Origin of the sequence: Streptomyces sp. NPDC050509, assembly GCF_044457965.1 — a bacterium.
Taxonomy (GTDB): domain Bacteria; phylum Actinomycetota; class Actinomycetes; order Streptomycetales; family Streptomycetaceae; genus Streptomyces.
In genome coordinates this window covers 625,064-682,173 of the sequence record NZ_JBITHL010000003.1, presented here as the reverse complement: position 1 = coordinate 682,173, position 57,110 = coordinate 625,064, and the positions used below count along the sequence as shown (strand labels likewise).

At 71.2% G+C, this 57,110-nt stretch carries 48 protein-coding genes and 2 pseudogenes; 25 read left to right on the top strand and 25 right to left on the bottom strand.

Annotated features, from left to right (window positions below; all coding sequences use genetic code 11):
* Positions 1 to 19: 19 nt before the first annotated feature.
* The 7 genes from ACIBJC_RS12280 to ACIBJC_RS12250 all read right to left on the bottom strand — a co-directional run bounded on the left by ACIBJC_RS12280 (position 20) and on the right by ACIBJC_RS12250 (position 8,726).
* Positions 20 to 1,318, bottom strand: a complete 1,299-nt coding sequence (locus tag ACIBJC_RS12280; protein WP_399291018.1) for a CpaE family protein — start codon at positions 1,316 to 1,318, stop codon at positions 20 to 22.
* 7 nt (positions 1,319 to 1,325) lie between these two features.
* Entirely contained in the window at positions 1,326 to 2,030 is a 705-nt protein-coding gene (gene cpaB / locus ACIBJC_RS12275) for a Flp pilus assembly protein CpaB (protein ID WP_329829004.1), read from the bottom strand.
* 244 nt (positions 2,031 to 2,274) lie between these two features.
* Positions 2,275 to 3,174 (bottom strand): hypothetical protein, encoded by a 900-nt coding sequence (locus ACIBJC_RS12270; protein ID WP_399291015.1) that lies wholly within the window; start codon positions 3,172 to 3,174, stop codon positions 2,275 to 2,277.
* 500 nt (positions 3,175 to 3,674) lie between these two features.
* Entirely contained in the window at positions 3,675 to 4,991 is a 1,317-nt protein-coding gene (locus tag ACIBJC_RS12265; RefSeq protein WP_399291240.1) for an Nramp family divalent metal transporter, read from the bottom strand.
* Between the two features lie 536 nt (positions 4,992 to 5,527).
* Positions 5,528 to 7,072, bottom strand: a complete 1,545-nt coding sequence (locus ACIBJC_RS12260; protein ID WP_399291011.1) for an aldehyde dehydrogenase (NADP(+)) — start codon at positions 7,070 to 7,072, stop codon at positions 5,528 to 5,530.
* Positions 7,030 to 7,728, bottom strand: a complete 699-nt coding sequence (locus ACIBJC_RS12255; RefSeq protein WP_399291008.1) for a GntR family transcriptional regulator — start codon at positions 7,726 to 7,728, stop codon at positions 7,030 to 7,032. Before ACIBJC_RS12255 ends, ACIBJC_RS12260 begins: the two co-directional genes overlap by 43 nt.
* A 110-nt stretch (positions 7,729 to 7,838) precedes the next feature.
* Positions 7,839 to 8,726: a dihydrodipicolinate synthase family protein gene (locus ACIBJC_RS12250; protein WP_399291005.1), complete on the bottom strand. Its 888-nt coding sequence runs from the start codon at positions 8,724 to 8,726 to the stop codon at positions 7,839 to 7,841.
* Between the two features lie 177 nt (positions 8,727 to 8,903).
* Here ACIBJC_RS12250 and ACIBJC_RS12245 point away from each other — a divergent pair, with 177 nt between their 5' ends.
* The 3 genes from ACIBJC_RS12245 to ACIBJC_RS12235 are packed head-to-tail and all read left to right on the top strand — an operon-like array spanning position 8,904 to position 11,892.
* On the top strand, positions 8,904 to 10,259 hold the full coding sequence (locus ACIBJC_RS12245; protein ID WP_399291002.1) for an MFS transporter: 1,356 nt from the start codon (positions 8,904 to 8,906) through the stop codon (positions 10,257 to 10,259).
* A complete protein-coding gene (locus ACIBJC_RS12240) occupies positions 10,256 to 11,263 on the top strand; it encodes a dihydroxyacetone kinase subunit DhaK (RefSeq protein ID WP_399290999.1) in 1,008 nt (335 codons plus the stop codon). The genes ACIBJC_RS12245 and ACIBJC_RS12240 overlap by 4 nt, the downstream gene beginning before the upstream one ends.
* The gene (locus tag ACIBJC_RS12235) at positions 11,260 to 11,892 is read left to right on the top strand and encodes a DAK2 domain-containing protein (protein ID WP_399290996.1); all 633 of its coding nucleotides are present in this window, start codon (positions 11,260 to 11,262) and stop codon (positions 11,890 to 11,892) included. The genes ACIBJC_RS12240 and ACIBJC_RS12235 overlap by 4 nt, the downstream gene beginning before the upstream one ends.
* Positions 11,893 to 12,177: 285 nt before the next feature.
* Here ACIBJC_RS12235 and ACIBJC_RS12230 read toward each other — a convergent pair whose 3' ends face one another.
* From ACIBJC_RS12230 to ACIBJC_RS12210, 5 genes are all read right to left on the bottom strand, one after another.
* Positions 12,178 to 12,363: a hypothetical protein gene (locus tag ACIBJC_RS12230; RefSeq protein ID WP_399290994.1), complete on the bottom strand. Its 186-nt coding sequence runs from the start codon at positions 12,361 to 12,363 to the stop codon at positions 12,178 to 12,180.
* A 64-nt stretch (positions 12,364 to 12,427) separates the two neighbouring features.
* Entirely contained in the window at positions 12,428 to 13,903 is a 1,476-nt protein-coding gene (locus tag ACIBJC_RS12225; protein ID WP_399290991.1) for a GntP family permease, read from the bottom strand.
* A gap of 145 nt (positions 13,904 to 14,048) precedes the next feature.
* On the bottom strand, positions 14,049 to 14,504 hold the full coding sequence (locus ACIBJC_RS12220) for a RidA family protein (RefSeq protein ID WP_399290988.1): 456 nt from the start codon (positions 14,502 to 14,504) through the stop codon (positions 14,049 to 14,051).
* Positions 14,501 to 15,268 carry an IclR family transcriptional regulator gene (locus ACIBJC_RS12215; RefSeq protein ID WP_399290985.1) on the bottom strand — a complete coding sequence of 256 codons (768 nt, stop codon included), beginning with the start codon at positions 15,266 to 15,268 and terminating at the stop codon, positions 14,501 to 14,503. The genes ACIBJC_RS12220 and ACIBJC_RS12215 overlap by 4 nt, the downstream gene beginning before the upstream one ends.
* Positions 15,265 to 16,413, bottom strand: coding sequence for a sugar kinase (locus ACIBJC_RS12210; RefSeq protein WP_399290982.1), 1,149 nt, complete (start codon positions 16,411 to 16,413; stop codon positions 15,265 to 15,267). The genes ACIBJC_RS12215 and ACIBJC_RS12210 overlap by 4 nt, the downstream gene beginning before the upstream one ends.
* A gap of 235 nt (positions 16,414 to 16,648) precedes the next feature.
* On the opposite strand from ACIBJC_RS12210, the gene ACIBJC_RS12205 reads away from it, so the two are divergent.
* From ACIBJC_RS12205 to ACIBJC_RS12185, 5 genes are all read left to right on the top strand, one after another.
* Positions 16,649 to 17,914 (top strand): alanine racemase, encoded by a 1,266-nt coding sequence (locus ACIBJC_RS12205; RefSeq protein WP_399291237.1) that lies wholly within the window; start codon positions 16,649 to 16,651, stop codon positions 17,912 to 17,914.
* Between the two features lie 78 nt (positions 17,915 to 17,992).
* The gene (locus tag ACIBJC_RS12200) at positions 17,993 to 19,621 is read left to right on the top strand and encodes an amidohydrolase family protein (RefSeq protein WP_399290979.1); all 1,629 of its coding nucleotides are present in this window, start codon (positions 17,993 to 17,995) and stop codon (positions 19,619 to 19,621) included.
* 466 nt (positions 19,622 to 20,087) lie between these two features.
* Entirely contained in the window at positions 20,088 to 20,738 is a 651-nt protein-coding gene (locus tag ACIBJC_RS12195; RefSeq protein WP_399291234.1) for a polysaccharide deacetylase family protein, read from the top strand.
* 88 nt (positions 20,739 to 20,826) lie between these two features.
* Positions 20,827 to 22,038 (top strand): pyridoxal phosphate-dependent aminotransferase, encoded by a 1,212-nt coding sequence (locus ACIBJC_RS12190; RefSeq protein WP_399290976.1) that lies wholly within the window; start codon positions 20,827 to 20,829, stop codon positions 22,036 to 22,038.
* A 123-nt stretch (positions 22,039 to 22,161) separates the two neighbouring features.
* Positions 22,162 to 22,590, top strand: coding sequence for a hypothetical protein (locus ACIBJC_RS12185; protein ID WP_399290974.1), 429 nt, complete (start codon positions 22,162 to 22,164; stop codon positions 22,588 to 22,590).
* A gap of 94 nt (positions 22,591 to 22,684) precedes the next feature.
* On the opposite strand, the gene ACIBJC_RS12180 is transcribed toward ACIBJC_RS12185, so the two are convergent.
* Entirely contained in the window at positions 22,685 to 24,562 is a 1,878-nt protein-coding gene (locus ACIBJC_RS12180; RefSeq protein ID WP_399290972.1) for a phosphoenolpyruvate carboxykinase (GTP), read from the bottom strand.
* 356 nt (positions 24,563 to 24,918) lie between these two features.
* Here ACIBJC_RS12180 and ACIBJC_RS12175 point away from each other — a divergent pair, with 356 nt between their 5' ends.
* Both ACIBJC_RS12175 and ACIBJC_RS12170 read left to right on the top strand, forming a co-directional pair.
* On the top strand, positions 24,919 to 25,635 hold the full coding sequence (locus ACIBJC_RS12175) for a hemolysin III family protein (protein ID WP_329828993.1): 717 nt from the start codon (positions 24,919 to 24,921) through the stop codon (positions 25,633 to 25,635).
* A gap of 482 nt (positions 25,636 to 26,117) precedes the next feature.
* On the top strand, positions 26,118 to 26,741 hold the full coding sequence (locus tag ACIBJC_RS12170) for a TetR/AcrR family transcriptional regulator (RefSeq protein ID WP_399291232.1): 624 nt from the start codon (positions 26,118 to 26,120) through the stop codon (positions 26,739 to 26,741).
* 26 nt (positions 26,742 to 26,767) lie between these two features.
* Here ACIBJC_RS12170 and ACIBJC_RS12165 read toward each other — a convergent pair whose 3' ends face one another.
* Positions 26,768 to 27,565, bottom strand: coding sequence for a hypothetical protein (locus ACIBJC_RS12165; RefSeq protein ID WP_399290968.1), 798 nt, complete (start codon positions 27,563 to 27,565; stop codon positions 26,768 to 26,770).
* 293 nt (positions 27,566 to 27,858) lie between these two features.
* On the opposite strand from ACIBJC_RS12165, the gene ACIBJC_RS12160 reads away from it, so the two are divergent.
* Genes ACIBJC_RS12160 through ACIBJC_RS12145 form a run of 4 tightly spaced genes read left to right on the top strand, consistent with a single transcriptional unit; the run spans position 27,859 to position 33,447 of the window.
* Positions 27,859 to 29,310, top strand: coding sequence for a hypothetical protein (locus ACIBJC_RS12160; RefSeq protein WP_399290966.1), 1,452 nt, complete (start codon positions 27,859 to 27,861; stop codon positions 29,308 to 29,310).
* On the top strand, positions 29,310 to 30,422 hold the full coding sequence (locus ACIBJC_RS12155; protein WP_399290963.1) for a hypothetical protein: 1,113 nt from the start codon (positions 29,310 to 29,312) through the stop codon (positions 30,420 to 30,422). Before ACIBJC_RS12160 ends, ACIBJC_RS12155 begins: the two co-directional genes overlap by 1 nt.
* Positions 30,422 to 32,164: a hypothetical protein gene (locus ACIBJC_RS12150; RefSeq protein WP_399290960.1), complete on the top strand. Its 1,743-nt coding sequence runs from the start codon at positions 30,422 to 30,424 to the stop codon at positions 32,162 to 32,164. The genes ACIBJC_RS12155 and ACIBJC_RS12150 overlap by 1 nt, the downstream gene beginning before the upstream one ends.
* Positions 32,158 to 33,447 (top strand): CHAT domain-containing protein, encoded by a 1,290-nt coding sequence (locus ACIBJC_RS12145; RefSeq protein ID WP_399290957.1) that lies wholly within the window; start codon positions 32,158 to 32,160, stop codon positions 33,445 to 33,447. The genes ACIBJC_RS12150 and ACIBJC_RS12145 overlap by 7 nt, the downstream gene beginning before the upstream one ends.
* A gap of 61 nt (positions 33,448 to 33,508) precedes the next feature.
* On the opposite strand, the gene ACIBJC_RS12140 is transcribed toward ACIBJC_RS12145, so the two are convergent.
* The 9 genes from ACIBJC_RS12140 to ACIBJC_RS12100 all read right to left on the bottom strand — a co-directional run bounded on the left by ACIBJC_RS12140 (position 33,509) and on the right by ACIBJC_RS12100 (position 47,177).
* A complete protein-coding gene (locus tag ACIBJC_RS12140) occupies positions 33,509 to 35,323 on the bottom strand; it encodes an asparagine synthetase B family protein (RefSeq protein ID WP_399290954.1) in 1,815 nt (604 codons plus the stop codon).
* 42 nt (positions 35,324 to 35,365) lie between these two features.
* Complete coding sequence (locus ACIBJC_RS12135; protein WP_399290951.1) at positions 35,366 to 35,926, bottom strand: hypothetical protein; 561 nt, start codon at positions 35,924 to 35,926, stop codon at positions 35,366 to 35,368.
* A complete protein-coding gene (locus tag ACIBJC_RS12130) occupies positions 35,923 to 36,903 on the bottom strand; it encodes a hypothetical protein (RefSeq protein ID WP_399290948.1) in 981 nt (326 codons plus the stop codon). The genes ACIBJC_RS12135 and ACIBJC_RS12130 overlap by 4 nt, the downstream gene beginning before the upstream one ends.
* Positions 36,900 to 37,925, bottom strand: a complete 1,026-nt coding sequence (locus tag ACIBJC_RS12125) for a hypothetical protein (RefSeq protein WP_399290945.1) — start codon at positions 37,923 to 37,925, stop codon at positions 36,900 to 36,902. The genes ACIBJC_RS12130 and ACIBJC_RS12125 overlap by 4 nt, the downstream gene beginning before the upstream one ends.
* A gap of 188 nt (positions 37,926 to 38,113) precedes the next feature.
* A complete protein-coding gene (locus tag ACIBJC_RS12120; protein ID WP_399290942.1) occupies positions 38,114 to 40,570 on the bottom strand; it encodes a galactose oxidase-like domain-containing protein in 2,457 nt (818 codons plus the stop codon).
* On the bottom strand, positions 40,567 to 41,958 hold the full coding sequence (locus tag ACIBJC_RS12115) for a glycosyltransferase (protein WP_399290939.1): 1,392 nt from the start codon (positions 41,956 to 41,958) through the stop codon (positions 40,567 to 40,569). The genes ACIBJC_RS12120 and ACIBJC_RS12115 overlap by 4 nt, the downstream gene beginning before the upstream one ends.
* Complete coding sequence (locus tag ACIBJC_RS12110) at positions 41,955 to 43,673, bottom strand: ArnT family glycosyltransferase (RefSeq protein ID WP_399290936.1); 1,719 nt, start codon at positions 43,671 to 43,673, stop codon at positions 41,955 to 41,957. Before ACIBJC_RS12110 ends, ACIBJC_RS12115 begins: the two co-directional genes overlap by 4 nt.
* On the bottom strand, positions 43,670 to 44,878 hold the full coding sequence (locus ACIBJC_RS12105; RefSeq protein ID WP_399291229.1) for a glycosyltransferase: 1,209 nt from the start codon (positions 44,876 to 44,878) through the stop codon (positions 43,670 to 43,672). The genes ACIBJC_RS12110 and ACIBJC_RS12105 overlap by 4 nt, the downstream gene beginning before the upstream one ends.
* 262 nt (positions 44,879 to 45,140) lie before the next feature.
* Positions 45,141 to 47,177 (bottom strand): thioredoxin domain-containing protein, encoded by a 2,037-nt coding sequence (locus ACIBJC_RS12100; RefSeq protein ID WP_399290933.1) that lies wholly within the window; start codon positions 47,175 to 47,177, stop codon positions 45,141 to 45,143.
* Between the two features lie 384 nt (positions 47,178 to 47,561).
* Between ACIBJC_RS12100 and ACIBJC_RS12095 the strand changes: the two are divergent.
* Both ACIBJC_RS12095 and ACIBJC_RS12090 read left to right on the top strand, forming a co-directional pair.
* Positions 47,562 to 47,871, top strand: a pseudogene (locus ACIBJC_RS12095) (GNAT family N-acetyltransferase).
* A 31-nt stretch (positions 47,872 to 47,902) separates the two neighbouring features.
* Positions 47,903 to 48,853, top strand: a complete 951-nt coding sequence (locus ACIBJC_RS12090; protein ID WP_399290931.1) for an EamA family transporter — start codon at positions 47,903 to 47,905, stop codon at positions 48,851 to 48,853.
* Here the strand turns inward: ACIBJC_RS12090 and ACIBJC_RS12085 are convergent.
* Positions 48,842 to 49,207 carry an alcohol dehydrogenase catalytic domain-containing protein gene (locus ACIBJC_RS12085; protein WP_399290928.1) on the bottom strand — a complete coding sequence of 122 codons (366 nt, stop codon included), beginning with the start codon at positions 49,205 to 49,207 and terminating at the stop codon, positions 48,842 to 48,844. The two genes, ACIBJC_RS12090 and ACIBJC_RS12085, sit on opposite strands and share 12 nt — an antisense overlap.
* 280 nt (positions 49,208 to 49,487) lie before the next feature.
* Between ACIBJC_RS12085 and ACIBJC_RS12080 the strand changes: the two genes are divergently transcribed.
* The gene (locus tag ACIBJC_RS12080; protein WP_399290925.1) at positions 49,488 to 49,955 is read left to right on the top strand and encodes a MarR family winged helix-turn-helix transcriptional regulator; all 468 of its coding nucleotides are present in this window, start codon (positions 49,488 to 49,490) and stop codon (positions 49,953 to 49,955) included.
* A gap of 498 nt (positions 49,956 to 50,453) precedes the next feature.
* Here the strand turns inward: ACIBJC_RS12080 and ACIBJC_RS12075 are convergent, their stop codons facing one another.
* A complete protein-coding gene (locus ACIBJC_RS12075; protein ID WP_399290922.1) occupies positions 50,454 to 50,942 on the bottom strand; it encodes a carboxymuconolactone decarboxylase family protein in 489 nt (162 codons plus the stop codon).
* A 121-nt stretch (positions 50,943 to 51,063) separates the two neighbouring features.
* Here ACIBJC_RS12075 and ACIBJC_RS12070 point away from each other — a divergent pair, with 121 nt between their 5' ends.
* From ACIBJC_RS12070 to ACIBJC_RS12035, 8 genes and pseudogenes are all read left to right on the top strand, one after another.
* A complete protein-coding gene (locus ACIBJC_RS12070) occupies positions 51,064 to 52,053 on the top strand; it encodes a pirin family protein (RefSeq protein ID WP_399290919.1) in 990 nt (329 codons plus the stop codon).
* Between the two features lie 22 nt (positions 52,054 to 52,075).
* Positions 52,076 to 52,414, top strand: coding sequence for a GNAT family N-acetyltransferase (locus ACIBJC_RS12065; RefSeq protein ID WP_399290916.1), 339 nt, complete (start codon positions 52,076 to 52,078; stop codon positions 52,412 to 52,414).
* A gap of 1,201 nt (positions 52,415 to 53,615) precedes the next feature.
* Positions 53,616 to 53,735 (top strand): annotated as a pseudogene (locus tag ACIBJC_RS12060) (hydrolase); the annotation flags it as partial.
* Positions 53,736 to 53,737: 2 nt separating this feature from the next.
* Positions 53,738 to 53,941, top strand: a complete 204-nt coding sequence (locus tag ACIBJC_RS12055) for a hypothetical protein (RefSeq protein WP_399290913.1) — start codon at positions 53,738 to 53,740, stop codon at positions 53,939 to 53,941.
* Positions 53,938 to 54,093: a hypothetical protein gene (locus ACIBJC_RS12050; protein ID WP_399290910.1), complete on the top strand. Its 156-nt coding sequence runs from the start codon at positions 53,938 to 53,940 to the stop codon at positions 54,091 to 54,093. The genes ACIBJC_RS12055 and ACIBJC_RS12050 overlap by 4 nt, the downstream gene beginning before the upstream one ends.
* Positions 54,094 to 54,348: 255 nt before the next feature.
* Positions 54,349 to 55,656 carry a PLP-dependent aminotransferase family protein gene (locus tag ACIBJC_RS12045; RefSeq protein ID WP_399290907.1) on the top strand — a complete coding sequence of 436 codons (1,308 nt, stop codon included), beginning with the start codon at positions 54,349 to 54,351 and terminating at the stop codon, positions 55,654 to 55,656.
* A 235-nt stretch (positions 55,657 to 55,891) separates the two neighbouring features.
* A complete protein-coding gene (locus tag ACIBJC_RS12040) occupies positions 55,892 to 56,185 on the top strand; it encodes a Dabb family protein (RefSeq protein ID WP_399290904.1) in 294 nt (97 codons plus the stop codon).
* A 3-nt stretch (positions 56,186 to 56,188) separates the two neighbouring features.
* On the top strand, positions 56,189 to 56,764 hold the full coding sequence (locus ACIBJC_RS12035; protein ID WP_399290901.1) for a hypothetical protein: 576 nt from the start codon (positions 56,189 to 56,191) through the stop codon (positions 56,762 to 56,764).
* Positions 56,765 to 57,110: the final 346 nt, after the last annotated feature.

Genomic DNA, 57,110 nt, shown 5'->3' with positions numbered 1-57,110 from the left:
TCCCCCGAAGCGCACATGGTCAGCCATTCCCCTCTTTGGATCCGGAGCCGGAGCCGGAGCCCGATCCGCCTCCGCCGCCTCTGCGGCGGCGGGTGCCGATCGCTCCTCGGTCGTTGCGGAACTTGGAGTTCTTTTCGGCGGTTTCGGGGATCTTCACCAGGCCCAGTTCTCCGGCCAGCCCCCACAGTGCCTGCTTGACGACACTCTTGCTCTCCAGTTCGTGCAGCCGGCCCGCGTCCACCACGCTCTGGAGTTCCTTGAAGTTGGCGGGGACCGAGGAGGTCGCCAGCCGGGTGCCGGTGATCTTCTGGATCAGGGGCGGCTGGATCTCCGTGGCGCGGCTGTAGCGGTTGACGACCGTCGTGGTCTCCTCCGCCTTACGGATCTGGAGCCGGTCCCACAGCCGTACGATGCGCTTCGCGCCCCGTACCGCGATCACGTCCGGTGTGGTGATCAGGAGTGCGGTGTCGGCCATTTCCACGGCGGCGGCGTTGGCGCCCGTCATCTGCGTACCGCAGTCGACGACGACCACCTCGTACCGGGAGCGGAGCGCGCTGATGATCTGGCGGACCGCGCGGTCGGTGACCTCTTCGCCGCGTTCGCCCTCGCCGGGGGCGAGGAGCAGGGCCAGGCCGCTGCCGTGGCTGAAGACCGCGTCGGACAGGACGCGGGGCGAGATGTCCGTGATGGCGGCCAGGTCGACTATCGACCGGCGGAACTGGACGTCGAGGTACGAGGCCACGTCGCCGGCCTGGAGGTCCATGTCGACCAGGGCCACCGTTCTGCCGGATGCCTGGGCGGCCAGGGCGAGCTGGATCGAGACGAGGGTCGCGCCCACCCCGCCCTTGGCTCCGGTGACCGTGACGACGGTGCCGCCAGGGCCCGTGAAGACATCGCCGCCGTGGCCGAGGTGGCGGCGGACGCCGACCGACCACTGGGCGGCGGCCTGGAGCCGGTTGGCCAGTTCCTCGTAGCTGAGGGGCATCGCGACCAGGCCGCGGGCGCCCGAGTCCATGGCTGCCGCGAACAGGCCCGGGCTGGCGTCGGCCGTGACGAGGACGACCCCGACCGCGGGGAAGCGGAGCGCCACCTCGCGGATCAGCTCCAGCGCCGGGACCGGGCCGATCCGCTCGTGCACCAGCACCACTTCGGGCAGTTCGTCGAGCGATTCGCCGGCGAGCCGGGCGAGCAGGTCGATGAGTTGCGTCGAGTCCGACACCGGCGGCGCCGGCTCCACGTCGGGGAGCTGGCTGAGCAGGGTGGTGATGGATCTGGCCGCGTCGGCGTCCCCGACGGCCGGGATGATCCTCGTGGACATCAGTACCTCACTTGTCCTTGCCGAGCTCGTACGTGCGTTCGCCGGGACGGAGCGTGGTGTCGCTGCCCGGAGCGACGAGCGCGAGGCGGACGTGCTGCGCGAAGGACTCCGCGTACGCGATGCGCTGGGCGTCGAGGGTCTTGAGGGCGAAGGTGATCGGGACCGCTTCGGTGGTCTGGTTCTTGGATTCCCTGCTGGGCTCCAGCGCCGTCAGCTTGCCGACGTCCAGAACCTTCGCGTTGGAGACGATGATTTTCGACTGGGCCGCCGCGCCCTGGCTCTCGGCCGCGAACGTGGCGAAGACATTGACCGAGGCACCCGGGGTGATCTTGCCCGCCACACCCGTGGCGGCATCGATCATGATGGCGATCTCCTGCTCTCCGGGCTGGAGGGCGGGACGCTTGACAATCATGTCGTTCTGGAGAAGCGAGCCCTTGCGCAGTTGGGTGATGGCCACCTTGCCGCCGACCTCGGAGAGGTTGGTGACCGCATTGTCGGAGAGCCAGCGCTTCGGCATGGTGATCTTCTCGAACTGGTCATTCCGCAGGACCTCGTAGGGGGCCACGTCCGACTTCAGCCGGTAGGCGACCACTTCGGGGCCGACCTTCGAATTCACGTCGCTGATCACGGAAAGGACGCCTACGAACGCGGCGAAGGCACAAAGGACGGAAAGGAGCAGAAGTATGACGCCACGGCGCTGGCGGGAGTTCATGAACCGTACAACCTCGATCGGGGACGTCGGTGGGGAACGGACAGGAGCGGGTGGGCGGTTGTGAGAGCGGGTGGGGGGCTGTGGTGCGCGGGTGGGCGAGTGTGAGCGGGTGGGCGAGGCGGGCGCTGCGGTGGGAAGGGACTGCCGCCCACTGCCCAGCAGTGTCCGCCTGTTGTGTGACACATGTCTGCAGGGGCTCTGTACCGGTTCCGTTGCGGCTCCGTGGCGGTCCACGGCTCCACGACTACGGCTCCTGACGTACGGGAGCCCCATCATTCAGGACACCGGTTGGCTGAGATTGGTTCTCGGGAGTGTGCAACGGCGAGGAACAGAAACCACACCGGTCCCCTATCAGCTCCATTCCGCACCAATGACACCGCTCACGCCGGACGGATGCCACCAACTGGTACATCACGGAGATGTCCGGAAGGTGTGCGGCGAATTCCACCAGTTTGCCGGTTCCCCACCAGCGCGCCGAATCCGCGGGCAGTTCGGCCTCGGACACCCCTGCGACCTGCCAGGCCGGGGCGAGCGTCTCGGCGACCCAGTCGGACTGCGACTGCCCGCGGGCGACCAGGAGTTGGGTGGCGAAGTCGGGGCCGGTCAGTTCGCCGGATCCGATCTTGATGAGCTGCGGCTGCGGGGTGGCGACCACACCGAACTGCGACCCCGGCACCCAGGACCTGGCGTGCGCCTTGAGGCTGACGGGGACGCGGTCGAGTTTGGCCACGGAGCCGAGCAGCGCGCCCGCGTGGATGTAGTGGGACAGCAGCCGGGCGGCCGAGGCGACCACACCGGGGCTGAAGTCGCATATGGACAACTGGCGCAACTGGCGTACGAGCACGGCCAGCCCGAGCGGCGGGAGATCCGATCTGAGCAGCGCGACGCGGTCCGTCTCCAGGACGGACCGCACGGCGTGCAGCCGGCGTTCGTACGCGGCCGGGATCGAGGACGGGTAGACGGCGACGACGTAGCCGTTCTGCTCGACCAGCATCTGCATATCGGTGAGGGCGTCCTCGAACGGCTGCGCCTCGGGAGGCTTGAACGCCGCGGCGGTGGGCGTCTGCTGGTCCTGTGCCGGCAGCACCAGGTCGGCGCTGGTGACGGCGATTGCGGTCGACACGTACTGATTCCCCGTTTCCATCCGGTAACCGGCGGAGCCCGCCGGGAACCGCGGGCCGCCTACTGCTGAATACACCCGCGTCGGCACTTTATCCAGCCCAATCCGCGACTACCAAGCTTTTCACCAGACGGAACGCCATAAGGGTAGATAGGCAGCCGAATTGGACAAAACGATGCGCCGGTATCGACCATGGGCGTGGACGTGAACTGTGGGGATTCTCTGTGCATCACATCCGCCACCGCCTCCACTCGAATGTGAAAACGAAACAAGTTCACTTTGCCGAAGTTTCAACGTCATAAACGTTTCACCGCGTGGACGGCCGACAGCCCGACCCCGCTCACCGCCACAACTCCATTGGCCTGAACCAACTTTACGCCCGGCGAACAGGGACTCGGCAAGAGCAATCGCTTCGATCTTCGCCGCGGGCACGGTTCAGGTGCCACTCGGGCGCGACCGGGCACCGAGGCGGGCGCCGAACGCGTCGGCGCCCGCCTCCCAGCCCCGGCCTCCCGCGGAACGGCCTACCAGGGAATGTCCCGTACCTGCTGGATGCACAGCACGATGAAGAGCAGCCCTCCCGCCGCCAGCATCACATTGCTCAGGATCCCGTTGCGCCACTCCGCGGGGGTACGGGAGGAGTTGAGCAGCCAGATCAGGGTGAGCGCGAGGAACGGCATGAAGAAGGCGCCGAGCACGCCGTAGACCACGACCAGGCCGAAGGGCTCGTCGAGGAAGAGCAGCGAGATCGGCGGGAAGGTCAGCCACAGCAGATACGCGCGGAACGGCAGCGAGCGCTCCCGCTCACCGGACGCGACCTCCTCGACCGCCACCCCGGCCCCGGAGGCGCCGGACGCCGCCGCGCGGTCCTCGCGGACGCGCTCCACGAAGTCCGCGAACATCAGGCTCACGCCGTGCCACACCCCGATGAGCGACGAGAACGACGTGGCGAAGAAGCCGACCAGGAAGAGCTTGGCGGTGGTCGGGCCGAACCGGTCCTCCAGAATCGCGCCGAGATCGATCAGGCCCCGGTCGCCGGAGGTGAGCGCGAGGTGGGAGGAGTGCAGCAGCTCAGCGCCGACGACCAGCATCGCGACGACGAAGAGCCCCGTGGTGATGTACGCGACCCGGTTGTCGAGCCGCATCACCTTCATCCAGGTGGGGTTGGTCCATCCCTTGGCGTTGACCCAGTACCCGTACGCGGCCATGGTGATCGTGCCGCCCACCCCGCCGATCAGCCCGAGCGTGTAGAGCAGCGAGCCGTCCGGCAGGACCGGGGCGAGCCCGGCGAAGGCGTCGCCGAGGTCGGGCGCGACGCGGATCGCGACGTACACGACCACCACGAACATGATGCCGATCAGGACCGTCATGACCTTCTCGAAGACGGCGTACTGGTTGAACCAGACGAAGACCAGGCCGATCAGACCGGTGATGACCGCCCAGGTCTTGAGCCCGGGACCGTCGGGGAAGAGCGCGACGATCGGGAGCGCGCTGGAGGACATGGCGGTCGCCCCGTAGACGAAGCCCCAGATCACGACGTACACGGCGAAGTATCCGGTGGTCCACCGGCCGAGGCTGCGCCAGCCGTCGAAGAGGGTGCGTCCGGTGGCGAGATGCCAGCGGCCCGCCGCTTCGGCGAGGGAGATCTTGACGACGCAGCCGATGACCGCCGCCCACAGCAGGGTGTAGCCGAACTTGCTGCCTGCGATGAGTGTGGCCACCAGGTCGCCCGCGCCGACGCCGGTCGCGGCGACCACGATTCCGGGGCCGATGTAGGTCCAACTCGACCTGCGGGGCCGGGAGATGGTGGTGCCGGCATCGTCCGTGCCGGCGCCACCCATGCCGGTCTCCGTTGTTCCTGCCATACGTATCATCGCCTCCCGCTCGTCTCGTTACGTGACCCAAGTCACCAAAGCCGGGTGACGATCATCGCGCAAGAGGGCCTGCGGTGAGGGTTCGGTGGGCGGGAGGGAGGCGACGGGCCCTAGCCTTTGTTTCGGTTGGGGTGTTGAGGCATCGGTGGTCGTCAGCTGTCGGCTGGCCGAGGTGTTTTCTCAGTTCGGGCATGGTGAGGTCCCGGCGCGATGGTCGGGCGCGAGCCCTCGTCGTGATCGAACAGGGACAGTTGTGCTCCGGAGTGCGGTCGCTCCCGGCGCACGATGATGCGGGCGAGTCCCGCGTCGATGATCCCCCGAGGCGGCACCGGGGGCATTCGCTGGTCGCCCGTCCCGTCGGACGGCCCTGCGGGCTTTCCATGGGGAAGCAGCAGATGCGTGAAGCACCCCCCGGGGCCTTTGAGCGACTGCGCTCGGTGGCGATCGACGGGGCCGCCCGGGCCGGGACCGTCTCCCTCCCGGCCCGGTGCGATCCGACAGGCCTACGCCTCCCGGAGCTCGGGCGGCAGCGCGGCCCCGGGCACGTTCTGGAACGCCACGGGCCGACGGAAGCGCCGGATCGCCGCCGTGCCGACGGATGTGGTGGTGGGCGCGGTCGAGGCGGGCCAGGGGCCTCCGTGCTGCTGGGCGTCGCTGACGGTGACTCCGGTGGGCCACTCGTTCCAGATGACGCGGCCCGCGTACCGGGCTAGCAGGCCGAGCATCCGCAGCCCGTCTGCGTCGTCCGGGCTGCCCGCCTGGACGGTGCCGGTCAGGGTGCCTTCGAATCCGGCGAGGGCGGCCTCGACCTCGTCCGGCGACCGGTAGGCGACCAGCAGTGACGCCGGGCCGAAGACCTCCGTGGCAATGAGCGAGGGGTCCGACCGCACGACCTCGGCGGTGGTCCGCAGCAGGACGACATCGGGCTCTCCCGCGCCGCCGGGGGTGCGCCGGGCGACCTCGACACCGTCACGGGAGGACAGGGCTTCGAGGGACTGCGTGTACCCCTCTCCGATCCGCTCGTTGAGCATCGGGCCCGCGCTCACCGCGGGCAGTGCGGCGAGGAAGGCGTCGGCGTCGGCGTCGGGGACGAACACCACACCCGGCTGTGTGCAGAACTGGCCCGATCCCAGCGTCAGTGACGCGGCGAAACCCGCGGCGATCTCCTCGGAGCGTTCGGTCCAGCCTGCCGGGGTGACGATGACCGGGTTGGTCGAGCCGAGTTCTCCGTAGAAGGGGATCGGGTCGGGGCGGGCGGAAGCCTGATCGAAGAGGTACCGGCCGCCGCGGGTGGACCCGGTGAAGCCGACGGCCTTGATCCGGTGGTCCCGCACGGCGTCGACGCCGGCCTGCTCGCCCTCGACGAGCTGGAGCAGGTCGGCGGGTGCACCCGTGGCGTCCAGGGCCGCCCGCGCGGTGGCGGCCGTGAGCCGGGAGAGTTCCGGGTGGCCGGGGTGGGCCTTGACGACGACGGAGCACCCGGCGGCCAGGGCGCTGGCGGTGTCGCCGCCCACGACGCTGAAGGCGAAGGGGAAGTTGCTCGCGGCGAAGACCAGCACGGGACCGAGCGGGACGGTGGTGCGGCGGATGTCGGGCCGCGGGCCCATCGGCCAGTCGGGGTCGGCGTGGTCGATGTGGATGTCGTCCAGCGCGCCCGAGGCGAGCCGCTCGGCGAAGAGCCGGAGCTGGAAAGAGGTGCGGCGCAGCTCGCCGGAGAGGCGGGCCTCGGGGAGGTGCGACTCGCACTGCGCGACGAGTACGAGGGTGGCCTGCGCCGCGTCGAGGGCGTCCGCCAGGGCGGTCAGCCAGCGGGCCCGGTCGGTGGGCCCGGCGGCGCGTGCCGCGTCGGCGGCGGCGCGGGAGCGGTCCAGGACGGTGTCCAGGGAGGGCCCGGCGGGGCCGTCCGGTGATGCGCCGGGGGCGGAGGGCGGGGGGACGGTTCCGGCACGGCCCTCGGGGGCGGGGCGCCGGGTGTGTAAGTGCTCACGATGAACCTCGGAAGGGGTCAGGTGACGATGGAGTGGGAGGCCATGTCGGCCAGCGTCCATTCCTCTACTTCGACCAGGTGGACGGCTGCGGCTTCCTGGGCGGCGGGGACGTCGCGGGCGGCCATGGCGTCCAGGATTTCCAGGTGCCTGCGGGTGGATCCGGCGAGGCGGTGGGGGCCGGTGGCGCCGAGGACGCGCAGCCAGTAGACGAACGGCTCGACGGACTCCCGGGCGGTGATCAGTCGGGTGTTGCCGGTGGCCTCGATGATCTCGCGGTGCAGGCGGGTGTCGCTGGCGAAGAACGGCTCGTAGTCGCCGTGCTCGGCGGCTCGCATCGCCTCGACGGCCTCCTCTCGCAGATCGGTGATCTGCGCGACGGGCATGGCCTGCGCGGCGACGCCGGTGGCGAGCCATTCGAGGGCCTTGCGTAGCTGGCACACCTCGTGGACGTCGTGGCGTGTGGGCCGGGTGACGAAGGTGCCGGAGCGAGGGCGCGTCTCGACGAGCCGGTCGTGCTCCAGGCGGACCAGCGTGTCACGCACCGGAGTGCGTGACACGCCGAACTCGCCGGCGATGGCCTGCGGGTCGATCCGGGAGCCAGGCGCGTACACCCCGGTCGTGATCCGGTCACTGAGGATCGAGTAGAGCTGTTCGGAAATCGACTCCACGACCAGGGGGTTGCTCCCGCGACGGCCGCGGGCGGGCGTGGTGGCCATGATCCTCTCTCTGCTCTTCTCGTTCGCGTCCTGCCGGACGACTCTGTTCGGACGGGCCGTCCCGGACGGACCGTGCGGTGGCGATCGTTCAGGGGATACGGACTCGCGGCTCAGTCGATCAGGTTAGCCGCTCGCAGCGCCGTCCTGATCCGGTCGCGCTCGGCCTCGGTGGCGGGCTTGAAGGGGCGGCGAGGCAGGCCCGGCGAGCGGCCCAGCAGCTCCAGCGCGGCCTTGAGGGTGGCAGGAAGGTTCGGGGCGTCGATGGCCCGCCAGACGGTGAGGATGCGCTCGTGGAGTTCGAGGGCCTTGGTGTGGTCACCGGCCTGGACGGCATCCCACAGCTCGACGCTGAGCCGGGGGGTGACGGTCGGGATGGCGGCGAGCGCGCCGTGGGCGCCCATCACGAACGCCGGGTAGTGCAGGTCGTCGAGGGCGGCCAGCACGGTGAAGCGGTCGCGCAGCCGGTGCAGCAGGTCGGCGAGGAGGTGGATGTCGCCGCCCGACTGCTTCACGGCGACGACCTGCGGCACGTCACGCAGCAACTCGATCGTCTCCACCGGGACCAGGGCCCAGGGGACGACGTTGTAGAGCACGATCGGCAGGTCGGTGGCCTCGCCGATCTCGCGGTAGTGCGCCACGGTCTCCTCGGGCGACGGTGCGAAGACGTAGTGCACGGGCGTGACCTGGAGCGCGTCCACGCCCGCGTCCTTGAGGGCCAGGGAGTACCGCTTGGCCTGCGCGGTGGAGTTCTGGATGACGCCACCGATGACCGGGACCCGGCCGGCGACCTCGTCCACGACGACCTCGCAGATCGCCACGCTCTCCTCCAGCGAGAGCGTCTGGCCCTCGCCGGTGCTGCCGCAGGCGCAGATCGCGGTGACGCCCTGCGCGAGCAGGTACTTCACCTCGCCGCGCAGCAGGCCGAGATCGATCTCGTCGTTCTCGTCGAACGGCGTGACCACGGTGGAGATCATCCCGCCGAGCTGTATGTCCTTCACGTGCTCCTCCAGGGGTATTGCCGCATCCAGACTGCAAATGTAATGTCTGATGCATCAGATATTAACACGCGGTCCCGTCAGGAGTACCGTCGCTTTCCAGACAAGGCAGGCATCCTGCTCAGCGCGACGGAGCCGACCGCGTCACCCCGAGCCGCAATCCATCGCAACGGAGCGAGCATGCCTGAACCCGCCTCCACGCCCGCAGCGCGGGCGTCCCTGCGCAAAGTCGTCACCGCAAGCGCGCTGGGCACCACCGTCGAGTACTACGACTTCACCCTCTACGCGACGACCGCGGCCCTCGTCTTCGACAAGGTCTTCTTCCCCGACGCGTCCCCGCTGGTCGGAACCCTCGCCGCCTTCGCCACGTATTTCATCGGCTACCTGGCGCGCCCCCTCGGGGGGATCATCTTCGGCCACTTCGGTGACCGCATCGGACGCAAGAACGTCCTCATCACCACCATGCTGATGATGGGCCTCGGCACCTTCGCGATCGGCCTGCTGCCCAGTTACGACAGCATCGGCATCGCCGCTCCCATCCTGCTCGTCCTCATCCGCCTGATCCAGGGCCTGGGCATGGGCGGTGAGTACGGCGGCGGCGTCCTCATGGCGCTGGAGTACAGCCCGCCGCGCCGCCAGGGATTCTTCACCTCGCTGGTGCACATCGGCACCCCGGCCGGCGTCCTGATCCCGGTGGGCCTGGTGACCGTCCTGGACAGCACGCTCCCCGCCGGCTCCTACGACTCCTGGGCCTGGCGGCTGCCGTTCCTCGTCAGCGTCCTACTCATCGGCGTCGGAGTCTGGATGCGGCTGCACGTCACCGAGAGCCCCGAGTTCGTCAAGATGCGTGAGGACCGCGAGGTCCAGAGCCTGCCGGTGCGTGAGGTCCTCACCCGCCGCACGCGTACGGTCATCCTCTCCGTGCTCGCCAAGATCGCCGAGAGTGGCCTGTTCAACATCTACTACGTGGTGGCCATCACCTACGTCACCGCCGAACTCGACCTGCCCAAGGGGCCGGTGCTGCTGGCCGTCCTCATCGCCTGCGCCGTCGAGTGTCTCACCCTCCCCTTCTTCGGCGCCCTCTCCGACCGCATCGGCCGCCGCAAGGTGTACGTCGCCGGAGCCGTCTTCCAGGCCGTCCTCGTGCTGCCCTTCTTCCTGCTGATCGAGACCGGCGAGTTCTGGGCGTACACCGTGGGCATGACCCTCGGACTCGGTGTCGGCCATGCCGCGATGTACGGAGCCCAGGGCGCGCTGTTCTCCAACCTCTACCCGGTCAACGTCCGCTACACCGGCCTGTCGCTCACCCAGCAGATCGGTGCCACCCTCGGCGGCGGCCTCTCCCCGCTCATCGGCACGGCGCTGCTGTCCGCCGGCGGTGGCCACTGGTCCTGGCTGATCGTCTACTGCGTCGGAGTGGCCGTCCTCTCCGGCCTCGCCGCCTCGCGCCTGCGGCAGGGCGAAGTGGACGCCGCCCCCGACACGGTGACCGCCGAGCACCGCCCCGAAAGTCCCGAAAGGACCCAGGTCGCGTGAACCGCCTCTTCCTCCCCGCCGACCATGCCGTCGAGCACGCCCTGAACGGACTGGTGCTCTCCCACCCCGGTCTGCTGCGGCTCAACGAGGACCCGCTCTACGTCGCCGCCCGGGAGCGCCACCCCGGCCGGCGCGTGGGACTCGTCTCCGGCGGCGGCTCCGGCCACGAACCGCTCCACACCGGATTCGTCGGCGCCGGCATGCTGGACGCCGCCGTACCGGGCCGGGTTTTCGCCTCCCCTCACAACCGGCAGATCCTGGAAGCCTCCAGGGACGCCGCCGGCGTGGACGGCGTTCTCCACATCGTGAAGAACTACACCGGCGACCGCATCAACTTCGGCATCGCCGCCGAGCGACTGCGCGCCGAAGGCATCGCGGTACGCCGGGTCCTCGTCGACGACGACCTCGCCACCGAGAGCGACGAGACGGCGACCGGCCGCCGGGGCACGGGTGCCACCGTGCTGGTCGAGAAGCTGCTCGGCGGGGCGGCCGACACCGGCCTGGGGCTGGACGAACTCGCCTCGCTCGGGACGGAGTTCGCGGCCTCCTCCCGCAGCATCGCGGTCGCCTCCCGCGCCCAGACCTCTCCCTCGCAGGGTGGCGAGGCCTTCCAGCTCCCCGACGGCACACTGGAGTACGGGATCGGCATCCACGGCGAGCGCGCGGTCTCCACGCTGGAGCACCCCGGCTTCGAGCAGCTCGTCGACAAGATGACCCGCCAGCTCCTGGAAGCCTTGCCGCAGTCCACCGGTTCCGTGCTGCTCCTGGTCAACGGTCTCGGCGCGACCACCCTGCTGGAGCTCCACGCGATCCACTCCCGGGTGGCGGGACTGCTGGAGGAACGAGGGCTCGACGTGGCCGGGCGGCTCGTCGGCACCTTCGTACCCGCCCTGGACATGAGCGGCTTCTCCCTCACCCTCACCGCACTGCGCGACGACTGGCACGCCTACTGGCAGGCCCCCGCCCGCACCCCGGCCTTCCCCGCAACGGAGTCCCACCGATGAGCACCGACGCCCGGACCGTCCTGACCGCCTTCGCCGAGACGGCCCGTACCGCCCACCCGGCCCTCACCGCACTCGACCAGCTCTCCGGCGACGGCGACTTCGGCGACAACCTGCGCGAAGGGCTCGACCGGGTGACCGGCGCCCTGGCCGACCAGCCCGCCGAGCCCCCGTTCGCGGTGGCCGCGTCCGTCTTCCTCGACGAGGTGGGCGGCACCAGCGGCCCCCTCATCGGCCTGCTGTTCCAAGAGCTCGCCCGTGCCCACGCCGCCCACCCGAACGACGGCCAGGAAGCCTGGCGGACCGGAGTACGGGAGGGCCTGGCCGCTATCCAGCGCGTAGGCGAGGCCGAACCCGGCGACCGGACCCTGGTGGACACCCTCGCCCCGGCCCGCGACGCCCTGGAGTCGGACGCGGACCCCCGGAGCGTGGCCGAAGCCGCCCTGGAAGGAGCCCGTGCCACCGCCGCACTCCGCGCCCGCAGGGGCCGCGCTTCCTACGTCGGCGAGCGCGCCGTCGGCTCCCCGGACCCGGGTGCACTCGGAATCGCTCTGCTCTTCTGGTGCCGCGCCTGGAGCGCGGGCGACGCACCGGGCGAACTGACCGACCACCTGTCCGGGGTTGGTGCGTAGCCTGGAACGAGTCCGGCGTCTGGCAGCCGCTGCACGAGGTGATGCTGGTCGAATTGAATGCTGCAGCACCGTCCCGTCCGTTCGCGGCCGGGGCGGTCGGTCACCCGCGGCGCAAGGTGCGGAGCCGCCGCCGGAGTACGGGGTGTCGGTGAGGAACACCTGATGGCGCAGGCACTCATCGTGATCGAACAGAGACAGCTGTGCTCCGGGGTGAAGCCGCTCCCGGCGCACGATGATGCGGGTCACGGCACCGACATCCTCATCCGTACCGACAGTGCCTCGCCATCACCGGGCAGGTCCGCCGCGCTCCGCGCCATGCCAGACCGCCTCTGGCGTCCCGCCCTGGACCAGGACGGGACGCTGCGTGACGGCGCCGAGACCGCCGAGCTGACCGGCATGGCCGGTCTGGACGGCTATCCGGCCGGCACGCCGGTGAGCGTCGGGGATCTGCGCGAGCGCCTGGTCGAGCACTGTGACGTGATCGGCGGCGGTGTCGGCGCCTGCGTTCCCGGGCCGCAGTCGACCGGACAGCGGCTCAGATCACCAGGCTCAGCAGCGCCGCCACCACGAACCCCGCCACCGACAGCACCGTCTCCAGTACCGTCCAGGACTTGAGGGTGTCGCGCTCCGATATCCCGAAGTACTTCGCGACCATCCAGAACCCCCCGTCGTTGACGTGCGACGCGAAGATCGAGCCCGCCGAGATCGACATGATGATCAGGGCGAGGTGCGCCTGCGGGAGCCCCTGGCCCTCGACCAGCGGGACGACGATGCCCGCCGTGGTGACGATCGCGACCGTCGCTGAGCCCTGCGCGACGCGCAGCACGACCGAGATCAGCCAGGCCAGCACGATGACCGGCAGGCCCACGTCGTTGAAGGTGTCGGCGAGCGCGTCCGCGATGCCGCTGCCCTTGAGGACGGCGCCGAAGACCCCGCCCGCGCCGACCACCAGCAGGATGTTGCCCACGGGCTTGAGGGAGGCGGTGGAGACCGTCTCCAGCGAGCCGCGCGACCAGCCGCGCCGGATGCCCAGCAGGTAGTAGGCGAGCAGCAGCGCGATCGTCAGCGCCACGAAGGGGTGGCCGAAGAACTCGATGACGGAGCGGAGGGTCGAAGGGTCGAACGCGATGGACGAGAAGGTCGCGAGCAGGATCAGGATCAGCGGGGTGCCGATGATGGCGAGGACCGTGCCGAGCGCGACGGGGGTCTCCCGCGGGGTGACGCCCGAGGCGCGCTGTTCGGCGGCGACGGCGGCCTTGGCCTCCTCCGCCGCCTCGACCATGTCCTGCGGCACGTCGACGAAGAGGCGGTTGCCGATCCACGCGGCGTAGGCCCACGCGGCGAGTACGGCCGGGATCCCGACGACGGTGCCCATCAGGATGACCCAGCCCAGGTCGACCTCGAAGAGCCCGGCAGCGGCGACGGGGCCGGGGTGCGGCGGCAGGAACGCGTGCGTCATGGAGAGCCCGGCGAGCAGCGGCATCGCGTACAGCAGGATCGATTTGCCGGAGCGCTTGGCGGCGGCGTACACGATCGGCGCCAGGACGAAGATGCCGACGTCGAAGAAGACGGGGATACCGAAGACGACCCCGGTGACCCCCATGGCGAGCGGGGCGCGCTTCTCGCCGAAGAGCCGGAGCAGCCGGGTGCTCAACACCTCGGCGCCGCCGGAGACTTCGAGGATGGCGCCGAGCATCGTGCCGAGTCCGATGATGATCGCGACATGGCCGAGGATGCCGCCCATCCCCGATTCGATCATCGATACGGCGGCGGACTTCTGGACCGTGCCGAAGAGTTCGGTGACGGAGAGTCCGGCGGCGAGGCCGACGGCTATGGAGACACCGAGCAGCGCCACGAAGGGCTGGAGTCTCACCTTGATGATCAGGACGAGGAGCAGGGCGATACCGAGGGCGGCGACGGTCAGCAGACCGGCGGTTCCGCCGATGAGGAGCAGCAGGCCACCCGTGTGGGGTGGGGTGGCGGGGACGGGCGCGTCAGCGGCGAGCAGCATGGGGGCCTCTGGACCTCTGGTCGGGGCAGGACATGGAGGATCGCGGAGCGGCGAGTGCTGTGTGCGGGTGCTGCGTGCGGGTGCTGTACGGGTGCGGTGTGCGGGGAAGCGAAGAGAGAGGCGGGGAGGGCCGGGGGCCGCGGGCTCAGCCCAGGACGGCGAGCGCGTCGATCTCGACGAGGAGGCCCGCGGGCAGCCCGACGTAGACCGTCGTCCGGGCGGCGGGCGGCTGCGTCAGCCCCTGCGCGGCGAAGTAGGTGTTGTAGATCTCGTTCATCTCGGCGAAGTGGTCGACGTCCGTGAGGTAGACGCGCACCATCATCGCGTCGTCCCAGCTCGCGCCGCCCTCCTCCAGGATCGACTTGACGTTGTCGAGGGTCTGGAGCGTCTGCTCGCGCAGGGTCGGACCGGCCGGCGTCGGCGGCTGCCCCTCGACGGCCGGGAGGAAGCCGACCTGGCCCGCGACCTGAAGGATGTTGCCCTTGCGGACGCCGTGCGAGAAGCGCGCCGGCGGGATGGTGTGCGTGGCGGGCGTCAGCGCGGTCTTGCCGGTCGTGCCGGGCTTGTCGGTCGTGCCGGTCCGGTCGGTCTGCTCGGTCATCGGGCTTCCTTGTCGGGGTGGGGTGCGGTGCCGGAGTACTCCCGGCTGATCGCGTCGGCGGTACGGCGCACCAGCGGGAGCAGGGCGAGGAGTTCGTCGGCGCCGACGACTACGTTCGGCGCGGAGACCGACATCGCGGCGACGACCCGGCCGTCCGTGCCCCTGATCGGGGCGGCGACGCAGTTGATGGACTCCTCGTGGCCACCGAGGTCGGTGGCCCACCCCTGTTCGCGTACGGTCGCCAGTTCCTTGAGGAAGGCGACCGCGTCGGTCGTCGAACGGGGCGTGTACGCGGGGTAGTCGAGGCGTTCCGCGACGGCGCGGCGCTCGGCTTCGGGAAGGTCGGCGAGGAGCAGCTTGGCGACGGCGGCGACGGTGATCGCGACCGGTCTGCCGATCCGCGAGTACATCCGGACCGGGTAGCGGCTCTCGACCTTGTCGATGTAGAGGACGTCGCCCTCCTCGCGCACGGCGAGATGGACGGTGTGGCCGCACTGTTCGTTGAGCGCGGCGAGATGCGGGTGGGCGATCTCGCGCACGTCCAGGTTCTCGACGGCTTCCTGGGCGAGCGCGAAGAGCCGGGCGCCGAGGCGGTAGCGCTGGTCCTGCTGGCGGTGGACTAGTCCGTGCTCGTGGAGCGTACGGAGCAGCCGGAGCGCGGTGGACTTGTGGACGCCGAGCCGCTCCGCGACCTGCCCGAGGTCGGCGGGGCCCTGGGCGAGCAGCGGGAGGATGCTCAGCGCGCGGTCGACGGTCTGGCTCATGCGGTACGTACCTCCGGCTCGCCCGCGCCCGTCCAGCCCGGTCCGAGACGCAGTGTGCCCCAGGCGCTGTCGTCCAGTGCGGCGAGGCGGTCGGCGTGGTCCCGGGCGGGCGGCGTGGCGAGGTCGCCGGCGACGGTGAGGGCGGCGGCGGCCATGAGGTGGCCGTGGCGCAGCCGGGCGGCGACGGGCAGGCCGCGCAGGGTCGCGGAGAGGAATCCGGCGGCGAAGGCGTCACCGGCGCCGACGGGGGCCACGACGTCGACGCGCAGCGCGGGGACGGTGGTGACGGTGTCCCCGGAGCCGGAGCCGAAGCCGAAGACGGAGCCGGGGCCGGAGCCGGAGCCGGAGCCCCCGTCGGGGACGGTGCCTCCGTCGGGGCCGTGGCCGGTACGCGTGTACGCCGTCGCGCCCTCGCTGCCGCGCTTGACCACCAGCGTCCGAGGCTCGGGCAGCGCCGCCCGGATCGCGTCCGCGCCGTGCAGGTCCCAGGCTTCGGCGGCCTCGTCCTCCCCGACGAGGACGAGGTCGGCGCCGCGCGCCAGGTCGAGGAGCACCCGGGCGCCGTCCGTGTCGCGCCACAGGCCGGGGCGGTGGTTGATGTCGAAGGAGAGGAGGGGGCGGCCGGGTGCGCGGCGGGTGAGTTCCCGGGTGAGGGCGAGGCAGCCGTCCGAGAGCGCGGGGGTGATGCCGGAGAGGTGCAGGACGCGCCCGGCCCACAGGTCCTCGTACGGCAGGGTGCCCGGGGCCAGCGCGGAGGCGGCGGATCCCGCCCGGTAGTAGGCGACCTCGTGGACGTCGGTGGCGCGGTCCGTCGCCGTACGGAAGTAGATCCCGGTCGGCCGGTCCGGGTCCCTGCGGACGCCGGACGTGTCCACGCCGTACGCGCCGATCGCCTCGACCAGGTGGTCGCCGAAGCCGTCGGCGCCGACGCTGCTGACCCACTTCACGGTGTGTCCCGCGCCCGCGAGCGCGCAGGCGACGTTGGACTCGGCGCCGCCGATCGTCCGGTCGTACGAGGGGACGTCCGCGAGCCGGCCGGGGCGCGTGGGCAGGAAGGTGACCATGGACTCACCGAGGCAGACGGCGTCCACGCTCGGGGTGGCGGCGCGGTCCGCGGCTACGGTTCCGGTCGCGGTTCCGGTCACGCTGGGGCTCCTCGTGGGTCGGGAGTGTCGAGAGAGGTCGACAGGTGCGGGGGAGGTCGGTGGCGTCGGGAGGGGTCAAGGGCGTCGTGCGGGGCACCATTGACCCGGTGTCTGCCCGGATGTTAGACACCGGGGAGCGACATACGCAATGCCCGTTGCACAGAACGCAACGACATGTGTCAGCGCTCATCAGTACTACGGGCACGACCACGGCACCGACGACGGGAAGGCACCCATGGCCGCCGACGAGCACGCCGAGTACGTCGACCACCGCTTCAAGGGCCTCCCGCCGGACGCCGAGGGCCTGACCGTCGGCGCGCTCGCCGCCGAGCGCCGCTCTCTGTTCACCGGCGGTTTCACCACCCCCGTACTCGCCCTGTCCGCCGAGTCGGTCGAGCACAACCTCGCCCTCCTGGAGACGTACGCGCAGCGCCACGGCCTCGCCTTCGCCCCGCACGGCAAGACGTCGATGGCCCCGCAGCTCTTCGCGCGCCAGCTCGACCGGGGCGCGTGGGGCATCACCGCCGCGGTCCCCCATCAGGCCCGCGTCTACCGTGCGTTCGGCATCCCGCGGATCTTCCTCGCCAACGAGCTGGTCGACGCCGCGGCGCTGCGCTGGCTCGCCGCCGAGCTGGACCGGGACCCCGGCTTCCGCTTCGTCTGTTACGTGGACTCCGTGCGCGGCGTCGAGCTGATGGACGAGGCGCTGCGCGCCGCCGGAGCGGGCCGTCCGGTGGAGGTCGTCGTGGAGCTGGGCGCGGGCGAGGGCGCCCGTACCGGGGTCCGTACGGAGGCGGAGTGCGCGGCGGTCGCGGACGCGGTGGCCGCCGTACCGACCCTGCGGCTGACCGGGGTGGCGGGGTACGAGGGCGAGGTGCCCGGCGCCGACGGGGAGACCGTACGCGCGTGGCTGCGGCGGCTCGTGGCCCTGGCGGCCGAGTTCGACGAGGCGGGCCGCTTCGGCGCCACGGACGAGATCGTGATCAGCGCGGGCGGCAGCGCCTGGTTCGACGCGGTGGCGGACGTCTTCGCCGATGTCCCGGCGCTCTCCCGCCCGGTGTGCAAGCTGTTGCGCTCCGGCGCGTACGTCTCGCACGACGACGGCCACTACCGCCGGCTCACCCCCTTCAACCGCGTCGCCGGTGAGGGCTCCCTGGAGCCCGCGTTCCGGCTCTGGGCGCAGGTCGTCTCGCGCCCCTCCTCCGCGCAGGCGTTCGTCAACGCGGGCAAGCGGGACGCGGCGTACGACCTGGACCTGCCGGAGGCGCAGGTCGTACGGGACGGCCGCACCGGCGAGATCCGCCCGGCGACCGGGGTCACGGTCACGGGCCTCTCCGACCAGCACGGCTGGCTCGCCACCTCGCCCGAGGCGGAGCTGGAGGTCGGCGACTGGGTGGGGATGGGGCTGTCGCATCCGTGCACGTCGTTCGACAAGTGGCAGCTCATCCCGTTGGTGGAGGCGGACGGCACGGTCACGGACTTCGTCCGCACCTACTTCTGATCAGGATCGGATTCGGATTGGATTCGGATTCCGATTCCGATTCGGGTTCGGGTTCGGGTTCGGGTTCGGGAGGCAGTCATGGATCTCGTCATACGCGACGTACGCGTCGTCGACGGTACGGGCGGGGCGTCGTACCGGGCCGATGTCGGCATCGCGGGGGGCCGGATCGTCGAGATCCGGAAGGACGGCGGCAGCGGCCCGCGCCCGGCCGGCGCCCGGGTCCTGGACGGCGCCGGGCTCGCGCTCGCGCCCGGCTTCATCGACATGCACGCGCACAGCGATCTCGCGCTGCTGCGCGACCCCGACCACTCCGCGAAGGCCGCGCAGGGCGTGACCCTCGAAGTCATCGGCCAGGACGGCCTGTCGTACGCGCCGGTGGACGACGCCACCCTCGCCCAGGTCCGGCAGGCGATCGCGGGCTGGAACGGTGACGGGTCGGACCTGGACCTCGACTGGCGCACGGTCGGCGAATACCTCGACCGGCTCGACCGCGCCTTCGAGGGCCGGGGCTTCGACGGCGACGGCATCGCCGTCAACGCCGCCTATCTGATCCCGCAGGGCACGGTCCGCGCCCAGGTGGTCGGCTGGGACGACCGCCCCGCGACGGAGGCCGAACGCGCCGCGATGGAACGGCTGGTGGCCGAGTCGATGGAGCAGGGCGCGGTCGGAATGTCCTCCGGGCTGACGTACACGCCCGGGATGTACGCGGACGACGCCGAACTGACCGCGCTGTGCCGGGTGGTGGCGCGGTACGGCGGCTACTACTGCCCGCACCACCGTTCGTACGGCGCCGGTGCGCTGCGCGCGTACGAGGAGATGGTGACGCTCACCCGGCGGGCCGGCTGCGCCCTCCATCTCGCCCACGCCACCATGAACTTCGGGGTGAACAAGGGGAAGGCGCCCGAACTGCTCGCCCTGCTCGACCGGGCGCTGGACGCGGGCGCGGACATCTCCCTGGACACGTATCCGTACACCCCGGGGTGCACCACGCTCGTGGCGATGCTGCCCAGTTGGGCGAGCGAGGGCGGGCCCGGCGCGATCCTGGAGCGGCTGCGGGACGACGCGAGCGCCGAGCGGATCCGGTACGTGCTGGAGGAGGTCGGCGCGGACGGCTGCCACGGTGTGCCCATCGAGTGGGACACGATCGAGATCTCCGGGGTCACGGATCCGGCGCTCGCCCACCACGTGGGCAGGACGGTCGCCGAGTCGGCGGAGCTGGCGGGCGAGTCGCCGTGGACCACGGCGCGCGGGCTGCTGATCGCGGACCGGCTCGGCCCGACGATCCTCCAGCACGTCGGGCACGAGGAGAACGTCCGCGCGATCATGCGCCACCGGGTCCACACCGGTGGCAGCGACGGCATCCTCCAGGGCGCCAAGCCGCATCCGCGCGCGTACGGCACCTTCCCGCACTATCTCGGCCGGTACGCCCGTGACCTGGGCGTCCTCTCGCTGGAGGAGTGCGTCGCCCATCTCACCGCGCGCCCGGCGGCCCGGCTGGGCCTGCGGGACCGGGGGCTGGTCGAGGAGGGCCACCGCGCCGATCTGGTGCTCTTCGACCCGGACACGGTGGCGGCTGGCTCGACCTTCGAGGCGCCGCGTACCCCGCCGGTGGGGATCCCGTACGTACTGATCGACGGCCGCTTCGTGATCGAGGACGGGCGCCGTACGGACGTACTGGCGGGGAGGTCGGTCCGGCACGGCCGGTGAGCCGTGCGGGCACGGCCGATGAGCCGCGTGGGCACGGACGTGCCTGGTGGGAACGGGTAGGCGAGCCGCTTCACACAAACTCGTGACCCGGCCCCGGGAAACGGATCCTCACCCCCCTTTCGCTCGTCTCTCTCCCCGGACACGGTGATCAGAGGCGAAAGCGGTGGGGACGATGGGGCGCTCGGGGACAGTGCGCGGGGGTGGGCGAGCGGCCGGCGCACGGCTGCTGACGGCGGCGCTCGCGCTGGCCGGGGCGGCGCTGCTCGCGGGGTGCGGGGAGCGGACGGTGGACGAGAGCGACGCGAAGGCCCCGGCGCCGCGCCCCGGGGTGACCTCGCCCGTACCGTCCCCACGCGACGACGGACAGAACGGCGCACGGAACGGCGCACGGGACGACGCGCAGGGCAGCACACGGGACGGCGGGCGCGACAGCGCGCGGGACCGGCGCGAGGAGCGTGCGCCCGCGCTGCCCCGGCAGACCTCCTCGCCGGACCCGAAGCTGCCGCCGCCCCGGGTCAGCATGGACATCGCCCACGCGGTGGAGGGCGGCGGCACGGCGGTCAACCTGACCGTCGACGACGGCCCCGACCCCGTCTGGACGCCGCGCATCCTCACGATCCTCCGGGAGAACGGGGCGCGGGCGACCTTCTGCATGATCGGCCCGCAGGCCGCCGCGCACCCCGCCCTGGTGCGGCGGGTGGTGGCCGAGGGGCACCGGCTGTGCGACCACTCCGTGGCGCACGACACCGGAATGGACCAGCGGTCACGCGCCTACCAGAGGGAGCAGATCCGCACGGCGGCCCGGCAGATCGAGCAGGCGTCCGGCGGGGTGAAGCCGCTGTACTACCGGGCGCCCGGGGGCGCCTTCACGCCGTACAGCCGGCAGATCGCGGCGGGTGCGGGGATGCGTCCGCTGGGCTGGAACGTGGACTCGAAGGACTTCGAGACGCCCGGCGCCGACGTCATCCTGCGCACGGTGAAGGACGAGCTGGGCAACGGCCCCACCCTCCTCTTCCACGACGGCGGGGGCGACCGCTCGCAGACGGCGCACGCGATGGAGCGGCTGCTGCCGTGGCTGCGCGGTAAGGGGTACGGCTTCGGCTTCCCGGAGCGCTGAGCCCACGGGCCACGCCCCGTACGCCGTGCGGGGCAACGTGGGGAAAAACACCACGCGGGGTCCGTTACACGGCCGTAAGGTGGCGGACATGCAGGTCATCCAGTCGACGAAGCTCGCCAACGTCTGTTACGAGATCCGGGGGCCGGTCCTCGATGAGGCGATGCGGCTGGAGGCGGCGGGCCACCGCATCCTCAAGCTCAACACCGGCAACCCGGCCGCCTTCGGCTTCGAGTGCCCGCCCGAGATCCTGGAGGACATGCTCAGGAACCTGAGCGGCGCGCACGGCTACGGCGACGCGAAGGGGCTGCTGTCCGCCCGCCGCGCGGTCATGCAGCACTACCAGACCAAGGGCATCGACCTGGGCGTCGAGGACATCTACCTCGGCAACGGGGTCTCCGAGCTGATCCAGATGTCGATGCAGGCGCTGCTGGACGACGGCGACGAGGTGCTCGTACCGGCCCCCGACTATCCGCTGTGGACCGCGTCGGTCTCGCTCGCGGGCGGTACGGCCGTGCACTACCGCTGCGACGAGCAGGCCGAGTGGATGCCGGACCTGGCGGACATCGAGCGGAAGATCACCGATCGTACGAAGGCGATCGTGATCATCAACCCGAACAATCCGACGGGTGCCGTGTACGGCGAGGAGATGCTCGGCTCGCTCACCGAGATCGCCCGCCGCCACAACCTGGTCGTCTGCTCGGACGAGATCTACGACCGGATCCTGTACGACGGCACCACGCACACCCCGACCGCCGCCGTCGCGCCCGATCTGCTGACCCTCACGTTCAACGGGCTCTCCAAGAACTACCGGGTGGCCGGGTTCCGCTCCGGCTGGCTGGCGGTCTGCGGCCCCAAGGCGCACGCCTCCTCGTACATCGAGGGGCTGACGATCCTCGCCAACATGCGGCTGTGCGCGAACATGCCCTCGCAGCACGCGGTGGCCACCGCGCTGAACGGGCGGCAGTCGATCGAGGACCTGGTGCTGCCGGGCGGCCGGATCCTGGAGCAGCGGGACACGGCGTACGAACTGCTCACCCAGATCCCCGGTGTGACCTGTGTGAAGCCCAAGGGCGCGCTGTATCTCTTCCCCCGGCTGGACCCGAAGGTCTTCAAGATCAAGGACGACCGGCAGATGGTGCTCGATCTGCTGCGGGCCGAGAAGATCATGGTCGTGCACGGTACGGGGTTCAACTGGCCGGAGCCGGACCACTTCCGGATCGTCACGCTCCCGGCGGCGCAGGACCTGACGGACGCGGTGACGCGGATCGGGACGTTCCTGGACGGTTACTCCCAGCCGTAGGGGTCCCCGTACGTCCCCCGTGCGCCCCTCGTACGTCCCCCGTACGACGAATGTCGGATCGCGCTCAACTTTAGACTGGATCCAAGGTAGGATGGTCTCCTGACCACGCAAGGAGGCCGTCCCATGTACGAGCCCATCCGTACGAAGTCGGTCCACGCACTGGCCGACGACGCCGACTTTCCGCACCGGAGCCGCGAGGACGAGCTGAGGATCCAGCTCTCCGGTCATCTCTCCGCGCTCCTCGCGGTCACCGACGAGCTGGGGCTGGACGAGGCCGCGGAGGCCGTCGCCGGCCAGATCGGCAGGCTGCGCGGCGCCCCGCCGGCCCGGCACGCCGGGCTCAGCGGGGCCGACCAGGCGGCACTGCACCGCCGCGCCCTCGCGCTGGCGGGACGCGCCCTCGTCGTCGCCGCAGCGCGTGCGGACACGGCCGCGGCGATCCTCTCGGCCGAGCGCATGGACGCGCACACCGCCGCACTGGCCGAGCTGGTGCCGGAGCGGAGCCTCCCCGACCGGAGTCTCCCTGATCAGCGCCTCGTCGGCGCCCACTGACGGCCCCGGTCCGCGGGCCGCGAAGACGCGCGGACCGGGTGCCACCCTCCGGCACCAGCCGGTCTGATGGGGCGTTTCCCGCCTCGGACAGGGCCTAGCCCAGGCGCTCGACCAGGGCGTGGTACTCGTCCCACAGTTCCTTCGGCGTGTGGTCGCCGAAGGTGTTGAGGTGCTCGGGGACGAGCGCCGCCTCCTCGCGCCAGACGTCCTTGTCGACGGAGAGCAGGAAGTCCAGCTCGGCCCCCGACAGCGCCAGGCCCTCGGTGTCCAGGGACTCCTTGGTCGGCAGGACGCCGATCGGGGTCTCGACGCCCTCGGCCGTGCCGTCCAGGCGCTCCACGATCCACTTCAGGACGCGGCTGTTCTCGCCGAAGCCGGGCCAGACGAACGAGCCCTTCTCGTCCTTGCGGAACCAGTTGACGTAGTAGATCTTCGGCAGCTTCGAGCCGTCGCCCTTCTCCACCGCGTCCTGGCCGACCTTGACCCAGTGGCCCATGTAGTCGCCCATGTTGTAGCCGCAGAACGGCAGCATGGCGAACGGGTCGCGGCGCAGCTCACCGACCTTGCCCTCGGCAGCCGCCGTCTTCTCGGAGGCGACGTTGGCTCCGAGGAAGACGCCGTGCTGCCAGTCGAAGGACTCGGTGACCAGCGGCACGGCGGAGGCGCGGCGACCGCCGAAGAGGATGGCCGAGATCGGGACGCCCTTGGGGTCCTCCCACTCGGGGGCGATGATGGGGCACTGTCCGGCGGGGACGGTGAAGCGGGCGTTGGGGTGGGCGGCGGGCGTGCCGGACTCCGGGGTCCAGTCGTTGCCCTTCCAGTCGGTGAGGTGCGCGGGCGGCTCCTCGGTCATGCCCTCCCACCAGACGTCGCCGTCGTCGGTGAGCGCGACGTTGGTGAAGACCGAGTTGCCCCACATGGTCTTCATGGCGTTGGCGTTGGTGTGCTCGCCGGTGCCGGGCGCGACGCCGAAGAAGCCCGCCTCGGGGTTGATGGCGTACAGCCGGCCGTCCTCGCCGAACCGCATCCAGGCGATGTCGTCGCCGATGGTCTCCACGGTCCAGCCGGAGATGGTGGGCTCCAGCATGGCGAGGTTGGTCTTGCCGCAGGCGGACGGGAACGCGGCGGCGACGTACTTCGGCTGCCCCTGCGGAGGAGTCAGCTTGAGGATCAGCATGTGCTCGGCGAGCCAGCCCTCGTCGCGCGCCATGACGGACGCGATGCGCAGGGCGTAGCACTTCTTGCCGAGCAGGGCGTTGCCGCCGTAGCCGGAGCCGTACGACCAGATCTCGCGGGACTCGGGGAAGTGCGAGATGTACTTGGTCGAGTTGCAGGGCCAGGGCACGTCGGCCTCGCCCTCGGCGAGCGGGGCGCCGAGGGTGTGGACGGCCTTGACGAAGAAGCCGTCGGAGCCCAGTTCGTCGAGGACGGGCTGTCCCATGCGGGTCATGGTGCGCATGGACGCCGCCACGTACGCGGAGTCGGTGATCTCGACGCCGATCGCGGAGAGCGGTGAGCCGAGGGGGCCCATGCAGAACGGGACGACGTACATCGTCCGGCCGCGCATGGACCCGCGGAAGACGCCGCCCTCCCCCGTGAAGATCTCCCGCATCTCGGCGGGGGCCTTCCAGTGGTTCGTCGGGCCCGCGTCCTCCTCCTTCTCGGAGCAGATGAAGGTCCGGTCCTCGACCCGCGCCACGTCGGAGGGGTCCGAGGCGGCGTAGTACGAGTTGGGGCGCTTGCCCGCGTCGAGCTTCTTGAACGTGCCCTTGGCGACGAGCTCCCCGCACAGGCGCTCGTACTCACTCTCGGACCCGTCGCACCAGACCACGCTGTCCGGCTGGGTGAGGGCGGCGATCTCGTTCACCCAGGAGATCAGTCCCTGGTGACCGGTGGGCACCGTGCTGGAAGTGGTGCCGAAGGTGGTGCCGGAAAAGCTGGAGGTGCTGGGAGCCGCGTTGTCGCGCGCCACGATCGCTCCTTGATGAGGGGTTTTGAGGTTGTCTGCCCCTTGGGGGCCTCGACCCGGATGCTTCGTAGCCGCTCATCCGGTGCCGACCGCACTCATTTGATCATCCGACCCATCCGCCCATATGTCCAGAGGGCCGCACACGTGAGCATCGCCACTCCGGGAGCACCCGGGGGACATGTGGAGGGCGCGTGTACGGCACCGGAAGGGCACCCGCGCGCCACGTGCGCGGCACTGGGGCCGGTCGAGCCACCCGCGCCCCGCGGCCCCGGGGGACAACCGGGCGCCCATGCCGGAATTAACACGGCGAGACCCTCTTACCGGGACGTAACCTACGGACCCGTAGGTAGCATGAACCCATGACTCCTGCCGCGCCCGACGCGCCCGCGAACCCCCCGCAGAACGAAGGGGGGCCGGCCACGATCCTGTCGCTGCCGATCCCGGACAAGCCGAAACTGCGCGGCTGGCTGCACGCGGGCATGTTCCCGGCCGTGCTGGTCGCGGGCGTGGCCCTGATCGCCCTGACCGGCTCCACCCGCGCCCGGGTCGCGTGCGGGATCTACGTCCTGACGGCCTGTCTGCTCTTCGGCGTCAGCGCGATCTACCACCGCGGCGAATGGGGCCCGCGCGGCGAGGCCGTGCTGCGCCGGCTCGACCACGCCAACATCTTCCTGATCATCGCGGGCACGTACACCCCGCTGACGATGCTGCTGCTGCCGGACTCGACGGGCCGGACCCTGCTCTGGGCGGTCTGGGCCGCCGCCGCGGCGGGCATCGCCTTCCGGGTCTTCTGGGTCGGGGCCCCGCGCTGGCTCTACACGCCGTGCTACATCGCGATGGGGTGGGCCGCGGTCTTCTTCCTGCCCGACTTCCTGCGGACGGGCGGGATCGCCGTACTGGTCCTCGTGATCGTCGGCGGGCTGCTGTACAGCGCGGGCGGTGTGATCTACGGGCTCAAGCGGCCGAATCCGTCACCGCGGTGGTTCGGCTTCCACGAGGTCTTCCACTCCTTCACCCTGGCCGCGTTCGTCGTGCACTTCGTCGGCATCTCGCTGGTCGCCTCGCAGCACTCCTGAAACCGCCGCCACCACCGCCACCGGCTCCGCACCGGTGGCCGAACCGATGGCCGTACCGCCGCGGTCGCGGTCCCCGCGCCACGCGGGCGACCGCAGCCGCGGCCGTGCGCCGGGCCGGGACGCCACGGCCACACGCCAGGTCCCGATGGTGACGGCGAAGAGCACCACGCCCGCCACCGCGGCCTCGCCGACCAGCACGTACCCCCCGACACACAGCCCCGCCACGGCCGCGGCCAGCGCCCGAACGGCGTCGCGCGTCCTGGCCATCCCGGCCCCCCTTCGGCACCCCGCCGGACATCACATGACCACTGATCACCGACTGCTCACCAGTCCTCCACACATCGTCACACGCCTGCCGGACAAATCAAGACGGCCCACGGCTCACGGGTCGTGAGCGGAACGTGAGCGGATCGCGAGCGGGACGTGAGCCGGGCGGCGTCCCGGACATGTTGCGGAGGTGGCAGATGCACGACAATGAGGCCATGGCCGCGATCTCCCACACCCCCCTCGAAGAGCAGCTCTCCCAGCTCACCCTGCGCGAACGCAAGAAGCTGAGAACGCGCGTGACCATCCGCCGCGCCACCTACCGGCTGATCACCGAGCAGGGGTACGAGGCGACGACCGTCGAGCAGATCGCGGAGGCATCCGAGGTCTCCCCCTCCACCGTCTTCCGCTATTTCCCCACCAAGGAGGACATCGTCCTCACCAACGCGTACGACCCGGCGATCGCGGCGTCCCTGCGGGCCCGCCCGGCCGGGGAGTCCCCGCTGGAGTCGCTGCGCGCCGTGATCACGGAAGCGCTGGAGCGGTCCGTGACCCACGAGCCGGAGGAGCTGACCGAGCGGACGAGGCTGCTGGTCAGGGTCCCCGCCGTCCGGGCCAGGATGACCGAGACCATGTCCGTGACGGCGAAGCTCCTCGCCGATGTCCTCGCGGAGCGCACCGGCCGGGACGCCGACGACCTGGACCTGCGGGTCTTCGTCGCCGCCGTGCTCAGCGCGCTGCGCGAGGTCACCCTGCACTGGGGCGAGCACGGCTGCCAGGGCGATCCGGTGGCCCTGATCCACCGGACCCTCGACGGCCTCGAAGGCGGCCTGCGCCTCTGAGCCCCCGCCCCCTCCCCCCTTGGTGCTCAGGCGTTGGCCGGGAAGGCGATGACCAGCGCGGATTCGTTGTCCGGGAGGTAGTGGACGTTCACGACCCGGCCCACCTGGACATGCTGGACGGCGCGCGGCGGCAGGTACTTCACGACCTCGGTGGTGAAGCTCGTGCCGTCGGGGCGGGTCACCCCCAGGCCGATCACCAGCCTCGGGTTGCCGCCGCGCAGCTCCCCCGGCACCTCCAGCGAGCGCACCACCGCCTGGGCCGCCACCCCGTGTTCGGCGATCTGGAGGTTCTCCCGGGTGGTGACGCCCTGCCGGACCATCGCCTCGTTCAGGGCGTGCTGGGCCTGCACCGTGTCGCCGGAGCGGTCGATCTCCACCTTGTCCGTACGGCCCGGCAGATAGCGGACCGGCAGCATGGCGCCCGGCTGGAACAGGGCGACGTCCGTCATCGGCACGACCAGCCGGGCGTACGAGGCGAACGTGGCACCGTCCGCGCCCTGCACCGACAGGTCGATCCGCAGCTCCGGCTGGTCGTTGAGGGACATCCCGGTGGGCCGGGTCCCGGTGACGGTCCCGACGCCGATCAGGCCGTCGCGGAAGGCGGCGCTGTTGCGGCCGGAGAACGCCGCCATCACGCTGTCGCCGGTGAAGGCGAACGCGAAGGGCACCACCGTGCAGGCGACGATCGGCGCGATCATCTGCGGCCCGACCCAGGCGAGGAAGCCGAAGCCCTCCTCGGTCTCCTGGGTCAGCCCGTTCCAGAGGTAGTAGCCGATCGAGCCGACGAGGAACAGCAGGGCCGCGGCCCGGATGAGCTTCTTCATGGTGGTCCGTCCTTCTTTCCGACTCACTCGTCCAGGGCCCCTGAGGGCCGGTACGAGGACCGTAGGAACGGCCGTCCGCCTACCGATCCCAGGTTTGGGCACGGCCGGGATCCGCGCTTACGACCTGGTGCGCGATAGCCAGTGGATCAGCGAGCGGCGTCATGCGGCTTCGAATCCAAGGCGGAGGAGGGAGGCGACGCGGAGCGTCGTCGACCGACGACAACGCCGGAGGCGGAGTCGCAGGGCGTCGGGAGCCCGCTGGCTATCGTGCACCAGGGCGTTAGCCTGACGTCATGCCGACAGGGGTGGGGATGGCGCGGGATGTCCGGCCACGGGCGATGGTCCTGCACGAGGTGTGGCGGGAACTCGACGGTGTCGGCGCGCTCAGCGGCCCCCAGGGCGGACCGCTCAGCCGTACGGTGAAGCTCGTCCTCGACCCGCTGGTGATCCGCCCCGTCCTCCATCCACGGTGCGCGGGCCCGCTGGTGACGGCCGACGGGGCGGCGCTGCTCGCCACGCTCGTCCACGCGGCGGGCGACACGCTGCGCGCGGCGGCCGCGTGGTTCGCCCTGCTCAAGCGGGTACGGCGGGAGCTGCGCATCACCGACGGGCATCCGCAGGACCTCTACTTCCAGCGCTGCTTCGAACTCGCCACCACCCTGGGACCGCCCGACGCCACCACGGGCCGGCCGACCGCCGAGGAGACGCTGCGCGAGGTCCACGGATCGGCGCGCGGCCGTACGACACGGGCCCTGCGGGAGTACGTCACGGACCCGGCCCACCGCGAGGAACTGGCGTCCGCGCTGGAGCACGCGTGGGCCGACCGGCACCGGGCGCACCCACGCGTTCCAGCCACGTCGGGGGCGGAGCCGCCTGCGGTACGGGACGTGCTCGACGCCTGTCCGGTCCCGGACCGCGGCGACGGCCACGACGGCGGTACGGCGCTGCTCCGGCTGGTCGCGGACTCCGCGGGAACGGCGGCGGGCCGCGCACTGTGGGACACACCCCCGGAGCCCGGATCCCCCGGATCACCCGAATCCCCTGTCCCCCTCGGCTCCCCCGGACGGCCCGCGCGCGAACTGGGGCTGACCGTGCGTCCGGTGCCGGTCGCCCCCGGTCTCGGCGGGTCCGCTTCGACCTCGACGATGGGGCCGCCGTTCGACCGTACGGTCCACGAGCGGGTCTTCAGCGTGCTGCACGCGTCGAGCGACCGGGCCGGACTCGCGCCCGTACCCGAACTGGTGCGGCGGGAGGTCGCCCGGAGCTGCGCGCCCTGGGCGCTGGCCGACGAGTCGCTGCGCGTCGCCGCGACGGTGGGTACGGAACTCGCCCTGGGGCTGCGCCCGTTGGGCGAGGACCCGGCGGCAGTGGCCGCCGCGGCCCCGACGACGGAGGCGCACCGGATCGTCAACAGCCGCTGGCGGCGCGAGGCGTATGTCCTCCAGGCGCGACGGCTCGCGCTCTCCGCCTCCGGTGCCGGCTCCGGCTCCGGCTCCGGTGCGAAAGGCGACTCCGTGGCGGAACCTCTCGCGCGGATCGCGGAGGACCTCCGTACCCCGTGGCGGGCGTATCTGCGGCGACTGTGGGTACGGCTGCACGGGCGCGATGTGCGGGAGGCGCCCATGGACGACCTCGCGGAGCTGTGGGACGTCCTGGACGGAGTCGCGCGCTCGGTGATCCTCGACCACCGGAGCCGGGTCAGACAGGCCCTCAGCACCCGTCCCGTACCGGAAGGAACCGTCTGATGGCCGCCACCGTACGGATCACCCGCGACGGACACCTGCACCTCATCACCCCGGACCCGGTATCCGGCGCGGCGACGGGCCCGAGCGTGCTGGACGGTGATCCGAACGTGGACGTGGCCGTGCTGGAAGTGGCGGGCGGGCATCTGACCTGGAGCGTCCTGGCGCCGGCGGCCCCGCCGGTGGCCGTGCTGGACGATGCCGACCTGGCCCAGGAGTGGGTGTGGGCGGTGTACGGCGAGCGGGTCGCGCCGGCCCTGGCCGACGGCGGCGGCGTGGTCGACGGTACGGAACCGGCGCTGCCCGCACTGGCCGAGAGCGCGCGGCGGCTGGCGTACGCGCACTGGGCGGCGCGCTGGTGGCCCGCCTCGGTGATCGACTCCATCCCGCCGCTGGACGAGCGGCTGCTCGACCGGGAGATCGCGGAGCTGACCGAGGCGTGCGATCCGCTCTTCGCGGGCCGGGACGATCCGGCGGACACCGCTTTCGGCGCCGCCGTCGACATCGACATCGAGCATCCGCTGCCCCGCCCCGGCGACTACGCGCTCACGGCCGGCCCAGGGGCTCCCGGGACACCGGCGGACGCCCTCACACTCGCGCGCGGCACGGGCGGCTCCGACTGGCGGCGCTGTCCGCCGGGGCTGGTCGACGCCTCGGAGCGCGCCGTGTCGTGGGAGGTCGTACGGGCCGCCGCGCGCACCACCGTCCTGGTGCAGGTCGTCGCCGCGCCCGGACCACCCCTGGCGGACCGGCGGCTGACACCCCGCGCCGCCGTCAGCGGGGTGGCCGATCCGCTGGACATCGGGCTGCGCCGGGTGGCCGACGCGTGGCTGGGCGACGCGCGGGTACGGGGCGTGGAGAGCGTTCCGGGTACGGGGATGGCGGTCGACGTCTACCTCCCGGGGTTCGGCCCGCCCGTACGCCCAGGGCCCGGCGATCGTCCGCCCACGGACCGTGTGACCACGGACCGTCTGACCAGCGACCGTCTGACGAGGGAGCGGATACGGGACCTCGCCCGCGCGCGGCTGGCGGGAGCGCGGAACGGCTCCACGGCCGGGCACGGTCCGCCGCTGCTGGCCGAGATCGCGGCGGCCTCCGACGACACGGACTTCTGATGACGGCCGACGAACCATCCGCCCCGGAGACGAACCACCTCTCCGCCACCAAATCCGCCCCGATATCCGCGCTCATCGACGCGGGCAACGACGCCTTCCTCCGGGGCGAGTTCCCCGTCGCCCACGCGCGGTTCGGCCAGGCGGTCGAGGCCGCCGCCCGCCATCCGGCGACCCTCGATCTCCGTACGCAGGCCCTGATCAACCGGGCGAGCACGGCCGACCGGATGGGCGACCACCCGGCCGCCGTGGCCTCGTTCCACGAGGCGCTCGGCCTCTGCGAGCGGCTGGCGGGAACGGCCGCCGCCGAGGACCCCGTCGTCGCGGCGGCCGTCACGGTGCTGCGGGCGTCGGCCCTCGTCAATCTCTCCCAAGCCCTGCTGAACACCGGGGACTTGACCGCCGCCCTGCACGCCCTGGAACAGGCCAGGGAACTGCTCGACCCGAAGGACGAGATCCTTCCCGAGGACACCGCCGATCTCTTCATCGGCGCGCTCGTCGCTCTCACCGCCCTCACCATCCAGCGCGAGGAGTGGTCCAGGGCACACGAGTTGGCCGCCGAATCCCTCGATGTGGTGCTGCGGCACCGTCCCGCGCTGGCCGGACGGCCGCTGATGAATCTCTCGGCGGTCCATCTCGCCACCGGACGGCCCGAACTCGGCGAGGACTTCGCGTACCAGGCGATCGCCGCGTTCGAGGCGTCGGACACCCCGTCCGGGGTCGCCGAGATACGGCAGAGCCTGGCGCAGCTCTGTCTGCGCTCGGGCCGGATCGCCGAGGCGGAGCCGCTGCTCGCGGCGAGCCAGGAGTTCTTCGACGGGGCCGGGATGGCTCACCAGTCGGCCTTCGGCCTCGATCTGCTGGGGCTGCTGGCCGCGCTGCGCGGTGATCAGACCGGGGCGGTCGAGCTGTACGGCCGGAGCCTGGCGCGGTTCGAGGAGGCCGGGGCGCTGATCGCCGCCGCCGAGGTGCGCGTACGGCTGGCGGCCGGGCTGCACGCCCAGCGGCGGTACGACGAGAGCGAGGCCCAACTCGCGCGTGCGCAGGAGGCGTTCACGGGGAGCGGGCTCGGGCTGCGCCGGGCCCAGACGGACTTCTTCCACGCCGTACTCCTGGAGGACCGCGTGTCCGGCGGCGCTGTCGGCTCTACCGGACCGGCGCTGCTCGGCCGGGCCGTCGCGCTGGCCGTACCGGCGGCGCTCGCCCTCGACGCGGTGCGGTTCACGCTGGCCAACGGCGCGCAGCGGGAGCGGTGGCACCGCGCGCTCGCGGAACCGGCGATGCGGCTGGCGTTCCGGCTGGCCACCCGGGCGGGCGCGGCGGATCTGGTGGCCGAGCTGATCGAGTCGCGGTGCGCGGGGACCCCGCTGCGGGACGGCGCGCCCGGCGACGCGGATACGGGCCCGGACACAGATACAGATACAGATACGGACGCGGATACGAGGAGCGGAGCCACGGAATCCGGCTCGCCGGGGCTCGAACCACCCGATTTCCTGCACCCGTTGGCGTTCCCCGGCCAGATGGACGCCGCCGTCCCTCCCCATCCGGAGGAGTCCGGCGACGCCTTCCAGCTCGGCGCCGCCCTCGCCGGGGTGGCGGCGGGCGCCGGGCTGCCGGTCGCCCCGCCGCCCCGGCTCGCCCTCACCCGTACGGGAACGACGGTCGCCCTGGCGTCGTACCTCACGCAGGCCGAGGCGCGCTACGGCGCCCGGATCCGTACCGCCAGGGTGGTGCCGACATGGTGAACGCCTCCATGGCCCGGCCGACCGCCCTGGTGCGGATGGCCGACGCCGGGGACCTCTACATCTCCTGGCGCTGGACGCACGATCTGGCCGCGACCGGTATCGGGATCGTCCCCCGCGCCCAGCTCACCGCCGCGATCACAGCGCTGAACGACGCTCTGCCGGGCGCGGGCGCGGACCCGCTCAGGCGCGCCCTCACCGACGGCGCCTTCGCCTCGTACGGGAGCGAACTCGCCCTGGCCGAAGAGCTGTCGCGGACCTTCCTCCCGTACGGCCTGGCCCAGCACCTCTACGAGCTGTACCGGCGCGGCGTCCGCCCCCATCTGCGGATCCAGCCCTCGCCGCGCGTGGCGCAGGTCCCCTGGGAACTCCTCGCGCCCGACCCGGACGTGCGGCTGGTGGAGATCGCGGACATCAGCCTGCTGGCCCCGGCGAGCGTCGTGCACGCCGCCGGCCGGCCCGTCCGGCCCTGGGCGGGCTCCCGCCATCTGCCCGTCGTGGGCGTCCTCGATCCCCGGGTGCCCGGGTTCCGCGCGGACTCGGCGCTCGGCTCCGTACTGGGCCGGATGACGGCGGGCGACCCGGTGGCCGAGCTGGTCGCCGGGTACGTGGCCCAGCGGCGCTGGCGGCCGGAGGTGGCGGACCCGGTCGAGGCGTTCCGCCGTACCGACGTGGACCGGGAGTGGCTCGGCGCGGTGCTCGGGGCGGGCGCCTCACGGCTGTTGTACGTCGGCCATGTGACGGCGGCGGCACCCGCCACCGGGCAGAGCGAGGACGCCCAGCTCCATCTGGCCTGTGGCGCGGACGCCGTGGGCTTCGCCCCGCCGGTCCGGGCGCACCGGCCGCTGTCCGCGAAGGATCTGCTGCTGGGGACGCACGGGCTGCCGGACGCGGACCCTGCGGACACCCCGGGCCGGGCGCGGTGGCCGATCCCCAGCCGGGTGGCGCTGATCGCCTGCGAGAGCGGTGGGGATCTGCGGTTCGGCGAGGCGCTCGGGCTGGCCACCGCGATGGTGCACGGCGGCGCCGAGACCGTCACCACGGGGCGCTGGACGCTCCCCACCGATCTGGCCTTCCACCGGATCGCCGGGGCGGCGCCGGCCTCGCGCCCGCTCCAGGACGCGGTCCGCGCGATCGACGCCGCGCACGAGGCGGACGACGCGGTCCTGGCCCACGGCGACTGGCAGCGGGAGCGGCTGGCCGCGTGGCGCGCGCTGCGTACGGTCGAGCACTCGCCGGTGCTGTGGGGCGCCTTCGCCACGCTCAGCACCGCCCCCACGGACTAGCGCCCCTCACCTCACGCCACCTCACGCCACCTCTCGTCACCTCACCTCACGCCACCTCGCCTCACCTCACGTCGTACGCGCGCAGCCACAGCTCCAGCGTGAGCACGAGCCACAGCTTGCCGCCCTGCCGGGGCAGCAGCGCGCCGTCGCCCTTCATCCACGCGCGCACCGTGTCCTGCCGGAACAGCCCCCGGGCCCGCGCCTCCCCGCCGAGCAGCAGATCGCCCGCCAGCTCGCGCAGCGGGCCGCCGAGCCACTGCTGCACCGGTACGCGCATACCGCTCTTGGGCCGGTCCACGACCGTGTCGGGCAGCAGGTCCCGTACGGCCTCCTTGAGCACCCACTTCTCGACCGTTCCGTTGAGCTTCCAGCGGGGCGGCGTGGCGAACGCCTGGTCCACCACCCGGCGGTCGAAGAGCGGGGAGCGGCCCTGGACGCCCTGGGAGGCGGTGAGCCGTTCGACCTTGGTGAGGATGTGGTGGGCGCCCTTGGTGCGCAGGTTGCAGTGCAGAAGCTGGTTGAGGAGATGGTCCATCCGGCCGTCCCTGGCCCCGGGCCGCAGATACGGGGTGATGAACCGCTCCGGGCGCGGCAGCGCCTCCAGGGCGTCCAGCGCGTCGGCGGTGAGCAGGTCGGGCAGGTCGGTGAAGCACTTGCGGTACGAGCGGAGGTAGGCGTTCTCGCGCGCGTCCGCCGCGTCCTCGGTGGACCCGGTGGACCCGCCCGCGCCGTCGCCCCGGTGCATCTCGTACACCAGCATGGGCAGGTTCTTCGGGCCGCCGAACACCGGGTCGCCGCCCTCCCCGTTGAGCACGACGCGCAGGCCGTCGCCCGCCACGGCTTCGGCGAGCATCAGGTTGGGCACGGTCAGCGGGTCGCCGACAGGGCTGTCGAGCAGCGCGGCGGCCTCCGCGAGGCGGGCGGCGACGGCGTCGCCCGAGACGCTGAGCACCCGGTGGCGGGTACGGCAGTGCGTGGCGACCAGGCCCGAGTAGCCCAGCTCGTTGGGGAGTTCGTCGCCGAAGCTGATCGAGTACGTGTGTACGGGGTGTGCGTGCAGCTTGGCGGTGAGGGCGGTGACGAGCGAACTGTCGACGCCGCCGGAGAGCAGGACGGCCACGGCCTCCGCGTCCGGCAGCCGGCGGGCCGTCGCCTCCTCCAGGAGGCCGCGCAGCCGCAGGGCGTACTCCTCGGCGGGCGGGTCGCCGCCCTCGTACCACTCGCTCAGGCCCTGGCCGATCCGCTCCTCGGGCTCCCAGTAGTGCTCCTCCGTCACCGTCCCGTCGGCGGCGAGCCACAGGCAGCGGCCGGGGAGGACTTCCTTGACGCCGCGCAGCAGCGTCTCCTCGCCGGGGAGGTAGGCGAAGGTCAGGAAGGAGCGTACGGCGGACAGTTCGAGCCCGGTGCCGAGCGCGGGCCAGCGGCGCAGCGCGCGCAGGGAGGTGGACGCGGCCCAGGAGTCGTCGGCGCGGGCGTAGAAGAGCGTACGGGCGCCGACGTGGTCGCGGATCAGGACGAGGTCGCCCTCGTCGTGCACGGCGAGGGCGAACATGCCCTCCGCCAGCCGGATCCCGGCGGCTCCGAACCGCGCCCAGCAGCGCAGCAGCAGCTCCCCGTCGGGGCAGTCGGGCCGGGTGGGCGCGCCGGAGCGGGCGAGCGCGGCGAGCAGCTCGGGCCGGTTGTGCAGCGTGACCTCGCCGACGGCGGTACGGCCGTAGGCGGTGAACGGGCCGGTGGCATGGCCCGGTTCGTCATGGATCAGCGCCGCGCCGGGGCCGGCCGTACCGGCGTCGTACCGTACGGCCGCGCCCATCGCCGCGAGGTGCGACCGCGCCCGTTCGGGGGTCGCCGCCAGGCAGGCACAGAAGCGCGCCACGGTCTCCCCTCCTCTCGTCTCGCTTCTCTCCGTACGGGCAGGTCACCCGAAGTCGTCGTCGCTCCAGCCGCCGCCGTCGTCGGAGCCCCAGCCGTCCCCGGAGTTCCAGTCGCCACCGTCACCGGAGTCGCCGCCGCCTCCCCCGTCGCCTCCGCCGCTCCCACCGTCCCCGCCGCCGGAGGAGCCCTGGCCCGCCGCCTGCTGCTGTTGCCGCAGCGCCTCCTCCTCTTCCTCGGTGAGGCTGACGGGCGGGAAGTGCGCGGCCGTGACGGTGAGGGCAGCCAGGCCGATGCCGCCCAGGACGACGCCCATCCGGCCGCCGAACGAGGTCCTGTTGACCATCACCGACTCGCCCTGGCCCCAGACCGTACGGCCGTAGCCGATGTCCCGGCCGTAGGTGACGGTGCCGTCCGCGTACCGGCGTTTGATGATCCGGTCGCCGAGCAGTTCGTCGGTGCCGGAGGCGCCCTGGTTGTCGTGCCAGCGCACGCGGGTTCCGCCGTCCCGCCGCCGCCACTCCTCGCGGCCGAACTCGTAGGTACGGTGGACGCTCCCGTCGGCGAGGAGCTCGTCCCGGTACGGGGTTTCGCGTGGCCGGTTCATCGCCTCTTGTCCTCGTGTCGCCGGGTCGGTTGCGTCGGCCAGGTCAGGAAGCCCGTGGTACGCAGCTCGCGCAGGCCGGTCCACACGGAGGGGTCTGCTGTCCTCGGTCCGCGCACCAGTCTCAGGACGGTACGCAGCAGCCGGGCCGGAGGGACGGACTCCACCTCGGCGGAGCGCCCCCGCCCGAGCCATTCCAGCTCGCGGGCCTGGAGCGCGGACGGCAGAGCGGCCCGGAGCCGCCCGCCCCCGTCCCTGTCCCCGCCCCCGTCCCCGTCCCCGTAGCCACCGCCGTCCTCCCCGCGCCGGGAGACGAGACGCAGCGCCACCGCGTGCCGGGGCACGAGGCCCATCGAGGCGACCCGTACACCGGGGGCCGCGTCCCGCAGCGCGGCGCGCACGCGCCCGGTGAGTGCGATGCCCTCCACGCTCGCGTCGTGCAGGACATGCACGGTGGCGTCCTCGACCCGGCCGAGCCCGGCGGTCAGCCGGGGGTCGAGCGGCAGGTCCCCGGCGGCGAACACCGGGCAGGCCGCCTCCAGATGCACATCGTTGGCGAGGAGCATGCGCGCCACGGAACGGCTCTGGCAGATCAGCAGCCGGGGCAGCCCGTAGTCGTACAGATCCGGCTCGTCGGCCGACCGTGAGGGCTCCGACTCCGGCGCCAACTCCGGCTCCAGGGGCGGCAGCAGCCCGGGGAGCGTCCCGCGCGCCGTCTGCCGTCGCAGCGCCTCCTCGAACCGCTCGTACGGTACGGGCGGAGCCGGTGTGAGCGGGATCCCGCGCGGGACGGCGCGCACGGGGCGCAGCACACGGCACGTCTCGTAGTAGAGCTGGCGGTCGGTGAAGCGGATCCGGGCGGGCGCCCCGGCCCGGCTCACGGCGGCGAGCAGCGCACGGTCGAGCACGGCGTCCACGGCCCGGTCGAAGAGCCGGTCACCGCCCCCGCCGGACCGGTCCGGCGGCCGTGTCCCCGTCATGAGGCGGCCTTGCCGGGCCAGGTGAGGAACCCGACCGCTTCGGCCTTCGTCACGTCGGCGTCCTTGGCTCCCGTGACGCGTTCGATCACGCGGGTGACGGCGGCCAGCAGCTTGGCGGGCGGCACGGCGCCGAGCGGGCTCGACCACCCCTTGGCCAGCCACTCCAGCTCGGCGTCGGTGAGCGCCCGGCTCTCGCGCAGCCGGCCCAGCACACCGGACGACGGTTTGGGCCCGCGTACGGGGACGGCGCCCGGCGCGCTCATGACGGCCCGGGGCGGCAGCCCGGCGTCCACGACCCGGCGGCCGGGCAGGGCGGCACGGGTGTCCCCGGCCAACTGGCAGCCCGTCACGTCGGCGTCGTGCAGGACGATCACCGGCACCGAACCGGGCGCCACCTGGTCGGCGCGGGTGACGAGGGCTATGCCGAACCTCCGGGATATCCCGTTGGCCGCGAGGAAGGCGGCGATGCTCGCGTCACCGCAGAGCAGCACGGCGTTGACCCTCTCGGGCGGGGCCGGGTGCCGGAAGTGTCTCTCGTCCACGACGCCGGACGGGAGCGAGCCGTAGACCGACACCCACAGGCTCATCGAGGTGGAGCGGAAGTGGCTGAGGGGATGCGCCTCGACAGCGCGTTTGGCGCTGCTGAGGGACGAGGCGTACACGAGGACGGTGACGGCCCCGAGCAGAAAGCCGAGGAACGCGACGACGCCGACATCGGCGGACAGCCCGCCGATCAGCAGCACGAGCCCCACGGGCAGCCCGGCCGCCAGACATCCGACGGCACCGGCCCGGCCGCCGCCCTGCTTCGTCTTCTTACGGGTCAGGGCGAACCAGAGCTGGTTGACGGTGATCCGGGTCCGGCCGCCGTCGGTGAGCTTCGCGACGACGCGCTGGATCCGTATGTCGCTCAGCCGCAGCGAGTTGGTCTTGGGGTCCAGCGCGAACTGCCGGTTGCACTTCGAGCACGTACGGCCCGTGCGCTCCCGCTGGAGCAGGCTCTGGTCACAGTGCGGACAGATCATCGTGTCCCCTCCCGCACGGCCACGCCATCTCCCGCACCCGGACACACCGGCCCCGGCCCCGAATTCCCCCGTCGAACATCAACGCCCCCCTCGCGCCGCCGACCACGATCGCAGCGTAGAGCTGTGATCGGGAACACTCGCAACGATGATAGGGCGAGGCTCTGACATCACGATGAACTCCGCTGAAGTCACCTCACGTCCACGTCGCCCTTTCCGCAGGCCACCCCGTCCCTGTCCGGGTCCAAGCGGAGTGGGTCGTCCTTGCCGTTGACCTTCAGCGGGCCGTAGTCGTTGGCCGCGAGCCAGGCGCAGCGCGCCTTCGTCACCGCACGGCTCGTGCCAGCCCCCGTACTCGCGCCCGTGACCGTCTCCGGGAAGACCGTCGGTACGCAGACGTTCGCCGAGCCGTAGTGCCGGTCGCATCCCGCGACCTGCGGGCTCACCGGTGCCGAGGTCCTGGGCTTGCGCGGCTGCTTGGCCGACCGGTCCAACTCGCCCGCGAAGTCGTGCACATGGGCGGATCCGGCGGCCTTCTCGGCCAGGGCGGGCGGGCCGCCCAGGTGGATCCATTCGGCAACCGACGGGATTCCGTTCGCGTCGACCGCGAAGAGCATGTACCAGCCCGGGGGTGCCAGGTCGGGGTTGCTCGTGACGTTCAGGTCGACGTTGTCGCCGTCCACCGAGAGCGGCAGGTCCACGAAGCGCTGGTTGGGGTCGGACGAGTGGGTCACCGCCGCCGGGCGGATCAGTTCGGCCTTGGCGATCGGCCGGTCGACCGTGATGCGCTGCGTGTCGCCGTACAGCCACTGGTTGTCGATCAGCGAGGTGATCCGCGGCCGTTCGCCCTTGAGGAGGTACGGCGGGGTGTAGAGCGACACCTGGTGGTTCCAGGTGCCGTTGCCCGGGTTGTCGCCCGTCGTCATGACGCGGCCGTCCGGCAGCAGGAACGCCGAGGAGTGGTAGCCGCGCGTCTCCGGGTCGGCCGCCACCGGGTCGAAGGTGTCCGTCGCCGGGTCGAAGAGCGACGACTCGAACACCGGGTTGGCCCGGTTGTGCAGGGCGCCGCCCGTCTCCAGCACCTTGCCGTCGGGCAGCAGTACGGCCGAGCCGTACATCTTGCCCTGCGCCCCGGTCTGCGGCTGGGGGCCGTTGCCTAGGTCGACGGTGCCCTGCGGGAGCGGCGGTCCTGCCGTGTAGCGGGGGTTGGGGTCCTTGAGGTCGATGAGGTCCGTGAGGCGGCCCGCCTCCGGGTTGGAGTCGATGTTGCCGCCGCCGATCGTCAGCACCCGCTGGTCCTGGGCGGGCGGCAGCAGCACGCTCGTGGACTGGTCGCGTTCGTCCTTGTTCCGGAGCCCGGGTACGTCGGTCACGGTGTTGGCGTCGTAGTCGTAGACCGAGGAGCCGGTGCCCGGGGTGCCGTTGCCGAAGACGTGGCTGCCCGAGTAGAAGAGCCGCCCGTCCTGCATGAGGATCATCGACGGGTACAGGCCCCAGTACGACCAGGTCTGGTTGACCTGCCCTGTCGGCAGCCACTTCTCCTGCGCGGCCGACCACCGCTCGGCGGTCACCGAGCCGGTGGAGTCCTCGCGCAGCCCGCCGAAGGTGAGCACGTCGCCGTTGCCCATGAGGGTGGCCGACGGGTACCAGTGGCCGTCGTTCATGTCGTTGGTCCTGCTGTACGTCTCGGTCGCCGGGTCGAAGACGTAGCTGTCCTTGTACCCCTGGTAGCCGACCGTGCCGTCCGCCGAGGGATACCCCTTGTTGCCGCTCATGACCAGCACGCGGCCGTCGGAGAGCTGGACATGGCCGGAGCAGAACATGTCGTCGGGCGTCGGGATCGTACGGTACGAGCCGTCCTCCGGGTCGTACACCGCGGAGGTGAAGGTGCCGGCCTCGAAGCTGTCGACGTCGTTGCCGGAGCCCGCGATCAGCAGCACCTTGCCGTTGTTGAGGACGACCGAGTGCATGGACCGTACGGGGTTCTCGGTCGGCAGGACCTCCCACTTCCCGTCGGCGCACTCCCGCGCCGTCCCGGTGCACCCGGGTTCGGCGGGCGGCGCGGCGACCTCCTCCATGCCGTAGTCGTCGGTGGTCGCACTGCCCGTGCCGTACACGGAGGCGCCCCAGGTGATCCGGTCGGTGCCGGGCGGGACGACGGGGGTGCGGACCTCGGCGTGCTGGTAACCGGGGCTCAGGTCCAGGGTCTTGAGGTCGGTCCAGTACTGCCAGCCGGTGGTGGTGTCGTGCCGGAAGAGGGTGAGCGAGACGTCCGGAGTGGTCGACTTGTACCAGACGGACAGGTCGTACTGCCGGTCCGGCCGTACGTCCGGCGCGCACGCGGCGGACTCCGTGATGAGCGCCTTGCGGTCGCCGTCGGCCCGGCGGGTCAGCTCGACCTTGAGGGCCTTCGTACCGGAGTGGGCGTCGGCGACGGTGGTGAAGGAGAAGTCGTTGTCGCCCCAGCCGGACCGCTCCCAGCAGTACGGCATGTCCCCGGCACCGCCGGTGCCCGCAGTCTCGAAGCCCGGGTTCTTGACGAGGTTGGCGCCCGCCAGCGCGGGCTGCTGCGCACCGAGCAGCAGCCCGGCGGTGAGCGCGGTGACGGCGAGGAGTGCGGTACGGCGCGAGGCGCGAGGCGGTCTCACCGGCCGACCTCCGTCTCCAGGTCGCTGTCCTCGGCCCCGGCTCTGCCCCTGCTTCCGCCCCTGGCCCTGTTTCCGGCCCTGCTTCCGCCCCTGCCGGACGCCGCGGGACCGTCCGCCCCCGACCGCAGCGCCACGCCGGCGCCCCGGCCCCCGCGTTCCCGCCCTGGGGCTCGCTTCGGCAGGTACACGAGCGCCTCCGTCCCCACGAACCGCAGCACGAACGTCGCCAGCAGCGCGCACGCCGTCGCTGTCAGCGCCCCCATCCCGAACCGCGACACGAACAGCGCGATCAGCGGGATCCGCAGCAGCAGATCGGCGTTGGCGAGCAGCGCGAACCGGCCCACGCGGTCCGCCCAGTGCCGGTGGGCGCGGCGGCTGCGGAAGAGCAGCAGCTCGATGAGGAGGAAGTTCCACGCCACACCGAACTGGTTGGCCACCACCTCGGCCGGCAGATAGTGCACCCCGGCCGCCGTCAGCCCGTACAGCGCGAGCAGGTTCGGTACGAAGCCGGTCAGCCCGATCAGTCCGAAGGCGGCCATCCGGGCGAGCGGGGAGGCCGTCCGCAGCTCCACGAGGTGGCGCAGGAAGCGCAGGCCCTCCTTGGCGGTCGACTTGGACTCGCCCGCGAACCGGTCGCGGAAGACGAACGGGACCTCGGTGGGCCGCTCGGGGCGGCAGCGTACGGCCAGTTCCAGCAGGATCTTGTAGCCGAGCGGGCGCAGCGCCTCCGCGGTGACGGCCGAGCGCCGGATCGCGAAGAAACCGCTCATCGGGTCGCTGATGCCGCGCAGCCGGCCGGGGAAGAGCCCCTTGGTGAGCCAGGTCGCGGCGCGGGAGACGGCGACGCGGTAGCCGCCCGCGAGCCCGGCGCGGCTGCCGCCGTCGATGTAGCGGCTGGCGACGACGAGGTCGGCGGAGCCGCGCTCACCCGCGGCGACGAGGTCGGGGACGAGCGCGGGCGGGTGCTGGAGGTCGGCGTCCATGACGACGATCCAGTCGGACCCGGCGGCCTTGAGCCCTTCGACGACTGCGCCGCCGAGTCCGCCCTCGGGGGTGTCGCGGTGGATGACGCCGACAGGGAAGGGGCAGTCCTGCGCGGCGGCGGCGATGACGTCGGGGGTGTCGTCCGTCGAGTCGTCGACGAAGAGCACTTCGCAGGGCAGCCTGGCGGGTACGGCGTCGGTGAGCTGGCGCAGCAACTCCCGTACGTTTCCTGACTCGTTGAAGGTCGGGACGATGACGGTGACGGCGCCGGGCTCGGCGACGGCGGTCGCTTCGAGCCGGGGGTCGCCGAGTTCCCGCCGTCCTTCCCGCCGTCCTTCGTGCCGTCCTTCGTGCCGTCCGAGGGGGCCCGGCTCCCCGGCCCCGGTGGGCGGAAGAATACTCATCGCTCGTCGCCTCCCGTGCGCGTGCCGTGTGGTGCGGCGGGCCGGTCGCTTCCGTCGATCCGCCGGATCTCGACCCGGTCCTCGCCCGTGCCGAAGACGGCGACGGACGTCGAATGGTTCAGTGCGTCGCGCACGGTGGGCAGGTCGCGCGCGTCGCGCCGTACGGTCGGGGAGGCGACGACGTAGTCCAGGTCGCGCCAGCCGTCGGGCAGCGTCCTCGTGACGGCCGGGTCGAGGTCGGCCTTGTAGAACCAGATGGCGCCGAGGCCCGGTTCGTACCCCGCGTGCACGAGGTCGAGCCACAGCGCGTCGTCCACCAGCACCCGGGCCCGGGACGGGTCGGGGACCTCCCGCGCCATCCAGGAGGCCGCCGCCCGGTAGGGGGCGTTGGCGTCGGCGGTCAGGGCGGTGCGGTTGCCGTCGTACCAGCGCGGTACGACGAGTACGGCGGCGGTCGCCGCCAGCGCGGCCAGGGCCGTCCACCGCAGGCCCGTCACCGTGCGGCTCTGCTCCGGGCTCCGCCCTCTGCGCAGTACGGCGTGGGTGACGCTCGCCGCGCCGCCCGCCAGCACCAGCGCCAGGAACGGCAGCCCCTGGATGATGTACATCGCGGGCAGGTAGCCGGACGGGCGCAGGGCGACGGCGGTCAGGATCACCACGGCGAGGGCGGGCCCGGCCAGCGCCCGCGCGGTCACCGACCAGCGCAGGGTGGCCATGAGCAGCAGCGCGCCCGCGATGCCGCCCAGCGGCAGGATCCGGTCGTAGTACAGCCAGGACTGGAGTACGCCGTACGATCCGCTGCCCGCGTCGAGGACGAAGCCGGAGCCCGGGCGGCTCATCTGGTACGTGATGCCGTCCCAGAGCGAGACATGGCCGCCGCCGGGCAGCAACTCGCCTTTGAGCAGGGCGAAGAGCGGATACGAGAGGCCGGTCAGCACGCAGGCGGTGACGGCTCCGGTGACCGCGAACTTGCGGGTGTCGCGGTGGCTGTGCCGCCACATCGTCACCAGCAGCGCGGGCAGTACGACGAGCATGGTCTCTTTGGTGAGCACGCCGACCGCGGCGGCCAGACCGGCCGCGAAGTGGTGCCAGAGGTGGCGGCTCGGCGAGGCGGCGAGGCAGAACGCCAGCAGGATCCACATCACGGCGATGTTGTCGAGGAAGATCTCCCGCTGGAGCACCACGGAGAGCGGGGAGAGCCCGAAGAGGACCATGGCGAGCCCGGCCGCCCAGCGCGGCAGCCACAGCCGCCGGGCCAGCACGTACAGGAAGACCGCGCTCGCGGCGCTGACCAGCAGCATCGCGCAGCGCATCGGCGCGACCGTCATGATCTCGGGCGAGAAGAGGGAGGGCAGCCAGGTCAGGAAGGCGATCTGCATCCAGCCGAGCGGCGGATGGTCGTACCAGTAGGTGTAGTGGGCGAGGCCCTTGCCCTCCTGGACAGCCCAGGCCTGGGCGAGGTAGGTGCCCTCGTCGTCGCTGAGGGTGGGGTAGTGCTGGATGTTCCAGCCCTGGACGAGCAGGATCGCCACGAGGAGGACCCCGCAGAGGACCAGATCGGAGCGTGAGCGCCGGAAGCGCACGACGGGCCGTACGACGAGGAGCGGTCCGGTGCTGTGCCGCGCGGCGGGGCTCTCCGGAGCGGGCCCGGATTGCTCGGGCAGGAGGGGTCTCGGGTCGGTCCCCGTCGTCACCGCGGGCAGGGTGGAGGTCACGCGTGGACGTCCTCTCGGGTGAGATGCGCGCCGACATGACGGGTCAGCTCCCAGTCGTCGCGTCCCCGCCGGTCGCGCCAGACCGCGCGGATCGCCGCGCCGGCCAGCATGACCTGGTAGAAGGGGCCGCCGGCGATGAGCTTCAGGTAGTGCGTCAGGCGGATGCGCAGCCCGTACTGCTTGCCGAAGTCGTGGAGTCCGACGATCTCGAAGACGAAGGTCACAAGCGCGGTGACCAGCGGCAGGAAGGTCACGAAGGCGACCGTGACCGGTACGTCGAGGAAGAGCGCGACACAGACGTTGAGCGGGATGACGAGCCCGGTGAACGCCTGGAAGAACGGGGTCATAAGGGTGTAGCGGGCGAGCAACCGCTGCCCGGATGTGGGCAGTTGGCGCCAGTCGCCCTTGCGGTAGACCTGGAGGAAGCCCTGGTTCCAGCGGGTGCGCTGCTTGAGCAGCGACATCAGGGAGCCGGGTGTCTCCTCACGGGTGACCATGTCGGAGTCGTACGCGACGACGACCTTCTTGCCGACGCTGGAGAGCCGTACGCCCAGGTCGCAGTCCTCGGCCAGGCAGTTCTGGTCCCAGCCGCCGGCCTCGCGCAGTACGTCGGTCCGTACGAAGACGGTGTTGCCGCCGAGCGGGATGAACCCCTTCTGGGCGTGCAGATGGAGCCTGCTGCGGAACCAGAAGAAGTACTCCAGGCAGTTGCGCAGGCTGTACCAGCTCGAATGGAAGTTGATGAGCTGGACCCCGCCCTGGACGACATCGGCTCCGGTGGAGCGGAAGGCGTGGTCGACGTGGGTCAGCAGCTCGGGATGGACCTGGTCCTCGGCGTCGAAGACCCCGACGATCTCGCCGGCGCAGTACGGCAGCGCGGTGTTGAGCGCTTTGGGTTTGTTCTTGGCCTCGTGGGTGTCGACGACGACCCTGACCCGGTCGGGGTCGCGGGCCGCCGCCCGCTCGGCGACGGCGGCGGTCTCCGGGTCGTCGTGCCCGACGATGACGATGATCTCGAAGCTGGAGTGGCTGGATTCCAGCAGCCGTTCGATGGTGTGCTCCAGCACCGCCTGTTCATGACGGGCGGGCAGGAGCAGCGAGAACGAGCCCGCCCGGCCGCCGTCGGGCGGGTCGAATCTGGTGGCGGCCAGCGTCTCCGGCGTACGCCAGGCATGCATCTGCCACCACAGCGTGAACGCGGCCATCCAGAACAGCGCCAGCGAAACGGCGGCGATGAACGCGCCTATGAACACGGACGTGACCACACGGCCCCCCTCGGCCTGGGTGGCCGCGGCGAGGCCCCCCTGGCCGTCGGCACACCCGTCATCCCCCTGTGCGCATGTCCCCCACGCGCACTTGTTGCGTCTAACGTGAAGACAATAAGGGGGACCTGTGGCGACAGGGGGGCCGATTGGGTGAATACTGCGTTTCAGTCCCATTCACCACGGGTCGGAAATCAGCCACCCTCTACTCGAACACGCCCAATTCACCCTTCAGGTGTTCGAGCTCGGTCGTCGGGGCGGAACAGACGAAGCGCCGGCAGACATACGCGGTGGCCCGCCCGTCGACCAGCGGCCGGTCCGCCAGCAGGGGGAACTCCTCGCTCCCCGGCGCGACGACCGCACCGGCCGCGACGACGGCGCCGGGCGCGGTGGCCAGCAGAGCGGCACGGTGCATCTCGGCGCCCCCCTCCCCCATACCCAGGACCGCGATCTCCCGGGGCCCGTCGAGCGCGGCCTCGGCGACCGCGAGCCCCCAGCCGATGAAGCGCGGCACCCGCGGCCCGAGCGCCTTCACGACCCCCAACGCCCCTTCGGCCGCGCTCCGGTGACGCTCGGAGCCGGTGTGCGCCGCATACGAGAGGAGCGCCCCGGCGGCGGCCGTCCAGCCGGACGGGGTGGCGTTGTCCGTCGGGTCCTGGGGCCGGCGGATCAACGGTTCGGCGTCGTCTGCCGTGTCGTACAGGGCGCCGCCCTCCCCCACGAACCGGTCGAGCACGATGTCCAGCAGGAACCCGGCGAATTCCAGCCACACTCCCTCACCGGTGACCCCGGCCAGCGCGAGGAACCCTTCCGCCACATCGGCGTAGTCCTCCAGCACCCCGGCGTTCGCGCCGACCCGGCCGTCCTTCGAGGTACGGGCCAGCCGCGCCGCGTCGTCCAGGTGGAGGCGTACCAGCAGATCGGCGGCCTCCGTGGCCCGCTCCACCAGGTCCGGCCGGTCGAAGTACGCGCCGGTCTCGGCCAGCGCGGCGATGGCCAGCCCGTTCCAGGCGGCCACGATCTTGTCGTCGCGCCCCGGCCGCTCCCGCGACTCCTCACGGGCGGCGAGGAGCCGTGCCCGTACGGACTCGACGCGCCCGGCGTCCACCACCCCCTCCCCGAGGGGCAGTTGCAGCACGGAGGCGCCCTCCTCGAAGGTGCCCTCCTCCGTCACCCCGTAGTACTGGGCGGCGAACTCGGCGTCGGACTCCCCCAGAACCTCCCGCAGTTGGCCAGGCGTCCACACGTAGAAGGCGCCCTCGACATGCTTGCCGCTGCCGTCCGCGCTGTCCGCGTCCAGGGCGGAGGCGAACCCGCCCTCGGCGGTACGCAGTTCACGGACCATGAAGTCGGCGGTCTCCACGGCGACCCGGCGGGCCAGATCGGAGCCGGTGGCCCGCCAGACATGCGCGTACACCCGGCACAGCAGGGCGTTGTCGTACAGCATCTTCTCGAAGTGCGGCACGACCCACTCACGGTCCACGGAGTACCGCGCGAACCCGCCGCCGAGCTGGTCGTAGATCCCGCCGCGCGCCATCGCCTCGCAAGTGTCCGTCGCCATCTGGAGCGCGCCCTCGGAGCCGGTACGGGCGTGGTGCCGCAGCAGGAACTCCACCGCCATCGACGGCGGGAACTTCGGCGCCCCGCCGAACCCGCCCCGCTGCGCGTCGTACTCCCGGGTCAGCCCCAGCAGCGCCTGGGCGAGCTCCCCCTCCCCGGGCGGCCCGTCCCCGCCCTGCGCGAGCGACCGCCCGGCCAACTCCCCGACGATCCGCGCGGCCACCTCGGCGACCTCCTCGCGCCGTCCGGTCCAGGCCGAGCTGACGCCTTCGAGCACCTGCGGGAAGGAGGCCATGCCGTGCCGGGGCTCGGGCGGGAAGTACGTACCGAAGTAGAAGGGCGCACCGTCCGCGTCGAGAAACACGGTCATGGGCCACCCGCCCTGCCCGGTGGCGGCCTGTACGGCCTCCATGTAGACGGCGTCGACATCGGGCCGCTCCTCGCGGTCGACCTTGATGTTGACGAAGTGGGCGTTCATGTACTTGGCGGTGGTGACGTCCTCGAAGCTCTCGCCCGCCATCACATGACACCAGTGGCAACTCGAATACCCCACACTGAGCAGCACCGGCACCCCCCGCCGCCGCGCCTCGGCGAACGCCTCCGGCGACCAGGGCCACCAGTCGACGGGGTTGTCGGCGTGCTGGAGCAGGTACGGCGACTGGGAGTCGGCCAGACGATTCATACCGGCATCGTCGCACGATCGCTGGTAGCGGGCGGCCGTCCGCACTGGGCGGAGGGTCGCGGTGCGCAGCATCGCCGCCAAGCCGTAGGCCCCTGCCCGAGTCACGTTTCCGAACCTCCTGCCGCCATGAGGCCCCCCTGCGAGCACTGCCGGCGTGGGACCGTCGGCCACACACCCGACCAGCGGAAACGCAGCCTCAACTCCGGATGGACAACAGCTTCTGAACACGGGGCGCAGGCGGATACGGCAGCCGAGGGCGCGTCTTCTACGCGAGCTCACCCACGGAGAATTAAGTTGATACGTCAACCGAACCGAGTTAAGGTGACGTCCCGACCGAGGGAACTCCCGCCGAGTCGAGCGGAATCGGCCCCAAGAGGAGGTCACATGGCTGTCGACGTGCGCGACATGCCCGATGCGAAGCGTTACGAGGCCCGCGTCGACGGAGAGTCCAAGGTCGCGGGCGTCGCTGAATACATCCGTACGACGGAGATCGCCGCATTCGTTCACACCGAGGTCGCGCCAGAGTACGGAGGCAGAGGAGTGGGGTCCTCGCCGGCTCGCACAGCCCCTGACGAGGCACGGGCCGCGAACCTGTGAGCGCCGGCCACCTGCCCCTTCTTCGCGGGCTGGATCGCCCGGCGTCCCGAGTATCAGGGACCTCCTGTACCAGTCCCGCAGCAGGGTCAGCGACTGAACAAGCCGACACGGCAATGACGGAGGCTGGTATGGGCGACCGACCCAAGAAGAAGACAGCGTTCGGAGGAATCGCCGTTCCCCTCGCCGTCACCTGGCTTGTATGGGGAACCACCTATCTGGCGATCGCGTTCGGGCTGCGCGGGACGGAGCCCCTCACGCTCAGCTCGGTCCGGTTTCTGACAGCGGGTCTGCTGCTGTGGGGCTTGGCCGAACGCCGCCACGAGCCGCGGCTGACGGCCCTTCGGTGGCGACGGGCCACGCTCGTCGGGGTGCTGCTCTTCTCCGTGGGCATGGGCGGCGTGGCGTTGGCCGAGGAGTATGTCGACTCGGGCACGACGGCGCTGTTCATCGCCACGGTTCCGCTGTGGAGCGTGCTGCTGAACACCGCAAGGGGACGGCCGACGCGCGGCGCGGAATGGGCGGGGGTCTGGCTCGGCCTGGCGGGCGTCGCCGTGCTGTCGGCCGGACTCGGACGCGCCGGGCTGACGGGCGCGGCGATCCTCCTCCCGGCCGCCATGTGCTGGGTACTCGGCTCCCGTCTGGACGACCACTCAGCCGGCGTGCGCGGGCCGGCCGCGCAGATGCTCGCGGGCGGCGCGGTGCTGGCCTTGGCGGCCGCCGTCCGGGGCGAGTTCGCGTCACCGCCGCGGCCGACCTGGGGCGCCGGGCTCGCCCTCGCCTACCTCGTGGTCTTCGGGTCCCTGCTGGCGATGGCCGCCTACCGCCACCTCACCGCCCACACCGGCCCGGCTTTGGCCACGAGCTACGCCTTCACCACCCCGGTGATCGCTGTCCTGTCCGGCGCCCTCTTCCTGGACGAACCCCTCACACCCCATGTCCTGGCCGGAACCGCCCTCATCGCCGTCGCCGTCTCCACCACCCTCCTCACCGGATCCCGGCCTGCCGCAGGACCCACGACGACCGTGCCGGGACATCCTGAAGCAGTACGTATGCGGCGGCGTCCGGCGTCATCCCGTTGACCCCCGCCGCCACGTGCCACGGCACCGTGCCGGGCCTGGTAACCAGTGCGGCGGGATCGGCCGGTGCGAACGGGGCGCGGGAGGGGTGAGCGAGGTGCCGAGCGCCTCGTCGCCGACCTCGGTCCCCGTCACACCCTCGCCGATGGCGTCGACCACGCCGGCCACGCCGGACCCGGGACCGGCGCGGAGGACAAGCGGGATCTGCTCACGCGTCGCTCCCTGGAGGATCTTCCAGTCGATGGGACCGGCACCGGCCGCGCGCACGGCCGGCCGTACCTGACCCGGCCCAGGGGCCGGATGCGTCACATCGACGATACGCAGTTGTTCCGTGGTGCCGTAATCGGAGAACTGCACCGCAAGGGGACATCTCCCGGCTCCCTCTTCTTCAGCGGATGTGCCGGGTCAGCCTTGGGTGAGACGTTCCGCTTCGGCGACCGGCTCGCCGAAGACGCCGCGAACATCCAGGTGGATCGACCCGCAACCGTCAGCAGGCCATGCCCCGAGAGTGCCGCTCTTCGGCGGACACCCCTCGGAGTCGTGGTGGCCTCGACCGGGCGGAGTGGGGAGGGGGCGCTCATGCGATCGGTGCCCGGCGCCTATTCAGTGATCTGTCAACTACGTCTACATTTGCCTCATGGGGCAGACGGTGCGCTGGTTGACGGCGGAGGAGCAGCACGCGTGGCGGAGCTTCATCCGCATGAATGAGAGGCTCACGGGCCGGTTGTCCCGTTTGTTGCAGACGGAGTCCAACGTGTCGCGTGCGGACTTCGCTGTACTGGTCGAGTTGACGGACGTACCGGACGGGCGGGGGCGGTTTCTGGACGTTGCCAGGTCGCTGGAGTGGGAGAAGAGCCGGATGTCCCATCACATCTCCCGGATGGTGAAGCGCGGGCTGGTGGTGCGGGACGAGTGTGCCGAGGACGGCCGTGGCGCGTTCGTGGTGATGACAGATGAGGGGCGAGCGATGATCGAAGCCGCCGCCCCGCGTCATGTGGACGCGGTGCGTGAGCTCTTCCTCGACAACGTCACGCCGTCGGAGCTGCGGTTGCTGGCTCGGATCTCCGAGCGCGTGGTGGAGAAACTGAACGAGGGACCACCCTGACCGGAACGGGCGGCCCGGCGTGCGTCATGCGGCCGGCGTGAGCGTCGCCGCAGTGGTCGCTGAGAGCGGGACGAGAACGAAGGGGGCACCTTGGCGCTCACCCGGGTCTCAGGGCCGGCGTAGTCGTCGGCGCAGACGTGATGGCCCACGGCGCCGATCACGGTGAGAACGAAGCCGGTGGCCGCCGCGATGCCTTGCGGCTGCCAGAAGAGACACACGATCAGGTTCGCCGCCGCTGCGACCTCGCCATTCCGATGAAACGAACCGTGCCGCACTCAACCCGATGTGCCACTGCGACCTCGCGGTGACACTGCCGTGAGCATGCCTTGGGCGTACCCGTATCCGTATTCGGCGTGACAAATGCGTGAAGAACGCCGAGAACGGCGGCGATGGCGCACACCGATGTTCGGAGACCTCATGAAGACTCGCGCGACTCGTCAACCAAGTCTCCGTCGCATCGGCCACGCCGAAGGCCGGCGGTATGGCGGGCAGCCGCCTCTACTTGTCGTGATGCGGCGGTACGGGGTGCTTGCTCATGATCGACACGCGATTGAACGCGTTGATGGTGATCGCGACCCAGATCGCGGCCGAGATCTGATCCTCGGAGAGAACCTGCCGGGCGGCCTCGTAGGCGGATGCCTGGGTCGCGGCGTTCACCGGATCGGTTGCGGCCTCGGCCAGCGCCAGGACGGCGCGCTCCGAAGGAGTGAACAAACCGGTGTCCTGCCATGCGCTCAGGATTCCGAGTCTCCGCGGTGATTCACCGGCGCGCAGGGCCGCTCCGGTGTGCACGTCGAGGCAGTAGGCGCAGCCGTTGAGTTGCGACACGCGGAGGTTGATCAGTTCCACGGTGATGCGGTCGAGCCCGGCCTCGGAGGCTGTCGCTCGGACGGCCTCCGAGGCCTGCACCAAGGCATGGAAGGCTTTGGGGCTCTGCTTGTCGATGAAGATCCTGCGGGATGGGGAGCTGTGGGTGCGGTTGCTCACGCCGGAGCCTCCTTAGGGCCACATCGGAGTGGCCTGTGTTCGTGCGGGTGTCGTGGCCATCGGCCTGCCTCCATGGCATCATAGTTGACGTAACAACCAGATCGTTGGGGAGGTGCTCCCGGTGAGCAATGCGGAAACCGATGCCGCGGCTCTGCGCTGCGGTGCGCTCGTCGAAGGCGACCGGCCGACCGGGGCGCCCCGGGTCGATGTCCTGTCGGCGCGTGAGGTCCCCTTGGGCGGTCCACGTGCGATGCGCGTGCGGCGGACGCTGCCGCAGCGGGAGCGCACACTCATCGGCGCCTGGTGCTTCGCCGATCACTACGGCCCGCACCAGGTCGCCGCGTCGGGCGGCATGGACCTGCCCCCGCATCCGCACACCGGACTGCAGACGGTGAGCTGGCTGTTCAGCGGCGAGCTCGAGCATCGCGACACCCTCGGCACCCGTGCCCTGGTCCGGCCCGGCGAGATGAACCTCATGACCGGCGGATACGGCATCACCCACTCGGAGGTCTCCACTCCGGACACCACCGTCATCCACGGCGTCCAGCTGTGGGTCGCGCTGCCCGAGGAACACCGCGACACGGCCCGGGACTTCCAGCACTACGTGCCCGAACTCGCACGGGTCGACGGGGCCGAGATCAGGGTCTTTCTCGGCTCGCTCGGCGGTCGGACCACCCCGGTCCGCACCTTCACGCCGCTGCTCGGCGCCGAGATCGTCATTGAACCGCACGCGACGCTCACTCTCGCCGTGGACGTGACGTTCGAGCACGGCCTCCTCGTGGACGGCGGGGACATCCGCCTGATCGACACTGTGCTGCGGCCTGCCGAACTCGGCTACGTCCCTCGCGGCGCGGACACTCTGACGATGGTGAACGAGACCGACGCCCCGGCACGGGCCATCCTCCTCGGAGGACCTCCCTTCGAGGAGGAGATCGTCATGTGGTGGAACTTCATCGGTCGCAGCCACGAGGACATCGTGAAAGCCCGCGAGGGCTGGGAGGCCTCCTCCGACCGCTTCGGCGTCATCGAGGACTTTCCCGGCGGACGCCTTCCCGCACCGGCCCTGCCGAACGCCGTCATCACACCGCGCCGGAACCCACCGACCAGCTGACCTCCCTCACGAAAGGCACACCATGAGCGAGTCCTCCATCACCACCGTCGTCGAGCGGGTGGACGCCGATAGCCGGTACGAGATCCTTGCCGACGGCCAACGCGCCGGTCTGACCGCCTACCGTGACCTGGGCGTGCAGCGTGTCTTCTTCCACACGGAGATCGACGAGGCCTTCGCCGGCCAGGGGCTGGGCGCCCAGCTGGTCCAGCAGGCACTCGTCGACGTGCGCGCATCCGGAATGCGGATCGTCCCGGTCTGCCCCTACGTTGCCAAGTTCCTCAAACGGCACGACGAGTTCGCGGACATCACCGACCCGGTCACACCCGATGTCCTGCGGTGGCTGGAGGCACAGCTTGGCTGAGCACGTAAGTCCGACCCGGATGTAGGGCGTGATGGAGGGCAGTGGCGCCCAGCCCGAATCGTGCGGCCGGTGTCCCGCGGAGCTTCCGGTGCACCAGTGCCCCGGAGCCATACACGCGTGCCAGGGATGTCATGGCGCGGACGTGATACGAAGCCCCTACCGGGAGCGCGTCGCGGCCGGTGGAATCAAGACGTGTCCACTGCGGTAGTCGCGCCGCACACGAAAACCTACGTCCTCGTCCCATGGCGCCTGGCACAGCGGGCGCGCCTGGAACCGGGTGGTCCCCTGTTGACGCCGGCCGGGTATCGGCCGTTTTCCCGCCCCAGGACGTGGGCCCGGTCCACTCCTGGGTCCGGTGGTGCTGTTCCGTCACGGGATGCCCGGATCGGCGGTCCACCTGCCCTCGGCCCTCGGCCCACTGGTCGATCGTGGATTCCGGGTGGGCACCTGCTCGCGGACGGGATACGGCAACTCGACCCGTTCGGTCGGTCGTACAGTCGCCGACTCGGCTCGGGACTGCGCCCAACTCCTCGATCAGATGGGGGTCACCCCGCTACCTCCCCTTCGGCTGGTCCGGAGGGGGGCCACACGCGCCGGCGACTGCGCCGACGCTGGGACATGTTGGCCAGATGCTGGATGCCCTGACTGCGCGGTCCGGCCGACGTCAGAGTTCGGACTCGCCGACGGGACCGGGACGGCACGCTCGGCCGGCGGCGACACCGATGGACAGTCGCTGACCTGCTTCAGCTCGACGAGCAGGAGCTGCGGCCCGAGGTGGCAGCAGCAGTTCGCCGGTGCCGAGCGCGAGATCAGCATGCTCGTCCACGCAACCCTGTTCCTGCCCGAACACGGCGGACTCGTGCGCTCCTCGCCGAGAAGGCAACTGCCACCGGCCACACAACGGCGTTCGCGGCCAACCACCAGCTTCGTGCCTCTAGGCCGGCGTCATCAACTCCGGTCGGCTTGCGGATAGTTGACGTATCAAGCTCCAAGAGTAATATAGATGACACATCACCTACATGGCGGGGCGGGGCGCTGCTGATACCGGGGGCCGTCCCTGTATACGGGGCCGGCGCTGGTTCGTGGAGCGGTCAACCGATTCAGAGTGACGGTTGGCCGGCTCGGCCTCAGGAGCGGCGTACGGCCGAATCGACGGTGACCCGTCCGGGCACGCGGAAACAGAGACCAGGAAATGGATCCCATGAGCAAGGAAGCAAAGTCCGGACTTCAGGCACTGCTGACACCCGAGGAGAGCGTCGTCGTCCTGATCGACCACCAGCCGTTCCAGTTCGCCAACCTGAACAGCCACGAACCCACGATGACATGGCCCAGGGAGACGCCTCCCTGATTCCCGGGATCTACGAACGGCCTCTCGACGAGGACCAGGTTGATCTCGTCGTAGGCGGTTACGGCACCAACACCGAACTGCCGGCCATGCCGTTGGTGATGGAGCGGCAGCACTTCTTCGTGGGGCTCATGGGCCTCGGTGTCAACAATGCGCTTGTCCATCCGACTACTTCGCCATGATCCCGACCGGGCCGGATCCGAACGCCGCGCTCACCGATGGGTTCTTCGAACTCGTCGCCCAGCCGAATCCCCGACCGACGACCGTGGCGCTCTTCTCCGCGGATGCCGAGTTCTCGCGCAATCCTGTTCTCGGCGCCAGGGCCCATGCCTAGAAGCACAGGATCAAGGTCGTCCACGAGGCCACCTATCCGCTGTCGACCGCAGACTTCACGCCCGTCACTCGGACCGTTGCTCAACGGCTTCGTGAACTACGAGTACTGGGCTCCGGTTCCCAAAATGATGTTCCCGGGCATTCGGGAACTGCTGAACACCTACCAGGCACGGGCCGGCGAAGCCGGTGCCGACCTGGTTGGGCATGACGTGTGCCACTCGCGTACGCCGAATCCGCAGGGACGGAGAATCGAAGAATGGTTGAATTATCCCTCGCGCAACTTCATCCCTCACTGGACGATCCAGTCCTGCTCTCGATGAATCTGCTGAACGACATCGCCTCGGACCACCCGCAGGCGGTGTCCTTCGCCGCCGGCCGACCCTACGAGGAATTCTTCCGGGTCGAGCAGCTCTACGACTACCTGGGCACCTTCGTCACACACCTCACCGAGGTGGTGGGGCTGACGGACGAGGAGGCCCGCAGAACGGTGTTCCAGTACGGGCGGACGAAGGGCGTCATCCACGACCTGGTCGCCCGTTACCTTGAGATCGACGAGGGCATCACCGTCGACCCTGAAGCGGTGGTGGTGACCGTCGGCAGCCAGGAGGCGATGTTCCTGACGCTGCAGTCCCTGCGCGCCTCCCCGCAGGACGTCGTCCTCGCCGTCGCGCCCACCTACTTCGGACTGACCGGCGCCGCGCGCCTGCTGGACATGCCCGTGCTGGGCGTCAGGGACGGAGACGGCGGCCTCGACCTCGCCGACCTCGCTCGTCAGGTGGCAGCGGCCCGCGCCCGCGGACAACGCCCGCGCGCCCTCTACCTCGTGCCCGACTTCTCCAACCCCACCGGAGTGAGCCTGGACCTGGCCACCCGAATCGCCCTGCTCGACCTGGCGGCCGATCTCGATCTGCTGATCATCGAGGACAACCCCTACGGCCTCTTCCAAGCCGGCACCGCCACCCGGCCGCCAACCCTCAAGGCGCTCGACACACGGCAGCAGGTCGTGCACGTCGGCTCCTTCGCCAAGACCGGCCTGCCCGGCGCCCGCGTCGGCTTCGTCGTGGCCGACCAGCCCGTCATCAGGGACGGCCGCCCGGCGGGTACGCTCGCGGACCAGCTGTCGCTGATCAAGAGCAACGTCACTCTCAACACCTCACCCGTCGCCCAGGCCGTCATCGGCGGCAAGCTTCTGCGCCACGGGTGCAGCATGGTCGCCGCGAACAAGCGCGAGATCGAGGTTTACCGCGCCAACCTGCGGCACATGCTGACCGGCCTCACCGCGCGCTTCGCCGCTACCGGCCCGGTGACGTGGAACACCCCGGCCGGCGGGTTCTTCGTCGTCCTGACGGTGCCGTTCGACGTGGACGACCGTTCGCTGCGCAGATCGGCGCGCGACCACGGGGTCATCTGGACCCCCATGCACCATTTCCACACCGGCATGGCCTCCTCTCATCAGATTCGGCTGTCCTTCAGCCTGCTCGACGACGCGTCGATCGACGAGGGACTCGACCGGCTGACCGCCTTCGTGACGGCCGAGGCCCAGGCTCCCGGTCATTCCGTCTGATCGCCCTCCTTCTCCCGCCCCCGGTCCGACCGGAAAGCTGCCATGTCAAGCAGCCGTCCATGTGCCCAAGAGAGCGTGTCCGACGACTTACGTGATAACGGGCGTCGACCGGTGCGAAATCCGCCCTACGTCCGTGTACGGAAAGACACCCCCTGCGTCGGTGATATCTCCGTCGGCCTGCCCGCGTGCCGTCGCACGAGTGATTCGGTGACCATTCGACCCGAAAAGGAAGCCAATGATCAGACACATTGTCCTGTTCAAGTTCAAGCCAGGCTTCGGCTGGCAGGATTCCGCGGCCCTCGCGGCCGAGCGGTCCTCGCTGCTCGTCGGCGAGCGGGTGCCCGGCCTCCTGCACTGGCAGGTGGGCCGCAACACCGCCGACCGTCCGATCGCCTACGACTTCGCCGCGATCGGCCTGCTGCCCGACCAGGACACCCTGCGCAGCTACCAGGACCACCCCTTCCACCAGGAATCCGCGGCGCTGTGGCAGGCCATCAGCACCTGGATCGTCGCCGACATCGAGGAGTGACGCATGACCATCGAGCTGGGCTGGATCGACGTCCGGCCCGCACTGGCCGGGCCCCCGGCCATCGGAACGCTCGGCCCGGAGGGCACGAGCAGCGAGCAGGCCGCCCGGCTGCTGCGGACCCGCCTATCCGACGGGCCGCCGGTCGTGCTCAGGACGACCTACGAACAGGCCGTGGAGGACCTGAAGGCCGGCACCGTCAGTCATGTGGTCGTCGCCAACGCCTATCGGGACATCCATCACTTCTACATGGCCGACGACATCGCGCTGGCCGGCGTCTTCGTCATGGACACCCCGCTGTACGGCATCGCCCGGCGTGCCGACGGCGGTCCGCTGTCCGACCGCCCGAGTGTGGTGACGCACCCCTCGCCGCGACCGCTGGTCGACCAACTACTGCCCACCGCATACCAGTTGGCCGAATTAGCCACTGCGGACTCCACCAGCCAGGCGGCCCAGGCCGTGGCCGAGCACCGCTACGACCTCGCGCTCACCACCGAACCGGCCGCCACACGGCACGGACTGCGCTTCATCTCCCGGCTGCGCCCGATCCGCATGGTCTGGTCGGTCTTCGTCCGCACCTGAGCCCGCACCCCACCACCCGCACAGCCACACCTCGGCTCCCGGTGCCGACACGCCCGTCTCGCCGCGCTCCGGATTGGCCCTCGGATGTGTCAAGTAAACGGCTGGTCTTGGTGGGCGATGGCGTCGAGCTCGAACCCCGGGTAGTGGCCGCCCGGGCATCGACGATGGCGAGGGCCGGCGGCAGCCGGGCGTGGTTCGTGATCAGCTCGCCCACCCTCCGGGGCTCGGCCCCCAGACGTACGGCGCCGATGCGGCGCGCGAGGAAGCCGTGCACCTCGGCGGGCGTCGGCGGGTCCAGCCCTCGCAGGTGACGGTCTCGTCGCCGGGCGTCGCGGTTCAGCGGCGC

Coding starts and splice junctions, on each gene's coding strand:
- ACIBJC_RS12265 (WP_399291240.1), bottom strand. CDS start 4,991: ATGGGTGGCGCCGGCACGGACGATGCCGGCACCACCATCTCCCGGCCC.
- ACIBJC_RS12280 (WP_399291018.1), bottom strand. CDS start 1,318: ATGTCCACGAGGATCATCCCGGCCGTCGGGGACGCCGACGCGGCCAGA.
- ACIBJC_RS12115 (WP_399290939.1), bottom strand. CDS start 41,958: ATGAGTATTCTTCCGCCCACCGGGGCCGGGGAGCCGGGCCCCCTCGGA.
- ACIBJC_RS12205 (WP_399291237.1), top strand. CDS start 16,649: ATGGCCGCCGACGAGCACGCCGAGTACGTCGACCACCGCTTCAAGGGC.
- ACIBJC_RS12185 (WP_399290974.1), top strand. CDS start 22,162: ATGTACGAGCCCATCCGTACGAAGTCGGTCCACGCACTGGCCGACGAC.
- ACIBJC_RS12040 (WP_399290904.1), top strand. CDS start 55,892: ATGATCAGACACATTGTCCTGTTCAAGTTCAAGCCAGGCTTCGGCTGG.
- ACIBJC_RS12255 (WP_399291008.1), bottom strand. CDS start 7,728: ATGGCCACCACGCCCGCCCGCGGCCGTCGCGGGAGCAACCCCCTGGTC.
- ACIBJC_RS12065 (WP_399290916.1), top strand. CDS start 52,076: ATGAGCGAGTCCTCCATCACCACCGTCGTCGAGCGGGTGGACGCCGAT.
- ACIBJC_RS12130 (WP_399290948.1), bottom strand. CDS start 36,903: ATGACGGGGACACGGCCGCCGGACCGGTCCGGCGGGGGCGGTGACCGG.
- ACIBJC_RS12215 (WP_399290985.1), bottom strand. CDS start 15,268: ATGAGCCAGACCGTCGACCGCGCGCTGAGCATCCTCCCGCTGCTCGCC.
- ACIBJC_RS12200 (WP_399290979.1), top strand. CDS start 17,993: ATGGATCTCGTCATACGCGACGTACGCGTCGTCGACGGTACGGGCGGG.
- ACIBJC_RS12260 (WP_399291011.1), bottom strand. CDS start 7,072: ATGGACGCTGGCCGACATGGCCTCCCACTCCATCGTCACCTGACCCCT.
- ACIBJC_RS12090 (WP_399290931.1), top strand. CDS start 47,903: ATGGGCGACCGACCCAAGAAGAAGACAGCGTTCGGAGGAATCGCCGTT.
- ACIBJC_RS12220 (WP_399290988.1), bottom strand. CDS start 14,504: ATGACCGAGCAGACCGACCGGACCGGCACGACCGACAAGCCCGGCACG.
- ACIBJC_RS12190 (WP_399290976.1), top strand. CDS start 20,827: ATGCAGGTCATCCAGTCGACGAAGCTCGCCAACGTCTGTTACGAGATC.
- ACIBJC_RS12125 (WP_399290945.1), bottom strand. CDS start 37,925: ATGATCTGTCCGCACTGTGACCAGAGCCTGCTCCAGCGGGAGCGCACG.
- ACIBJC_RS12055 (WP_399290913.1), top strand. CDS start 53,738: ATGGCCCAGGGAGACGCCTCCCTGATTCCCGGGATCTACGAACGGCCT.
- cpaB (WP_329829004.1), bottom strand. CDS start 2,030: ATGAACTCCCGCCAGCGCCGTGGCGTCATACTTCTGCTCCTTTCCGTC.
- ACIBJC_RS12050 (WP_399290910.1), top strand. CDS start 53,938: ATGATCCCGACCGGGCCGGATCCGAACGCCGCGCTCACCGATGGGTTC.
- ACIBJC_RS12135 (WP_399290951.1), bottom strand. CDS start 35,926: ATGAACCGGCCACGCGAAACCCCGTACCGGGACGAGCTCCTCGCCGAC.
- ACIBJC_RS12035 (WP_399290901.1), top strand. CDS start 56,189: ATGACCATCGAGCTGGGCTGGATCGACGTCCGGCCCGCACTGGCCGGG.
- ACIBJC_RS12170 (WP_399291232.1), top strand. CDS start 26,118: ATGGCCGCGATCTCCCACACCCCCCTCGAAGAGCAGCTCTCCCAGCTC.
- ACIBJC_RS12160 (WP_399290966.1), top strand. CDS start 27,859: ATGCCGACAGGGGTGGGGATGGCGCGGGATGTCCGGCCACGGGCGATG.
- ACIBJC_RS12155 (WP_399290963.1), top strand. CDS start 29,310: ATGGCCGCCACCGTACGGATCACCCGCGACGGACACCTGCACCTCATC.
- ACIBJC_RS12225 (WP_399290991.1), bottom strand. CDS start 13,903: ATGCTGCTCGCCGCTGACGCGCCCGTCCCCGCCACCCCACCCCACACG.
- ACIBJC_RS12270 (WP_399291015.1), bottom strand. CDS start 3,174: ATGGAAACGGGGAATCAGTACGTGTCGACCGCAATCGCCGTCACCAGC.
- ACIBJC_RS12150 (WP_399290960.1), top strand. CDS start 30,422: ATGACGGCCGACGAACCATCCGCCCCGGAGACGAACCACCTCTCCGCC.
- ACIBJC_RS12245 (WP_399291002.1), top strand. CDS start 8,904: ATGCCTGAACCCGCCTCCACGCCCGCAGCGCGGGCGTCCCTGCGCAAA.
- ACIBJC_RS12045 (WP_399290907.1), top strand. CDS start 54,349: ATGGTTGAATTATCCCTCGCGCAACTTCATCCCTCACTGGACGATCCA.
- ACIBJC_RS12105 (WP_399291229.1), bottom strand. CDS start 44,878: ATGGCCGCGTTCACGCTGTGGTGGCAGATGCATGCCTGGCGTACGCCG.
- ACIBJC_RS12235 (WP_399290996.1), top strand. CDS start 11,260: ATGAGCACCGACGCCCGGACCGTCCTGACCGCCTTCGCCGAGACGGCC.
- ACIBJC_RS12145 (WP_399290957.1), top strand. CDS start 32,158: ATGGTGAACGCCTCCATGGCCCGGCCGACCGCCCTGGTGCGGATGGCC.
- ACIBJC_RS12080 (WP_399290925.1), top strand. CDS start 49,488: ATGGGGCAGACGGTGCGCTGGTTGACGGCGGAGGAGCAGCACGCGTGG.
- ACIBJC_RS12175 (WP_329828993.1), top strand. CDS start 24,919: ATGACTCCTGCCGCGCCCGACGCGCCCGCGAACCCCCCGCAGAACGAA.
- ACIBJC_RS12100 (WP_399290933.1), bottom strand. CDS start 47,177: ATGAATCGTCTGGCCGACTCCCAGTCGCCGTACCTGCTCCAGCACGCC.
- ACIBJC_RS12165 (WP_399290968.1), bottom strand. CDS start 27,565: ATGAAGAAGCTCATCCGGGCCGCGGCCCTGCTGTTCCTCGTCGGCTCG.